The sequence below is a fragment of the Frankia sp. R43 genome, assembly GCF_001306465.1.
Lineage (GTDB): Bacteria > Actinomycetota > Actinomycetes > Frankiales > Frankiaceae > Parafrankia > Parafrankia irregularis.
Genome location: NZ_LFCW01000014.1, coordinates 115,344 through 172,458 on the forward strand (window position 1 = coordinate 115,344; position 57,115 = coordinate 172,458).

41 protein-coding genes and 4 pseudogenes are annotated in these 57,115 nt (G+C 66.4%); 23 read left to right on the plus strand and 22 right to left on the minus strand.

Annotation, left to right across the window (positions count from 1 at the left end):
* Positions 1–14 precede the first annotated feature (14 nt).
* The 4 genes and pseudogenes from ACG83_RS47390 to ACG83_RS45660 form a co-directional block, all read left to right on the plus strand.
* Positions 15–259: pseudogene (locus tag ACG83_RS47390) on the plus strand (ISL3 family transposase); the annotation flags it as partial.
* A gap of 66 nt (positions 260–325) precedes the next feature.
* Positions 326–696: pseudogene (locus tag ACG83_RS39205) on the plus strand (ABC transporter permease); the annotation flags it as partial.
* Between the two features lie 116 nt (positions 697–812).
* Positions 813–2,366, plus strand: a complete 1,554-nt coding sequence (locus ACG83_RS39210) for a S9 family peptidase (protein WP_063793359.1) — start codon at positions 813–815, stop codon at positions 2,364–2,366.
* A 160-nt stretch (positions 2,367–2,526) separates the two neighbouring features.
* The gene (locus ACG83_RS45660; RefSeq protein WP_161934853.1) at positions 2,527–2,703 is read left to right on the plus strand and encodes a hypothetical protein; all 177 of its coding nucleotides are present in this window, start codon (positions 2,527–2,529) and stop codon (positions 2,701–2,703) included.
* A 170-nt stretch (positions 2,704–2,873) separates the two neighbouring features.
* Here the strand turns inward: ACG83_RS45660 and ACG83_RS39215 are convergent.
* Positions 2,874–3,845, minus strand: a pseudogene (locus tag ACG83_RS39215) (transposase).
* 539 nt (positions 3,846–4,384) lie between these two features.
* On the opposite strand from ACG83_RS39215, the gene ACG83_RS39220 reads away from it, so the two are divergent.
* On the plus strand, positions 4,385–9,655 hold the full coding sequence (locus ACG83_RS39220) for a diguanylate cyclase (RefSeq protein WP_054571329.1): 5,271 nt from the start codon (positions 4,385–4,387) through the stop codon (positions 9,653–9,655).
* 71 nt (positions 9,656–9,726) lie between these two features.
* Here ACG83_RS39220 and ACG83_RS39225 read toward each other — a convergent pair.
* A pseudogene (locus ACG83_RS39225) lies at positions 9,727–9,972 on the minus strand (transposase); the annotation flags it as partial.
* A gap of 231 nt (positions 9,973–10,203) precedes the next feature.
* Between ACG83_RS39225 and ACG83_RS39230 the strand changes: the two are divergent.
* From ACG83_RS39230 to ACG83_RS45015, 4 genes are all read left to right on the plus strand, one after another.
* Complete coding sequence (locus tag ACG83_RS39230) at positions 10,204–11,619, plus strand: S9 family peptidase (RefSeq protein ID WP_054571330.1); 1,416 nt, start codon at positions 10,204–10,206, stop codon at positions 11,617–11,619.
* A gap of 158 nt (positions 11,620–11,777) precedes the next feature.
* Positions 11,778–12,209, plus strand: a complete 432-nt coding sequence (locus tag ACG83_RS39235; protein ID WP_054571331.1) for a hypothetical protein — start codon at positions 11,778–11,780, stop codon at positions 12,207–12,209.
* Positions 12,209–12,475 carry a hypothetical protein gene (locus ACG83_RS45665; RefSeq protein WP_161934854.1) on the plus strand — a complete coding sequence of 89 codons (267 nt, stop codon included), beginning with the start codon at positions 12,209–12,211 and terminating at the stop codon, positions 12,473–12,475. The genes ACG83_RS39235 and ACG83_RS45665 overlap by 1 nt, the downstream gene beginning before the upstream one ends.
* 47 nt (positions 12,476–12,522) lie before the next feature.
* A complete protein-coding gene (locus ACG83_RS45015; RefSeq protein WP_054571332.1) occupies positions 12,523–12,942 on the plus strand; it encodes a hypothetical protein in 420 nt (139 codons plus the stop codon).
* 705 nt (positions 12,943–13,647) lie between these two features.
* Here ACG83_RS45015 and ACG83_RS39245 read toward each other — a convergent pair.
* The 10 genes from ACG83_RS39245 to ACG83_RS39290 all read right to left on the minus strand — a co-directional run bounded on the left by ACG83_RS39245 (position 13,648) and on the right by ACG83_RS39290 (position 25,973).
* Positions 13,648–15,699, minus strand: coding sequence for a hypothetical protein (locus tag ACG83_RS39245; RefSeq protein ID WP_054571333.1), 2,052 nt, complete (start codon positions 15,697–15,699; stop codon positions 13,648–13,650).
* 63 nt (positions 15,700–15,762) lie between these two features.
* Positions 15,763–17,856 (minus strand): hypothetical protein, encoded by a 2,094-nt coding sequence (locus tag ACG83_RS39250; protein ID WP_054571334.1) that lies wholly within the window; start codon positions 17,854–17,856, stop codon positions 15,763–15,765.
* Positions 17,853–18,536: a hypothetical protein gene (locus tag ACG83_RS39255; protein WP_200931464.1), complete on the minus strand. Its 684-nt coding sequence runs from the start codon at positions 18,534–18,536 to the stop codon at positions 17,853–17,855. Before ACG83_RS39255 ends, ACG83_RS39250 begins: the two co-directional genes overlap by 4 nt.
* 265 nt (positions 18,537–18,801) lie before the next feature.
* Positions 18,802–19,467 (minus strand): hypothetical protein, encoded by a 666-nt coding sequence (locus ACG83_RS47395; RefSeq protein ID WP_235498474.1) that lies wholly within the window; start codon positions 19,465–19,467, stop codon positions 18,802–18,804.
* A gap of 80 nt (positions 19,468–19,547) precedes the next feature.
* Complete coding sequence (locus tag ACG83_RS39265; RefSeq protein WP_023841883.1) at positions 19,548–19,997, minus strand: DUF6262 family protein; 450 nt, start codon at positions 19,995–19,997, stop codon at positions 19,548–19,550.
* Positions 19,987–22,251, minus strand: coding sequence for a site-specific integrase (locus ACG83_RS39270; protein ID WP_051623938.1), 2,265 nt, complete (start codon positions 22,249–22,251; stop codon positions 19,987–19,989). Before ACG83_RS39270 ends, ACG83_RS39265 begins: the two co-directional genes overlap by 11 nt.
* The gene (locus ACG83_RS39275) at positions 22,248–22,586 is read right to left on the minus strand and encodes a hypothetical protein (RefSeq protein WP_043591750.1); all 339 of its coding nucleotides are present in this window, start codon (positions 22,584–22,586) and stop codon (positions 22,248–22,250) included. Before ACG83_RS39275 ends, ACG83_RS39270 begins: the two co-directional genes overlap by 4 nt.
* On the minus strand, positions 22,583–23,689 hold the full coding sequence (locus tag ACG83_RS39280) for a site-specific integrase (RefSeq protein WP_054565389.1): 1,107 nt from the start codon (positions 23,687–23,689) through the stop codon (positions 22,583–22,585). The genes ACG83_RS39275 and ACG83_RS39280 overlap by 4 nt, the downstream gene beginning before the upstream one ends.
* Before the next feature lie 117 nt (positions 23,690–23,806).
* Positions 23,807–24,019 carry a hypothetical protein gene (locus tag ACG83_RS39285; protein ID WP_235498475.1) on the minus strand — a complete coding sequence of 71 codons (213 nt, stop codon included), beginning with the start codon at positions 24,017–24,019 and terminating at the stop codon, positions 23,807–23,809.
* A gap of 58 nt (positions 24,020–24,077) precedes the next feature.
* Positions 24,078–25,973, minus strand: coding sequence for a recombinase family protein (locus ACG83_RS39290; protein WP_054571336.1), 1,896 nt, complete (start codon positions 25,971–25,973; stop codon positions 24,078–24,080).
* 1,252 nt (positions 25,974–27,225) lie between these two features.
* On the opposite strand from ACG83_RS39290, the gene ACG83_RS45020 reads away from it, so the two are divergent.
* Together ACG83_RS45020 and ACG83_RS39295 are read left to right on the plus strand one after the other, a co-directional pair.
* The gene (locus ACG83_RS45020) at positions 27,226–27,936 is read left to right on the plus strand and encodes a hypothetical protein (RefSeq protein ID WP_152991649.1); all 711 of its coding nucleotides are present in this window, start codon (positions 27,226–27,228) and stop codon (positions 27,934–27,936) included.
* Positions 27,933–28,919 (plus strand): replication-relaxation family protein, encoded by a 987-nt coding sequence (locus ACG83_RS39295; RefSeq protein WP_054571337.1) that lies wholly within the window; start codon positions 27,933–27,935, stop codon positions 28,917–28,919. The genes ACG83_RS45020 and ACG83_RS39295 overlap by 4 nt, the downstream gene beginning before the upstream one ends.
* A gap of 557 nt (positions 28,920–29,476) precedes the next feature.
* Here the strand turns inward: ACG83_RS39295 and ACG83_RS39300 are convergent.
* The gene (locus ACG83_RS39300; protein ID WP_054571338.1) at positions 29,477–30,067 is read right to left on the minus strand and encodes an ATP-binding protein; all 591 of its coding nucleotides are present in this window, start codon (positions 30,065–30,067) and stop codon (positions 29,477–29,479) included.
* 49 nt (positions 30,068–30,116) lie between these two features.
* Positions 30,117–30,410 (minus strand): hypothetical protein, encoded by a 294-nt coding sequence (locus ACG83_RS39305; RefSeq protein ID WP_054571339.1) that lies wholly within the window; start codon positions 30,408–30,410, stop codon positions 30,117–30,119.
* 202 nt (positions 30,411–30,612) lie between these two features.
* On the opposite strand from ACG83_RS39305, the gene ACG83_RS39310 reads away from it, so the two are divergent.
* The 4 genes from ACG83_RS39310 to ACG83_RS39325 all read left to right on the plus strand — a co-directional run bounded on the left by ACG83_RS39310 (position 30,613) and on the right by ACG83_RS39325 (position 33,995).
* A complete protein-coding gene (locus ACG83_RS39310; RefSeq protein ID WP_054571340.1) occupies positions 30,613–31,482 on the plus strand; it encodes a helix-turn-helix transcriptional regulator in 870 nt (289 codons plus the stop codon).
* Positions 31,479–31,691: a DUF397 domain-containing protein gene (locus ACG83_RS39315; RefSeq protein WP_054571341.1), complete on the plus strand. Its 213-nt coding sequence runs from the start codon at positions 31,479–31,481 to the stop codon at positions 31,689–31,691. The genes ACG83_RS39310 and ACG83_RS39315 overlap by 4 nt, the downstream gene beginning before the upstream one ends.
* A 568-nt stretch (positions 31,692–32,259) precedes the next feature.
* On the plus strand, positions 32,260–32,952 hold the full coding sequence (locus ACG83_RS39320) for a hypothetical protein (protein ID WP_063793360.1): 693 nt from the start codon (positions 32,260–32,262) through the stop codon (positions 32,950–32,952).
* 23 nt (positions 32,953–32,975) lie between these two features.
* Entirely contained in the window at positions 32,976–33,995 is a 1,020-nt protein-coding gene (locus ACG83_RS39325; RefSeq protein ID WP_054571342.1) for a ParA family protein, read from the plus strand.
* 9 nt (positions 33,996–34,004) lie between these two features.
* Here ACG83_RS39325 and ACG83_RS39330 read toward each other — a convergent pair whose 3' ends face one another.
* Positions 34,005–34,358: a hypothetical protein gene (locus ACG83_RS39330; RefSeq protein ID WP_054571343.1), complete on the minus strand. Its 354-nt coding sequence runs from the start codon at positions 34,356–34,358 to the stop codon at positions 34,005–34,007.
* 136 nt (positions 34,359–34,494) lie between these two features.
* Here ACG83_RS39330 and ACG83_RS39335 point away from each other — a divergent pair, with 136 nt between their 5' ends.
* A complete protein-coding gene (locus ACG83_RS39335; RefSeq protein ID WP_054571344.1) occupies positions 34,495–34,704 on the plus strand; it encodes a hypothetical protein in 210 nt (69 codons plus the stop codon).
* Positions 34,705–35,532: 828 nt separating this feature from the next.
* Here ACG83_RS39335 and ACG83_RS48275 read toward each other — a convergent pair.
* Positions 35,533–35,754: a hypothetical protein gene (locus ACG83_RS48275; RefSeq protein WP_054571346.1), complete on the minus strand. Its 222-nt coding sequence runs from the start codon at positions 35,752–35,754 to the stop codon at positions 35,533–35,535.
* A 40-nt stretch (positions 35,755–35,794) separates the two neighbouring features.
* Here ACG83_RS48275 and ACG83_RS48280 point away from each other — a divergent pair, with 40 nt between their 5' ends.
* From ACG83_RS48280 to ACG83_RS39360, 3 genes are all read left to right on the plus strand, one after another.
* The gene (locus ACG83_RS48280) at positions 35,795–36,010 is read left to right on the plus strand and encodes a pentapeptide repeat-containing protein (protein ID WP_054571347.1); all 216 of its coding nucleotides are present in this window, start codon (positions 35,795–35,797) and stop codon (positions 36,008–36,010) included.
* Between the two features lie 668 nt (positions 36,011–36,678).
* Positions 36,679–37,797 carry a M48 family metallopeptidase gene (locus ACG83_RS39355; protein ID WP_235498476.1) on the plus strand — a complete coding sequence of 373 codons (1,119 nt, stop codon included), beginning with the start codon at positions 36,679–36,681 and terminating at the stop codon, positions 37,795–37,797.
* Entirely contained in the window at positions 37,797–38,576 is a 780-nt protein-coding gene (locus ACG83_RS39360) for an SDR family NAD(P)-dependent oxidoreductase (protein ID WP_054571349.1), read from the plus strand. The genes ACG83_RS39355 and ACG83_RS39360 overlap by 1 nt, the downstream gene beginning before the upstream one ends.
* A 6-nt stretch (positions 38,577–38,582) precedes the next feature.
* Here ACG83_RS39360 and ACG83_RS39365 read toward each other — a convergent pair whose 3' ends face one another.
* From ACG83_RS39365 to fxlM, 6 genes are all read right to left on the minus strand, one after another.
* Positions 38,583–39,701: a hypothetical protein gene (locus tag ACG83_RS39365; protein WP_054571350.1), complete on the minus strand. Its 1,119-nt coding sequence runs from the start codon at positions 39,699–39,701 to the stop codon at positions 38,583–38,585.
* 2 nt (positions 39,702–39,703) lie between these two features.
* Positions 39,704–40,672 carry a thiopeptide-type bacteriocin biosynthesis protein gene (locus ACG83_RS39370; RefSeq protein WP_054571351.1) on the minus strand — a complete coding sequence of 323 codons (969 nt, stop codon included), beginning with the start codon at positions 40,670–40,672 and terminating at the stop codon, positions 39,704–39,706.
* On the minus strand, positions 40,654–41,850 hold the full coding sequence (locus tag ACG83_RS39375) for a lanthionine synthetase C family protein (RefSeq protein ID WP_054571352.1): 1,197 nt from the start codon (positions 41,848–41,850) through the stop codon (positions 40,654–40,656). Before ACG83_RS39375 ends, ACG83_RS39370 begins: the two co-directional genes overlap by 19 nt.
* The gene (locus ACG83_RS39380; protein WP_054571353.1) at positions 41,847–44,954 is read right to left on the minus strand and encodes a lantibiotic dehydratase; all 3,108 of its coding nucleotides are present in this window, start codon (positions 44,952–44,954) and stop codon (positions 41,847–41,849) included. Before ACG83_RS39380 ends, ACG83_RS39375 begins: the two co-directional genes overlap by 4 nt.
* Before the next feature lie 78 nt (positions 44,955–45,032).
* On the minus strand, positions 45,033–45,224 hold the full coding sequence (locus ACG83_RS39385; protein WP_012157502.1) for an FxLD family lanthipeptide: 192 nt from the start codon (positions 45,222–45,224) through the stop codon (positions 45,033–45,035).
* A gap of 64 nt (positions 45,225–45,288) precedes the next feature.
* Positions 45,289–46,536, minus strand: a complete 1,248-nt coding sequence (gene fxlM, locus ACG83_RS39390) for a methyltransferase, FxLD system (RefSeq protein ID WP_054571354.1) — start codon at positions 46,534–46,536, stop codon at positions 45,289–45,291.
* A 325-nt stretch (positions 46,537–46,861) separates the two neighbouring features.
* Here fxlM and ACG83_RS39395 point away from each other — a divergent pair, with 325 nt between their 5' ends.
* From ACG83_RS39395 to ACG83_RS39405, 4 genes are all read left to right on the plus strand, one after another.
* Positions 46,862–47,308: a DUF4277 domain-containing protein gene (locus tag ACG83_RS39395; protein ID WP_054571355.1), complete on the plus strand. Its 447-nt coding sequence runs from the start codon at positions 46,862–46,864 to the stop codon at positions 47,306–47,308.
* A 694-nt stretch (positions 47,309–48,002) separates the two neighbouring features.
* Positions 48,003–51,413 (plus strand): helicase-related protein, encoded by a 3,411-nt coding sequence (locus ACG83_RS39400; protein ID WP_054571356.1) that lies wholly within the window; start codon positions 48,003–48,005, stop codon positions 51,411–51,413.
* Between the two features lie 21 nt (positions 51,414–51,434).
* Positions 51,435–54,152: a DUF1156 domain-containing protein gene (locus tag ACG83_RS43410; RefSeq protein ID WP_161934855.1), complete on the plus strand. Its 2,718-nt coding sequence runs from the start codon at positions 51,435–51,437 to the stop codon at positions 54,150–54,152.
* 36 nt (positions 54,153–54,188) lie between these two features.
* Entirely contained in the window at positions 54,189–57,053 is a 2,865-nt protein-coding gene (locus tag ACG83_RS39405; protein ID WP_054571357.1) for an ATP-binding protein, read from the plus strand.
* Positions 57,054–57,115: the final 62 nt, after the last annotated feature.

Below are 57,115 nucleotides of genomic sequence, written 5' to 3' on the forward strand. Positions count from 1 at the left end.
CGGCCTCCTCCGCCCCCGCTGACGGCAACGCCGACCGACTCGATGAGTGGATCACCACGGCTCGTGCCGCCGACCTGCCTCACCTGCACTTCTTCACCTGCGGACTCGACATCGAGCGCGCGGCCGCCGATGCCGCCCTCACCCTGCCCCACCACAACGACGGCGCTGAAAGCGTGAACACCAAATCCAAACGGATATGCGTCAGCTGCACGGCCGTGCAGGCTCACCCTTCCTCGGTCACCGCATCCTGCTCGTCTAACACAGAGTAATCACCGAAAGTGAGTCAGAGCCGCCCGCACAGAACCCCGCCGACACGGCCCTCAACGCCCTAATTCTTGGACTCGGGTCCGTGGCACTCCTGGTTGGCGGGATCGGCGTCGCCAACACCGTCGTCATCTCCGTCCTCGAACGTCGCGGTGAGATCGGGCTGCGCTGCTCCCTGTGCGCCACCCGATCCCACATCCGCAGCGAGTTCCTCACGGAAGCGCTCCTGCTGCCGGCTATCGGCGGCACCGGTGGGCTGTTTCTCGGAATCGCCGTCACCACCCTGTACGCGAACATTCAAGATTGGCCCACCGTTATCCCGTCCTGGGCCACAGGGCACTTGGCCTCGACGCCACCCTCGTCATCGCCGGCCTTCACCCCGCCACCCGCGCATCCAAACTGCCACCCACTGAAGCAATGGCCGTGACGTGACCATGATGGCAGCAGGGGTCAGCCGATCCTATGCCGACTTGCCCCGCAGCGTCGCCGTAGTTCATATCTCGGCGCAGCTGATTGCCTTATTGTGAACTTCGCAGTAACCTCTCCCCATGAAATCAACGTGGAAGAATCTGTGCGCTGGGATCATCCTGGTCGGACTGTCCACCTCCTTTCTGTTCGGAGGTAAAGGTTTGGCTGTCGCCGTATCCGGCGATGATTCACCGAGCATCACGAATGAGTGCTTAAGTAGCGTGCCGGAGCGGGTCAGTAGCACACCGGTTCGCATCTGCTACACGGCGTTCCAGCCAGCGGGTGCGGATGCCGCCCACCCTGTGCCGGTCGTGCTCCAGAGTCATGGATGGGGAGGCGCGCGCGTCAAGGATCCGGCCTATTTCACTGACTACCTCGACGAAGGCATCGGTGTGATCAGCTTCGACCAGCGGGGGCACGGCGAGAGCGGCGGTTCCGCGCACCTTCAGGATCCGGACTTCGAGGGGCAGGACCTGCAGCGCCTCCTGCTCGCCGTCTCAGCGTTGCCTTGGGTTCAGCTGGACGGGCCAAGCGACCCGCGTGTGGGGACCATCGGAGGAAGCTACGGCGGCAGCTACCAGTTTCTCGCGGCTTTCGAGCAGATCCGTGCCACAGGCTCGACCGTCATCGATGCGATGGCACCGGACAGCACCTGGTACGACCTCAATGAAAGTCTGGCGCCCACCGGGCTCGTACGCACCCGGTGGGCAACCCTGCTCGGGGTGCTCGGTGGGATCAACATGGAGCCGGCCGCTGGTGCGTCGTTTCTCCTGGGCAGCACGACGGGTAAATGGCCCGACGGGTCCATTCCCGGCACGATTGACATGCAGGAGTATGCTGCACGCAGCGGTGCCGCCTGGCAAGTGCAGCACGGATTGCAGATCGACGTGCCAATGATGATCGGCTCCGGAGTCACAGACAACCTTTTTCCCCTCCAGCAAGGTCTACAGGTGTGGGACAAAGCGCTCACCGACAAAGCCAGGCGCAACAGCATCTTTATCGGGTTTAATGGCGGACACGCGATGCCGGCTGTGCGACCGATGGGAATCGGCGTAACGGGGGATCCTTGCAGCGCGATGCTCGGTAGCGACGGCTACGGCAAGCTGGTGGTCAGATTCATGTTTCAGGAGCTGAAGGGCGTCGACACGGGCTTGTCCGGCTTCGGCAAGATTCATCTCGCTACGGCGGCGGGCCGCTGCCAGACCGTCAAGTCTATCACGCCCAGCGTCACAATGCCCGTGTCAGCGGGTCTGGGCACGCAACTTGGAGGAAGCGCCCAGGTGGTAAAGATCGCGGACGGCCCGTTGACGATCGCGGGACGATCGACTGTTCATGCGTCAGTCACCACGATGATCCCAGACTCCTTCGCGTTCTATGCTCTAGCAGTGGGCACATCGGTTTTGGATGCGAAGATCGTGCAGAACAACATGCTTCCACTACGGGAACGCCGTGTGGTGACCGGGGAGGTGCAAGATCTTGAGCTGCCTAGCGTCGCAGTCGACATTCCGGCCGGGCAGAGCCTGTTCTTGATGGCGGCACCCAATCAGGATATGTTTACCGGCACGAGTACACTACTCACGGGCCCGGTGGAGCTATGCAACATCAGCGTCAGCCTTCCGGTGGTCGCCGACTGATATCACCTCGGTGTGGTGACACGCGAGGTACCCCCGTAGAGGATGCTGCCGATCCGACGTAGAATGCAGCTTCTGAGCGCATCCGCGTCGCATATCTCGTCGCATAGCCTCGACTTCTCGATGGACCACGTCGCGCGCGACGTGGGTATCAGTCCGCCGCATGCGTCGCTACTTCGGCAACCGCTACGGTCTGCTCACGGCGCTGGTCTATCATGGCGTTGAGCAGATCATGGAGATCCTCATCGGGGTAGTACGGCAGGCGATTTTTTGCGATCAGTGGATGGCTCTGACGTTGGCCTGGTGGCGGCGTCGCCACCGGGACCAGCGCAGGATGTGATCGAGCACGGCTGTGGGTCGGGCGAGAATGGCGAGAAACAGGCGTCGGGCCTCGTTGACGGTCAGGGGTAGCAGTCCGTCGTCGTAGGGCTGGTCGCGTTGGTCGGCCGCGAGGATCGTCAGGAAGGCGTGGGCGAGCGTCGCGAGTACAGAGTGTCCCTAGCTCTTCTGTCAAGCAGCGGCGGGTTTGGCTGGGGTGGGGTCGTCGGCTCGTAGCGCTGCGTAGACGACGTCGGGGAGGCGTCGTTTGAGGACGCGCAGGGCCTCGCGGCCGCTGTCGCCGCTGTCTTTGCGTCGCGCCATCATCGCTGTGGCGGGTGGATGCCAGCGGGCTTGGGTCATCGCGATGCGGTGAAGCGTGGCGTTGAGCTGGCGGTTACCGGTGCGGCTGAGCCGGTGCCGGGCCTTGTTCGATGACCAGACTGGTAGCGGCGCGGTGCCGTTATGCCGGGCGTAGGCATCCTTCGACCGGAAACGGTCGGCGCCTGCGGTCTCACCCAGGATCTTCCCCGCCGTCAGTGCGCCGCATCCCGGGATAGCGGTCAGCGACGGCGCGAGACGCTCCACGAGCTCGGTGATCTCGGTGGTGAGCTGGTCGATCTCCAGCGTGAGATCACGGCAGCGGCCGACAGGCGTGCGGGCGAGGCGGGCCACGACGCCGTGGTGATCGGCGAGGCGCACCTCGATCGTGTCGTAGGCCGAGGAGCGGTCCAGGGCGCGGGCGTTCGGTTCCCAGGACGGGTCGAGCTCATGGAGATGCCAGCGCAGTCGGCAGATGATCCGAGTGCGTTCCGCGACCAGGGATTCTCGGTGATCGACCAAGAGCCGGACCTCACGGTCCGGGCCGTCAAATCGGGCGACGGGGAGGTCGGGCTCGCGCAGGGCGGCCCGCGCGACCGCGAGAGCATCGATCGGATCGGACTTGCCGTACGTGCGGGCCGTGTTCCGGCTCGCTGCCATCAGCTTCGGGGGGACGCGCACGATCGACTCGCCGGCCATCACCGAGTGTCCGCGCCCAACGCAGCAGGCCGAGGTGATCCTTTGTCGCGGTCCCGGTCGTGCGCTCGGCGAGCTTCCGGCCGTGGTCGTCGACGACGACGATGGGTGGGTGCGCTTGTGCGCGTCGACCCTGAGAGTGACCATGAACCGTGTCTCCTTCGTCGAAGAGGGGCACGGGCCGGTCGGCGGGCATATCCCTGTCAGGGGCGACGCCACGCTCCTCTCAAGCCACGCCGGCCGGACCTTGAGGTCCGGCGGGCTGCACTACGGACAGTGGCCACCAGCGGCAACAACCAGGTGGAGCGAACCCGCCGGACACCTCGACAGCAGACACAGGGATGAACCGGTGGATCGGAATGTGGCGGTCAGCGATACGTTCGTCGCTGGCAGTGTGGTCGTGTGAGCCGGACGTACCACGATCACCACCGTGGGACCGGAACCGGTGGAACTCCGAGACGGGTACCCGTGGACGAGGCGGCAGCGATCCATCACTCGGTGACGCATGCCCATCGCGTGATGGAATCCGAACTCGATTCGAGAGCAGCCCATTTACTCCGATTCGTTGCATTTGGTCGCCCGATGCGGGCGGATGCAAGATCGGCAGGCGCTCTATTTCGTGCCGCCGTATCGTAAGTTCCTGAGAGGGTAGAGGAGGTCGCGGGCGGGAGGTAAGGGCGAGGTTCATGAGTCGGATCACGATACCAGGCGTAGTACTTGGTGAGGAGTTGAGGCGTGGCTCGAATTCCATCGTCTATCGGGCTGAGCGAGCGGGTCGACAATATGCTCTAAAAATGCCACTACGACAGGTTGCGGACGATAAGGGTGCAATGCGCTCGTTCGCGCGGGAAGCAACAGTTCTCGCTTGCATAAACCACCCCAATATATCGCATGTGTGGGCGGCGGGCCGGGCGGCTGGGTTTCCGTACCTCATCACAGATCTCGTCGAGGGCGACTCCTTGGAGTCGCGAATTCGATCGCACCCGCTCGGTGTCGGCGAGACGACCCGAATCGCGCTCGACCTCGCCTCAGCGTTGCACGAGGCGCATCGGCGAGGTCTGGTGCACCAGGGCGTAACGCCGATGAACATCATCATCCGTCCTAGCGGGCGGGTGATGCTGCTGGACTTCGGCCTGATGGCCAAAGCTGGGCGGTTGGCGGACGAAACGGCGGTAGGTACTCTTCTTTACTCCGCTCCTGAGCAGACCGGAATGTTGCACCGGGAAGTCGACGCGCGTGCCGATCTCTATGCGCTCGGCGCTGTCCTATATCACTGCCTGGCCGGGGCACCGCCGTTCGAGGCCACTGACGCCGCGGAGCTCATGCGGCTGCACGCTGTCACGGCTCCCAAGTCCCTGGCCTGCTTGCGGACTGACGTGACCGAGGAGCTGGCGGGCGTGGTTGCCCGACTGCTGTCCAAGGACCCGGACGACAGGTATCCGTCAGCCAGGGACGTCGCCTCAGCACTCCTCCCGCTCGCCTCGGGCCCAGTAAGGAAGTCCCTGTGTCCGTCCGCGGCGAGTGAGGCGTCCTGGATGACCAGGACGACGGTCGGACGCCAGCAGCCCCGCGCTCTGCTTCGGCGAGCCTGGTCCGACTGTCTCGCCGGCAAGGGTGGCGTTGTCACCGTGATCGGCGAGGCCGGCGCGGGTAAGACCCAGCTCGTTCGGGAGTTGGCCACCACGCCAGGCCTGATGGCTGGACGCCCGGTGCTGCGCGGTCGATGCGCGCCCCAGGCTTCCGTTCCGTTCGCCCTGTTACGCGATCTGATCGGTGGGCACCTTCGGGATTTGTCCTTCGTCTCTGAGCCGCGACGGCGGGAACTGCTCGACCGAGTCGTGGCAGCCGCTGGCAAGGACACTGTCCGCCTGTCCAGGCTGCACCCCCTCCTGGACCGCGCCTTGAACCTGGAGGCACCGCGAACCCCCGAGCCAGAGGCCGACGAGTTGCGTTTCCGAGCAGCTGTGGTCGGGCTTCTCGGCCGGTTGGCGGCGCTCTCGGGCGGAATGCTCATCTGGGTTGACGACGCTCATTGGCTCTCGCCCGGTGACCGGGCGGTCCTCGAGAGCCTAGCGGCGTCTGCCTATGCATCGCGTCTGCTGATCGTCAACACCACACGCGACCCTTCGTTGCGCCTTGCAACTGGGCTCGCGAGAAGCTGGGAGATCGCTCTGAAATCACTGACCGGTGATGAGGTTTCTGCGCTGATCCGAGCCTATCTCGGCGAGATCACTGACGAGAACTTCGCACGCGAGGTAGCTGTCCGCTCGTCGGGAAATCCGCTAGCTGTAGTCTCGTACGTGCAAGCGGTGATTGACGCGGGGCTGGTTCGCCCCGACTGGGGGCACTTTGCACTCGACAGGTCCGAGCTCGAATCCCTCCCGCTGCCGGTGACGGTCCTCGACCTGATTCGTCGGCGAGCGGACGCTCTCAGCCCTAGAGCTCGGTCGATTCTGGGTGTGGCCGCAGTGATCGGCCGACGTTTCAGCCTTGGTCTCCTGGCGGCCGTGAGCGCCAGTACACCTGCCTTGGTGACGAAGCTCATGAGTGAGGCTGAGGCGCACCAACTCGCCGTGCCCAATGGGGACGATACGTGGTCGTTCGTTCATGACTGTGTCCACGAGGCGCTGGTGTCGACCATGGCCATGCCGCTACGGAGAACCATCCATCGACGTGTCGTCGATGTTCTTGACTCCGATAGCGCGCTTGGGCGCCGCGGACCATACGAAGCCGCGCGGCACGCTATCGCCGGAGAGCTAGATCCGCCGCGCCGGTTCCGGCTGGTGGCTGCCGCCGCGACGGAGGCGCTGGCCGCCGCGGCTCCCTACGATGCGTTCGACTTCTATGAGGCCGCCCTGGCGGCCGCGCTCGAGGCCGGCCTTGAACCGGGCGCCGACTTCGAGGAGGGCTTCGCTGTCGCGTGCGCCCGAACGGTCCATGCCAGCGAGGCCCGGGCCCACTTCCTGCGCGCCCTCGGCGGGCAGCATGAGGCGCTTCGGCGTGCGTCGATCTATCTTGAGCTGGCCCGGGTCGAGGCGGCTGGGTTTCATACTGCGGCGGCGTGTGAGTACGTGCACCGAGGCCTGTTGGAGATCGGTCGACGGCTACCAGACAACCCGCTGGAGATGGCGGCGGTCAGTGTGACACGACTACTGGTCGGAACAGCCTGTCGGTGGAGTTGGACCGGCTACGGTCGCGTCACCGGCGACAAAAGAAAACTCGACCAGTTGCGATGTCGCCTCTACGACGTCGGTGCTCAGGCTGAATGGTCTCGCGGGCGGATGGGATCGGCGCTGGCGTTCATGATGTCCGCTGTCACGCCTCGCCGGCGGCTTGGTAGTGGGGACGCGTACTTACGTTCACGTGTCTTTTCTCTATTTCTCGTGACGGAGTTCGGTCGAGGATGGCCCGTGGAAAGGACCATCTGCCGGCTACGGACGTTCGCGGAGCAGAGCAACGACCCCCTGCTGCGGGCGACGATAGATCTTTATATCGGTGGCGCGTTGCTGCTCGGCGGCCGGAACAGTGAGGCGGAAGATGTATTTACCGAGTGCCTGTCCAGTGAGCGGAGATGGATAGAGACGGCGCATTACGCCAATAGCAAGACCCACTTGATTCGTAGTCGCCTGCAACGGGGGTTGTTCCGGGAGGCGTGGGACGCCTGCGAGACTCAGTCAGGGAACCCGGGAGACGAGGTGCTTCGGGCTGATCTCGCGATAGTCAGGGCTAGGCTTGCTCGGATCCTCGGTTTCCCGCCGATTCCGGATCCGGGCCTGGCGGCACTCGATGAAGAACCAGCAGCTGAACGCCTTCGCCGTCATGTTATCTGTGGTGATGTCGCTGAGTCCGAGATCGAGGACGGCGAGTTTGGGCACGTATTCGACGCTGCGGTCGCCGCCGGGGATTCCATCGGGTTTCGTCCTCGCCAGGTACCCAAGTCGTTTCGGTACTTCTGGGTTGCGAAGGCTCGGGGTCGCCTCGAGCAGGCGCGTGCCACGCCACCGGGTCTCGAGCGGACCAGGCGTTGTCAGGCAGCGAGGCGCGCTTTGCGTGAAGCGCGCTGCGCCGGGGCCTACCCGCCATATGCCGCGGACCTGAAGGTCCTGCGCGCAGTGGAGCGCGAGCTCGCCAATGATGATCGCGCGGCGCTGGAGGCAATCCACGTCGCGGAAGGGATGGCACGGGACCTCGACCTGCCACGTGTCCGCTTCGACGCGATCCTCGAGCGTGCTCGATGCCTTCGCGCCGCCGGCGAGATAGACAGTGCGGAGACCGAGGCGGACCTGGCTCTCGAGTTTGCCCGGCGCCGTGGATGGGTCGGCCGTGAGCGCCGGGTGCTCCACGAGTTTCCGCGCCTCGGGCAGCAGGCCTCGCCTAGGGAACCGGTGGGAACGCAGCCGAAGGTTGCGGCGAGCCGCTACCGGCGTCGCCTTGACGCGGTTCTCCGAGTGAGCGCGGCTGCCGGCCAACAAACGGCGCCGCAACGCGTCGCCGTCGTGGCGCTCGATGAAATCATCGCGATTCTGGGTGCTGAGCGTGCCTTGCTCTTCCTGCCGGAGGCTGCGCACGGTTCGCCTAGGCCGGGCGGCCTTCGGCTTTATGCGAGTCGCACTCGTGAGTCTGGCGAGCGTGATGACGACTATCGTGGCGAGCTCCAGCGTTTCGCGACGGAGGTTGCTGAACGCGTACGAGATCAGCAACGACCGTTGGTAGCTACAGGCTCAGACGAGATCGCGGCCTTGGTCTCCTATAGCGGTGTCCAACACGTGCTACGTAGCATTATCGCCGCTCCTGTCCCTATCGACGACCAGCAGGTCGGCGTCGTGTATGTCGACAGTCGGGTCGCCCGAGGTCTGTTCACGGACGAGGACGCCGAGATCCTTGTAGTTCTAGCGAAACAGGTCGGTGTCTCCCTTCAGAGTGCCGAGAAGGTTCGGCTCGAATCTCTCGTCGCGGCCGAGAGAACCCAGCGGGAACTTGCCGAGGCCCTGCGCCTCGTCACCGCGCGGGCCGCCGCGACGCTGGACGTGACCGAAATACCTGGCCGGGTCCTGACCGCGGCCCGCCAGATTCTCCCTTTCGATGCCGCCTGGATCCTGAAGTGCGTCGCCGACGGACTCCGGGTCGACTCGATCCATGGAAATGTGGACAGTCGAGCCGTCGGCATGGTCTTTGCGCATCCCGAAGAAGGGCCGTTGGCGGAGGCGTTGGCCGGCGGCGAGGTGACGGCGGTCGATGGCAACAGTGCACCGCTGCCCGGCCAAAGATCTGAGGCCAGAAGCCTCCTGATCATACCGCTCCCCTTCCACTGTCGTGGTCAGATCATGTTTGTCCTCGCGTCCGGGTTTCCGGACTTCTACGGTGACACCCGGGTTCAGATTGCGCATACCGTTGTCGACCAGACCGCAGTCGCCTATCAAAATGCCCAGATGGTCGAGGAGTTGCGTCGTCATGCAGCGACGGATCCACTGACCGGACTCGCCAACAGGCGCCAGTTCTTCGAACAGGCGGCGCGCGCTCTCGCCCGGCGCATCGCTGCCGGAGAGCCGACTAATGCGGCGATGATTGATATTGACTACTTCAAGAAAGTCAATGACGGATACGGACACTCTGTCGGCGATGAGGTGCTCACCGGCGTTGCTCGTCGCATTCGGATCAGCCTGTGTGAGGAAGACCTCGTAGGTCGAGTCGGGGGCGAGGAATTCGCCGCGCTGCTGCTTGGTCCACTTCCGGCAGCCGAGAAGCGGGCAGATCGCCTACGATGCGCGGTCGCGGAGAGCCCCATCGAGACCGCGGCCGGACCGCTCACGGTCCATCTCAGCATCGGCCTTACGCCCTCGGCTCCCGACGACGCCAACCTGGCCGACTTCCTTTACCGCGCTGACCAGGCGCTCTACACGGCCAAAGAGACTGGCCGCAACCGCGTGATCGTCCGATGTCCGAAACCGTTGGATTGAAGTTAGGCCCAGGACCGGTGCGGTCGGCCCCGCCGGCCGGCGAGGCCATCCGATTGCGCCGGATCCGCAGTGCGGTCGACGAACCTGGTTCCCTCGGGCACTCCGGCCGCGGCGCGGCGCGCCGGCTCACCGGTCCAGCTGGCCGGTAGGTAGAGCGCACGGTCGATGAACGCGTGTCCGCGGTCGCTGGCACAGGCCAGGTAGACCGCGACCTGCGCGTTCTCGATCCTGCCCGCGGTGCCGGTGTACTGGCGCTGCACCCCGACGGTCTGGGTGCCCTGCTTCAGATCGCCGGTTTCGTCCACGACCAGGACCGACCCGGCGCGCGGCGATGGCGTCGGGGGGTCGAGCGTCGCGACGAGCGCCTCCGCGTCGCAGGCGGACCGGACGGGGCTGTCGTCGACGTCGCACCGGTACACGGCACCCTGTACTCAATACCTTCCACTTGGACGAGTTCTGAGGCAGGATGCATCGAGAGTGGCTGCCCGGCACCGCACGCCGGTGCGCGCGGGCGCCGGGTCAGCCTCAAACCCATGAGAGGGACGCGCATGACGACCGCTTGGGACAGCCTTCTCACCTCAGCCTTCGACGACCCGGCCGGGCGGTTGACCGAGGTCTCCGTCGAGGAGCGGGAGCTCGACGGCGGTCCTATTGGACTCGTACGGCTGCGCTTCACGGCGGAGGATCTGCGCGGCGAGACCTACGAGGCCCGGGCGAAGCTGTTCCTCCCTGCCGACCCCATGACCGGCCAGGGCGACCGGTTGCCGGTCTGGTTCAACTGCGGCTATGAGCTCACCGATGCGCTAGCGAGCGAGCGTGTTCGGCGCGGGTGGATCGTCGTGACACCGTGCGATCCCGAGGAGGACGAGGTCTTCCCCTTCCACAACCCGCTGTGCCGGGGGCCCAACACCGACTATGTTCTCGCGCACATGGTCCGTGCCCTGCAGTTCGTCGACCCAGCGGCGATAGTGTACAGCGGAGGAAGCGCCGGCGGCTACGCCGCGCTGCTCGTCGCGGCGGAGGCGTTCCCGGCCGGCGCTGTCGCGGCGAACGCGCCGGTCGTCAACCTCGCGTACGAGGGCGCCTACATGATGGACAACTGCCCGCGGATCGCCGCCGAACCTCCGGCGGAGCACCCGTTCATGGGCGTCCTCATGGGTGTCTTCCTGCCTTTCATCGACAAGGGTTGGCGGCGTACTTACGGAATGGACGTCGGTGCGCCAGCATGGTGGCAGCACTCCCCGGTTGCCCACGTCGATCGCATCACCTGTCCGGTCGCCGCGACCTTCAGCACCGCGGACTTCCTGGTGCCGCTCGAGCAGGTCGGCACCGCCTTCGCCGACGAGGGCACGGCACACGCACCGAAGGGTGTCGTACGGGCGCCCGCGGACCTCACCGACGCATCCGGCGCAGCCGTGCGTCTGCTCGACGTCCTGGGCGACTCAGCCGATGTGCGCATCCTGCCGGTGCCTGCGGGCGCGACCGAGCTGGACCTGGCCGACATCGACTTCACGATGTCCCGTCCACAAGCGGCCATCCCGGTCCCGTCCCGCACGGCCGACGCCGAACAGTGGCTCATCGTCGTCGTCGATGAGGGGCCGCCGGTCATGGGCATGGGTCACACGCGGCACGGGATGCAGCCGGACTTCGACCCCTTCGCCCAGGAGGCGCTGGCCGCCGGCCCGACCGTGGACCAGCTGACGACCGACAAGCTCGAGCAGCTCCTCGCACGCTGGTCCGGCCAGGAGTGGCTGGCACCCGGCTTCCACCACCTGGATCGCGCCGGAGCAGAGAGGGCCGATGTGGAGCGCGGACTACGGCTGTACTGCGGGATCTCCCCGGGCCACGCCCGGCGGTTCGAACAGCTCTACCTGGACCTGGACGAGACTCGCCGCCTGCTGCCGGAGGCCCTCGTGAGCGATCTGACCGGACCAGCGGGCGACGTGCTGGTGCGCCGCCCGTAGCAGCGGCGCACCAGCACGGGCGCGACCAGCCGTGCCGGTCGCGCCCGTGCGCGGTCCGGGCCGGCGGAGGCCGGCTGGCTACCCGCGGGCCCGGTCGCCGTCGAGCACGGTCCGCAGCGCTTCGTAGATCGGGCCGACGGAACTCCTGGCGACCATCCTTGACGCTGGGCGTCGCCGTGACCCGGCTACCTCCACTATTGCAGGAGCTCCTGACCAAAGTTCAGTCGGAGGTCGCGGAGGTTCGGCGAGGAGCCTGCGGCGAGATCGCGACGTTGCGCGCAGCGGACCGGCTTCAGCTGCTGGAGGCCCTCGTCGAGATGCTTGCACGGCGTGCAGACAGTCCCGCGTTCGTCGCGGCACTCGAACTCGCCGAGCGCGCGCCCGATACCGTTCAGCCTGTCTGTGAGGCGTTGATGCGCATCCCGCCGGCGGCGATCCCGGTGCGCCACGCGGGGAACGCTGCCCGGCTACCCGCTGACAACCCCCTCGTGGCCGCGCTCCTCGACCGCTGGGAGAACAGCACTGCTCCCGGGTTGGCTCCCATCGTCCGACAGGCGCGGGAGATGCGCCAGCTCTCAGGCAGACGCTGATGGGGACCTCGACCGACCGTGCGGCAGGCAGTGGCGGCGTGTGGACTCCGCTCAAGCACGCCACCACGTCCTACACGCGAGGACTCGCCACCGGCTCGCCGAACACCCCGGCCTTCGCTCGGCGGGTACTCGCCCGTCACGTCCCGGTGCTGGGCGGCCAGGTGCTGCAGCCGGTGCCAGGGCTGGTAGCGCTGGGGTCCAGCGGCTCGGCGCGCTGCTGGCCGGCGTCGGCGGCGAGGTCCTCGAAAGCACCCTCGACTCGTTAGGGCTGTCCGCGCTCGTCGGCCGGACGCGCTTCGACGTCCTCGACGAAATGATCACTTTCGTTGCCGGGGACGGGGACGACCTGGATTCGCAGGCTGCCCGGGACGCCGTGTGCGATGTCTTGGAGGAAGTGTTCGGTGACGCCGACACTTGGGCCGACCTGACCAGCACGGCCGACGCGGCGGTCACCCGGGAGACCCTTGCCGCCTTGCTGGAATCGTTCGTGGCTCACTACGTTTACAACCGGGTTCCGGTCATCGCCGAACAGCTCACCCGTATCTCCGATCCCCACGCTGTGCGCCGGGCGGACGAGGAGATGCGTCAGATCATCCAGACTATGGTCTCGCTTCGGTTGCCTGACGACCCATTCGCGGTGGACTGGTCGGGTCCGCAGGGGCGGCAGATCGCTGACGATGCCCTCCGTGCGACGTACGAGGCCATCCAAGGGCTGGACGGAGACCGGCAGTGACCGACTATCTGGTGAGAAGCGACCTCACCGCACCCGCCGCGGAACCTGACGGCGTCCGACTTCTGGACTGGGCACCGGGTCGCACGTCAAATATGACGACGCGGTCGGACTTTGCCAGAACTTCTCGCAGTATCCCGTAGCGATGTTCCTCGATCACCAGCGCCAGAGCTGCGACCGCGGAGCGCTTCTGGTGCCGCCCGGCCCACGGCCACGAAACAGTGAGATTGCGTGACGAACCTGGCCGCCCTTCTCGCTTGCCTCTCGGGCAAGCGGTGAGCGAACAAGGTATGACCGTCCGTCGTCAGTTACGTTGATGAGTCGATTAACGTCGGCGCCTTCGTTCGCAAGGCGGTAGGGGATGTCGCCTCGGCGGAGAAGGCTGTTTTCTCGCCAACGGTACACCGCGCGGCCGGACATAAGATTGAATTAGCTATGGTGCCACCCGCACTCGCCGTATTGGTGGAGGCTTTGTCTCTGTGGCCGTACGACGAAATCGTGCAGGATCTCGACCATCTGGAAGAGGTTTTCCTGATCGGCAGCTAGCATCTCTGGATCGACGGGCCACGTGACCTGCCCACCGGATGATTCTTCGATCAAGTATGCAGGATCCGGATCATTTTGATCGTCGGCGCAGTCTTTCCCGAATCTCCGCTCAAAGGAATCGGTGACCTTAAGGTCGCAAACAAGATCCACATATTATCGGATCTACTCCGGATGTCGCGGATGCAGACGGTTAGGATTTTCGCGCCCGCCCGGCACGCGAATGACGACTATGTTGCATGGCTCCTGTTCACCTTCGCGCTGCACATGCTCGATCCAGATGCTGTCTATCAGATTTACTGCACCCTCGGCTCCGACGGTCTTGTCCAGTGCAAGGAGGATAGCGAAAGAAGCCTTCGCCTTCTGATATTCGGCTGCTTGATGCACATACCGCCGAAGGCCGTCGGCCGTGGCGTCGTTATCCTCGATTTTGCATTCGACGTTGAACTGTGTCTTGGGGAACGATATTAGAATATCGGCGCGGCCGCCGGCCTGGTCGATGACTTCCGCATTTGCAATCCGGTGCAGCGAAGAATCGGAGAGGTACTGGCGGTAGTGTTGATGGAAGAGTGCTTCGTCGACCTTCTGTTTTTTCCCCTCCCTGTCGCGACCTCGGAGGTACTCGGTATAGGACCCTCCCATCGTTCTGCCGACTTCGTAACAGCGATAGGCAAACCTGACCGTTGTTTCCAGTAGGACATGGAACGAATCGGCTATGTCGGGCAGCCAGTCTCGGGACGTTTCGAGCTCCTGGCGGAGCCTTTCCAGGAGTCGACTGTACTTCGGATCCTCTATGCCTGCAATGACATCGTCTTTGTCTCGAAGTCTGATTTCGAGTCGGTCGAGCGCTTCAGGCTTGATGTTTTTCTTAAATTCGTTGAAGTCGCCTTCTGGGACGGTCTCGGCCAGCAGGCGCCACCGGACTTTTCCCCGATCAACCTGCCCTTCTGGGGGGCTTGAGCTGCCGTCGCCGTGCGCAGGTCGGCGAAGTGCCACATGCAGTCTCTGGGCAGCTGGGTCGTCGCGGAATTCTTCGTCGTTTTCGAGGGCGTAGCGGAGAAAATTGACGCGGTGTTCGTGACGGAGGAAGGCGTCCTCGACGACAGGTGCCACCATCGTCTCGACGACGCTGCTGCTGGGCGTATCTGTGAGCACTGTGACGGTTTGATGGGCCGTGTAGGCGCGCAGGAGCGCGACGAGGATGCGGTGGCCGTCTCCGTACCAGGGGTCGTCGTCCGCGAGATGGGTTGCCGCGGCTTCGAGGAGCAGCGTCATCTCCGCCCATGCGGTGATGTCACTCTGGCGCGATGCCGCCCAGGAAGGCGTGCGAGTGCGCCGACGCCAGACGCGGTAGCGACTGAGAGTCTCGTGGAGGGTCGTGGCGGCGGCGGGTACGCGGATGGACGCGTCCGGTGAGCCAAGGCTGAGAAGTGCATCGATGGCGCAGTGATATAGCCGCGCATCCAGACGGTCCGGGTCTAGGACGAGAACCTCCGCGAACCGGTGGCATACGACACGTAGATCCGAGGCCATCGAGTCGTAGCTGTCGCGTCCCAGTGCCTGTCGTAGATCGCCTAGAGCAAGCTCGAACGCAGCATCCCGGCAGGTGTGGTCGAGCCCGAGGCAGTACTGGAGGACGTCGCGGAGTCCGGCGTTCGGGTGATGGGCGTCGAGGACGCCGAGCAGGCGGGGTAGGCGAGCAGCGAAGTCTTCGGGCAGTGCGGCTGGATCTTCCGCCACCTCGTACATCGCGCCGAGGAGCCTCGCAGGCGGTGTGACGCCGGCGAGGGTGAGCTGCACGAGGCAGTCCGCGGCTTCCGCGCCGATGAGCGCGATGGTGAGATCGTCCCCGGCGTTCACCGCCGCGCGCAGACGCAGGTATAGCGCCTTGGCCAGCGGTGGACCGAGTGCACGTGCCAGAGCGGGATACTGGGTCAGTGCGTCCGTGGCGCCGCAGAAGGCGGCGTGACTCTGCTGCTCGCGCACGCCCGCCAGGACGAGGTCGAGTAAGGGGCGACTATCTGCGACGCCGCTGTCCCGGAGGAAGTGCGCGGTCGCCTGGACCACATAGGGCAGCAGCGGACCACGCGCGAGCAAATCCGAACTCGCCAGCACCTCCTCAATGCCTCCGAGGTCAGACACGGTAGGCCCGAGCCGCCGGGTGGCCGGGGTGGAGCGGCGTGCCCAGGTAGTCAGTCGCTCCTCAACGTCCTGCATGCGCTACCCCTCCCTCGCCGGCGGCGAGCCTCCCCGCGTGATACATCGCCTGGTCAGCGCCGACTAGAACAGGCGGCGCCGATCAGAACCGGACACGATCCGGTCTTCCGGGAAGATTTCCCAGACTGCCTCCTCGATCGACGTGATGACGATCTGCATCCCGGGGACGGCCTCCGCTGTGTCGTGGAGAGTCTTGAGCGCGAGGTAGGTGGTCTGTGGCTCCATCTCCTCGGCGGTCGGGGCATCGATGAGCAGGAGTCCAGGGTGCGACATGATCCCATGCCTGCGCCCCACTGTGATCATCGCGACAACAGCGGCGATTCTCATGCGAAGCCGCTCAGTAGGGCTGAGGTCCTTGAACTTGACAGCGACGCCGGATTTTCTAGCGTTGACACGTCCAGCCAGGTCGAGGTTGACGCTGGTGAGGTTCGTGACCCCCAGCGACTTGGCGATCCGGACGATTTCCGTGTTGATGTCCGCGAACAGCGCCTTGCTGTGCCTCTCGACCACGACCTTGAGGGCGTCGACCGCCATGTTCAAGATCATTGATTCGGTCAGCTCGTCTAAATCGTTAGGCGCCTGGCCGTCTACTTCGCCATAGCCACTGATCACAGCCGGAAGCCCGTTCGCCTGACTGGTTGCGTTGGTTGCCACGGCGAGCGCGCCCTCAAGCTGGTAGACCTCGCGGCGGGCGCCCTCAAGGTCGGCATACCACTGCTCTGACCGGGCCGCCGCGAGTGCAGCGTCGGAGCGAGTGTGTTCGGCGCGGCTCGCCGCGAGGGTTTCCGCGGCGGCTTGTTCGGCGTCCCGCGCGCTGTCTTCTCTTGATCGAGATGCCGCCACACGGTCGTCGAGACGACGAAGAGCCAGTGCCCGCGCCTCGGGGTCCTCGGTGGCATCCGGGAGGGAGCGAGCGCACACCGCGCAACGGTGGTCTGTGTGCTCTGCCTCGCGGCGGTCATCATCGATGGAGCTGTCGCAGCGAGGACATGTCTCCGGGTCCAGCGCGCCCAAGAGTAACCGAGCTGCGTCGCTCTGGTGCGCCCGCCGGACCGCACGCTCGTCCCTGAGCCGGTCCTTGCGGGCGGCCTCGCGATGTCCAACGGCATCGCGATGAGCCTCTTGATCCCGTGCGACTCGGCGGGCGGCGGCGTCAAGGGCCGCGAGAAGGCCGGTGAGATCGGGCTGCTTGGCTTCCAAGACGGCGACACGGCTGCGCGCGTCAGCCAACGCGGCACGTATCGGTTCGGCCTTAAGGCTTCGCGCTTCGTCATCTTCTCGTGCTCGGCGCGCGACGCGACGTACCTCTTGAAGGTCCTTGCTACGCGCTGAGGTGAGATGGGTCAGTTCCGCCGCGTAGGGAACATCGAGGAAGATCTGCATCAGCTTCACCTGAAGCTGACCAATGGCCGTCGGCCCCATGAGAATCTTGTCGCTTGCCGAGTTGAGGCCAATGGCGTAGAAGAAGCTAGCCCAGCCGTGAATCTGTTCCCTGCTGTCCTTGTGTCCGTCTGTGTCCTTCTTCGCACCCGCCTCTGCCGCCCACACAGACACCGGTCGCAGGCCAAGCCGTTCCTGCATGAAGCGGCCAATCAGATCTTCGACGCCGGGCGAATCGGCGCTTGCGGCGACGCGGATATGAGGACCGGTTTCGTCCCTGCCGTTCAACTCCAGCAACTGATCGATCGTGTCCGCGGTCAGCAGGCGTGCCGACGGTCGATTGGGTTCCCTGAAGGTCAAGCGGACGGACGCGGCCACACCTGCGACGACGATGTCCGCTCGCACATAGGAGAACCAGGGAACCGTCTCGGCACGGCGAAACTCGTCAAAGCCCTCCCCGCGCAGTGCAACGCTCAGCGCCCACAGGAGGCTGGACTTGCCTGCGGAGTTCTTTGTGCTCGCGATCGCCCACGGACCAGGACCGAGGACCATGTCGACCTCGAACGGACCGTCGTTGTCCTCGGTGCCTGTCTTGGTGCCAGCACAGTAGAGTCGGTGGACGACCAACTCGCGCCGCACCGGCAGAGGACTGGAGAGGTCGACCCCGTGTGCGGTGAGTACGTCTCGGACGCGTCCGGCGTCCGTGCCCTCGACGATCGCTGCGATTCGCTCGTACAACTCGTCTTCGGTGGGAACTGGTGGCAATGTGCCGCTCATGCGGCGTCCTCCCGCTCCTGCTCCGCAGCCGCCAAGAGAATCACAAGTCGTTCCCGGCATCTGTTTGCGATCGACGGGATTACCTCGCGCAGAGGCGTCTCGGCGTAGTCGCGTTGCAGATACTGTCGCCGCGCCAACGCGATAGCAGAATGTCCGGTCGCCTCCGCCAGCGCCCGCACGAGAAGCGCCCGTTCGGTGTACCAGCGCAGCTCCGGAAATTCCGCGGAGGCCCGAGCAGCGAGTTCAGAACCTTTCTCGGTGAGGAAATAGCTATCCTGAAGCACTCGATCCGGAGTCCGCTGCGGTTTGATTATCAGCAATCCCGGAGCCACGAGCACACTCAGTGCACGATCGAGTTCCTCGAACGCTCCGAAAAGATATCGGACCATCGGAATCGCGCAGATCTCCGGTTCGTCCGAGTCGAGGATCTCGGCGGCCAGTTGCAGGTCGAGCGGGTCGCCGGTCCTTTCGTAGTCATTGAGCAACTCGTCGGCGAGGTAGTCCGGGTTGCGGAGCCAGAAGTCAAGTTTCTGAAGTCGGCTTTCGGCGTGCAGAACCGCCACACTTTTCGTTGGAGCTGCCACCCTCGCGGCCTCACTCAGCGGCTCCGCGACCGCTGCGATCAGCAGAAGTAGCCTCATCGCGTTGGAGAACCGATCCCCCGCATCGTCCTCATCCACGCACACACCGTAGCGAGCGGAGCGAGGGGAGATCAATCCCTGCCAAGTAATGATCAAGCTGATACTTGCTGATCGTAAACGGACTCGCCGGTCTCACCCGACGACCGGCAGCCTTCCTCGTCCCGAGGGACGGCTCGGTCGGCGGTCCGATCGACGATCGGTCGAGGAGTAACAGGGTGGGCAAGGCCGTGCGCACGCCGATGGAGCGACCCCGCTGGCACTCCAATACGTCGCTCGATGCGAGGCCGCGTCTCGTATCGAGCGTTCAGCCGACGTCGGTCGCTTGATCCCCGATGCCTTCGATCTGGGTGTGGGTGTCGCTGCGTAGTTGTGCGACGAGTCTGCGGGCGGTGGGGGCACCCACCTGGAGCTGCTTACGCAGCGTTTCCGCTGAGATCGGTCGCTGGTGATGCTGCCAGTGCAGCACATCCTCGGCGCGAGCCCGGTGGAGCAGGTCCTGCTCACGTGCCTTCTTGTCCGTCTGGCGTCGGTCCGATTTCCCGTCTTCGGCCCTGGCTGTCGGGGATGAGTGTTCGGGCGTTCCTGGTTCCGGCCCGGTGGCGAGGCCGTCCGGCATTGATGCTGACGGCGACGCAGCGTCGGATGCGGCCGTCTGCGTGCGTCGGACGGGGGTGCTGTCGGCCTCCGGCGGCCTTGCCGGCTGCGATGCTGGTACAGGCGGTGTCGCCCCGGGAGGTTCCGGCTGCATCGCTACCTCCTCCGTCACAGGCAGGCCGATCCCGGGCCTGGATTGGGCCGTCTCGGACTCGATGGCTTTCATCGCCTGGAGCAGACCTGGCCCCACCTCGGCCCAGCCGATCAGCAGAAGTGGACCAACAGCGTCGAAGGCCGCCCTGCCGTAGTTCTGCTCGATGAGTGGTTCGGCGACGTTCAGCGCCAGGGTGACGACGCTGGTTATCTTGAGCTTCACTATTGATCAAGGCTGTGACCTGGGTGTTCGCGTCGAGGACGATGTCGTCGACGCGAACACCCGAGATCGTTTCCTGCTGTTCAGCACGGTCCGATCGTTGTGGGAGAGTTTTCTGGGATGTTCCGGCGTGGTCGGCTGTCCGCGTGTCCGGTGGGTGGTTTTCGCTGGTCGCCGAGGGCGTGGGCGAGTTGGCGGCGTAGCCGCTGGTTGTCGTCGGCGAGTTCCCGGTTCCGTTGCAGGGCTGCTTCCAGCCGGGCGAGCAGCGCGGCCTCGGAGGCGCGCTGGCGGGTGGGGACGGGCGGGGATGGTGTCTGCCTGGTGGCGGCGCGGAGGCGTTCGACCTCGGCGCGCAGGTCGGGCTGGGTGTAGAGCCAGGACCGGGAGACGCCGGCTGCGGCTGCCGCGGACCCGAAGGTGACGGGGGCGCCGGCGCGGTCGAGCTCGCGCAGCGCCTGGGTAGCGCGGGCGCGGGCCTGGTCGTGCCGGCGGCGGGCGGCGGCGGTGATGGGGGCGGTGTTGTCAGGACGCATCGGCGACCGTGTCTTTCTGCCTGCTGTCTTCGGTGAGGGCGGTGATGATTTTCTCGAGGTTTCCGGCGACGCGGCGGTTCATCTCGGCCAGGCGCTGCTGGCCGCGGGCTTCGGCGGCGGATATGATGTGCAGGGTCTGCTGGTGCTGCCGGCGGTGTTCGGGTAGGAATTCCGCGGTGGTGAGGAAAGTCGGGCAGGTCAGGCAGGCGTTCGCGTGCGGGCAGTTTTTCTGTACCGGTAGGCCGCAGTAGCCGTTCGGCAGCGCCTGGGTGGCGCGGGAGATCCGCTGTTTCGCCCAGGCCGCCTCGGCCAGGGGCCCGTCCGGGTCGAGTGTCACTTCCTGACCGTGGGCGTTGACTTTGCGGGCTTTTTCCCAGTGGCGGCGCACGGTGGTGTCGTGTAGCCGGGCGTAGTGGGCGGTCATTTCTGGGGAGGTGTGGTCGAGTATTTTCCGGACGACTTCCTGGGGGACGTCTCGGTTTATCAGTCTGGTTCCGAGGGTGTGGCGCCATTGGTGTGGGGTCAGGTGAGCTGGCTGGTTGTGTTCGTCGCGGATGTCGCAGCGGGTCAGCCAGCGGGCGAGTGCGGTGCGGTAGGTGGAGCTGGCGAGTGGTTTCCGGCCGTCCGGGTTGGCTTTCGTCTTGGGAAACAGCGTCGGGGTGGTGTCGGGCCACCGGTCGGTGACGCGGCGCTGCTGCCGGGTGATCTCGGCTTCGAGTTCTTCGTCGATGGGGACCAGCGCCTCCCGTTTCATCTTGTGGTTGAGATAGCGCAGGTAGGGGGCGCCGTCGGTGTCCCGGACGATGCAGTCGACCGGGAGTTGCAGTGCGTCGCCGATGCGTAGGCCAGTGTGGATGAGGATGAGGGTGACGACGCGGCTGGCCGGGTCGTGCCAGCGGGCGAGGTTGTCGGGGTGTTCGACCTGGGCCATGACGTGTTCGGCCAGGGCACGGGGAAGCAGCTGGGGCGGGGCCGGGTAGTCCTCGGTGAAGAAGACGGCGCTCGCCGGCAGCGAGGTGTCCCAGCGGTGCCGGCGGATGGCCTGGAAGAAGGCGCCCAGGTAGCCGATGGTCGTCCCGTGGGACGACTTCCCGCCCAAGGCCTTGTGCACCTCGGCGAGATAGCGTTCGAGGATCGGCCTGTCCACCTGGGCCAGGGAGTCGATGCCCTTCGCGGCGAGGAACACGGCGAAACGCACCAGGGCCGCCAGCGACTGCCCGGCCGCGTTCTCACTCAGGCCGCCGCCGAGCCGCCAGCGCAGCCACCGCTTCGCGAGCCCGCGCAGCCAGGGCTGGGGTATCCGGTCGAACCGCAGGTGCCGGTGGAACTCGGTGATCCCGAGGTTGTGCAGCCGCCAGACGTCGCGGGGATATTCGACGTCCCAGCCGCTGCCATAGGTGAGCTGTTCGATCTGGCGGTGCCCGAACAGCAGCAGGGCCCGGGCGGAGGTGCCCGAGTTCGGTCCGCGGGGCCCGAACCGGTCCCGCCAGGTCTGCTCCGTGTGGTCGAGCAGGGACGTCGCGCCGCTGCGGGCCAAGAAGTGCACGACGGTCTGGACCAGAGTCGGGGTGGTGCGGATCTGCGCGTCGTCGCGGCGCCGCTGGATGACGTACTGCATCTCCAGCCGCAGCTGGGGGCCGAGCCGGCGCAGATCGATCTGCTCGACGCGCGGTGTCCAGTCGCCGTAATCCCGGGCGAACTGTTCGACGTCGGGTTTCCCGGCCTGGCTCCACCGCGACGCGTGGGTGACACACAACGGGACGCTGCCCTGCGCCCACAGGTCGCAGTAGGTCACCCGGCAGGGCTCGCGTGGCACCGAGGGGTCGACCGACGGCAGCTGGCCCAGCCAGGTCGCAAGCTCCGGGCGGCCGGCCCGTGCGTAGACGTGCTCGTGCGCCGTGCACAGGCCGTAGGCATGACGTCCGTTACGGCAGGTCTCCACCCGGCACGAGGCCAGGGGCGCACGGCCGCGCAGCGCCGGTGCGGTGGTGACGAGGAACGACGTCAGGTCGGGCCTTCCCGCGCGCAGCCATCGCTGGTTGTGGCCGACGCACAATCCTTGGCTGCGACTGGTCCGTTCGCAGCCGGCGACCGTGCAGGGTGGGCCGCCGAAGACCGGGTCGGCCGGGTCGATGGTGAGGACCTCGACCCGGAACTCCGCGCGGACCGCGGCCATCAGCGTGGCCGACAGCCCCGCCCGGCCTGCCGCGGGCGCTCCGCCCGCCGGCCTGGAACCGGCGTGGGGGCGGCTCATCGCACATCGCCTTCGTCGTCGTCGCAGACGGTGGCGGACAGCGTGACCCGGACCCGGTTGCGGTAGGCCGCCGCGTGCAGATGGGTCACCCCTGCGCCGGTGCCGGGCTGGTGCTCGCCGAGCGCCAGCGCGGCCCGCCAGGCATCGAAATCCGCCCGCACCCGCGCCGCCGGCACCAGCCCGCCGACCCGGCCGGACAGCGTCGCCCCGGCCGGCCCCACGGTCCAGGCGAGCGCCGGTAGGCCAGGGTGCTCGGCCAGGATCCGCCCCAACTCGGCGGCGGCACGGCGCTGCCAGCCAGCCTGCTCGGCGTGGATGATCTCGTAGGCGGTCACAGGGCCACCTCGGTCCCGGTGAACCAGCCCGCCGCCGCAAGCGCCCGCCGAGCGTCTTCCACGGTCAGGTGCCCGTAAACCGTCTGCGTGGTGGTGACGCTGGCATGGCCAAGTAAAGTGGACACCACTTCGACAGGCACCCCGTCGCGAAGCAGCCGGGTGGCATAGGTATGCCGGTACCAGTGCGGGTCAAAATCGATCCCGGTGCGTTTCCGCAGCCTTTTCACCAGATCGTAGGCGGCCGGGTAGGACAATGCCTGCCCACGCGGTTCGGCGAACAGGTTGACGAACACATAGTCGGAGTCCAGATCCCCGTACTCGCCATGCAGGTAGTCCGCATAAAGGCGGACCAGGCCGGCGCTCACCGGGACCACCCGCCGCCCCCGGGATTTCGACCGTGCACCGTTATCGTTGTCCCGCGGGACAACGATAACCTCGCAGGCAGCCGCGTCGATATCGTCATGCCGCAGGCCCAGCGCCTCGCCGACCCGTATCCCGGTGTCGTAGAGAACAGCGAACAGGAAACGGTCCCGCAGCCGGGTGCAGGCGTCCAGCACAGCCTGCACCTCGGCCGCCGCCAGGACCCGCGGCAGCTTCTTCGCGGTCTTCAACGCGATCGTGCGCCGCGGCTGCGGCCTGCCTTTGCCGATGTGATGCAGGAACGGCTTCCACCCGCCGCGACGGCCCGGCGGCCCCCACGTCGTCAGCAACTCGCCCAGATCCACGCCATGGCGCACCTGGTAGGCGTAGAACGCGGCCAACGCCGACAGCTTCCGGTTCACCGTCGACGCCGACACCGCCGGCTCCACCGACGGCAGCACCGCCACCCGCCCGTCCCGGCCCGCCGGCGACAGCCGCAACCAGGCCACGAACTCGCCGATGTCCTCCAGCCGCACCTCCCGCCAGTCCAGCCCCCGCCACCCCAGAAAGACCCAGTAGTCCTTCAGATCATGGGCGTAGGCCTTGACCGTGTTCGGAGACCGCTCGATATCGCTGAGATAGGCCAGATACCGCTCGACCGGTTCGACCGGAGCGTCGTCGACACCCAGGACAGTCCACGAATCCACCCGGGAACCGGGCAAGGCCACCCGCTGGACATGCATCCGCTCCTCCTCCACCTCATCCACGTGCTGGACGAGGTGGAGATAACCATGTCCACAAGGCAGATCATCGGGCCTCGAACGCCCGTCCCGGACACCGAAGACAGAGCTACGACAGCTTCAGATAAAGCCGGCGAAGACGAGCAGTCGCCAGGCTGGCCGCATCTGCAGGGTGGTTGCTCCGCCGAGGGCGAGGTGGCGGATTCCGAGCAGGAGGCCGACCACGGACAGGTCCACCGCGGGTGCGACCAGCGGTGCGACGTACGGCGGGACACCCAGGTGGAGTCCCAAGGCCCAGGAGTTGCCGAAGCCGAACAAGAAACTGAGCCCCATGACCAACATCATGATCACTGTGACGCCGCGGACGGCGGAGCTCCCTGCTCGGTCGCCGTCACGGCCGCTGGGCGAGGCTGCGGCTGTTGCCGCTTCGGCACTCATCGAAGACCCCGCACGGCCGTGGTCGGCTGCCAGGCGCCGGTTGACCGCTCCGGCAGGGCTGTCTGCGGCGCCCTGTCGGTGGCCATACCGGTTGCCACACAGGGGTGCAGCGAAAGCGCGGCGGGGGCGTCGCTGGCGCTCTCGCGGGCGGTGGATGTGTGGCAGTGCGTGTGGCAACGCGGGCCGCCAGAGGGGAACTCCAGCGACCAGAAGGGGACGTCAGGGCACGTGTATGGACGTTCCTGGACGGTATGGACCGGCCTGAAAAGCGGAAGGTCGGCGGTTCGACCCCGCCCCTGCCCACAGGATCTGGCACAACCCGAACCATGTCCTGGTCGGGAATGCGGAACGTCGGCGTGATGTCCGACCGCGATCTTACACGGATCTCTTCGATCAGTGTGTGCAGGACTGCCCTGCGTAGGGGCTTGCCGCCTTCTTTCGCTGGAGCTCCCGCCAGCAAGGTCAAGATGAGATCCTGGATGTCGCCGATCTTCGCGAGTGGCACCGGATCGGGCGGTTCCTCCACCATCTCAATTTTGATCTTGTCGTGTTCGTCCTGGACCTGGCCGAGCTGTGTCGCCAGTTCCCGGATGCGTTCTCCGCAGGTCTCCTCAGGCATGGTGCCCGCCTCGAACGCGGTCTGGTATTTGCGGATCTTGCCGCGGATCGCGTTGATCTGGCTTTCCAGCCGGGCGAGGTGTTCGCCGTGGTCTTTCTGGGGTTCCGCCGTTCTCGTCTGGTGGGAGGTGATGGCGGCATCGAAGATCGTCGAGTTGCTGTAGGTCTTGATGAGGGCGTTGAGGACGGCGTCCTCGAGGGCCTCCGCGGGCAGCCGGTCGTTGTCGCAGCGGCTCTTGCCGAAGCGTTGCCGGTTGTGGCAGATGTAGTAGCGGTACTCGCGGGATCGTCCGTGCGCGAGGGCTCCGGTGTAGGCGGCGTTGCAGCGGTCGCAGACGATGCGGCCGGTGAGTTCGTACTCGGCGGGGTTCGAGGCGCGCAGGCTGTGATCTCTGGATCGGGCGTCGAGGGTCTTCGCGGCCTTGGCGAAGGTCTCGCTGTCGACCAGAGGTGTGTGTGGGGCTGGGTGCCAGGAACCGTCGTAGTGGATCTCCCCGGTGTAGACGCGGTTCCGGAGGAGGGTCGTGATGTAGCGGTCGGACCAGAGTCCTCCGTCGCGGGTTCGCAGTCCCTTCTCGTTGAGGTGGTTCGCGATCGCCTTGCTGCCGAAACGGCGCCGGGTGTACAGGTGGAAGATTTCCTCGATGACGAGCGCCTGATCGGGTACGGGGACGAGGAAGAGCTTGTTCTCGTCCACGGTGTAGCCGTATGGCGTTCTGCCGGCGTGCCACCCGCCCTTGGCAGACTTCGCGCGCAGCGCCTTTCGGATACGGTCGATCATGGCGGCGCGTTCGAACTCGGCGAACATGCCCAGGATCTGCATCAGCATGCGGCCGATGTGGGTGGATGTATCGAACGGCTCGGTGGCCGATCTGAACGTGACGCCGGTCTTGTCGAGCTCGTCGACGATCTGGCAGAGAACCCGCAGCGAGCGGGCGATTCGGTCGACCCGGTAGACGAGAAGGACGTCGTAGCGGTGGGCTCGGGCATCCGATATCGCCTGGAGCAGCCCTGGGCGGTCCATCGTGGCACCGGACTTGCGGTCGCGATAGATCTTGACGATGGTCCAGCCTGGCTGGCTCGCGACGAACTTCCTCAGCCCGGCTTCCTGCCCGTCCAGGGAATAGGGCTGGTTCTCTTCATCGGTCGAGGCCCGGAGGGAAAGCGCCACCCGGACAGTCGGTTGCGGCATGGTCGAACCCCACAGGGTGCCCGAGCCCGGTGCGGTCATTCGTCGCCCCGACTGTCGCCGGTTGCCGGGTTGGTTTGTGGCTGGCGTTCCCCCGCCGGTTGCACGGGAAGTGTGTGGAACATCGGCTTCTCTCGGTCCTGTTCTGTGGAGTGATGCCGTCGGATCGGCAACGGCGATTTTCGCTCGCCACATTGATGGTGTCAAATTATCTCAAATTCTCGGAGCGATTCCCTGATGGGTAAATGGCCCGTCGGGCGGGAAATGTAGGGCTATGAGGTCGGCGAGAGCCTGAACGGCATCCGTGAATTGCTGGGGAGTCATCGTGGTGAGGAGAGTCGGGCGCAGGGGAGGTAACCCGGAGATCGACCTGCCCGTCTTCGGTGGTGGCGGGCTGGGCGCCGCCGGTTGGTGCGGAGCAGATCCGTCAGGGGCCTGCTGTGCGCGACGAGTGGATCTGCGGGGCCGGGTGGGTTCCGTTCCGAACTCCTCGGAGAGATCTGCCGGACCCGCGCCGCACCCCTGACTGATACCCGCGGAGAGACACGATTCTGACGAGGGAGTCTGACGGTGATCTGACTGTTGTTGCGTCTGCAACTTGTGTCAGATCACCGTCAGATCGCGTTCATGCAGGTCAGAGCCGCTGTCGGGTCTGCTGGCCGAGTGCAGGCGGTGGGCGCGAGAGGAAGGGTGTCCGCGGGGGCGGTGACGTGGGGCCGCCGGATGTCTGGGCGGCGTGAGCGTTGTGGAGGGCGACGAGGCTGAGAGGGGATCAGTCGGTTGCCGTGTAGGCCGGCGAGGAAGGTGGCGGTGAGGCGGGTGGTGGCGCGGACGGCGGTGACGAGATGGGCTGCGGTGACGGTGTCCACGAGCGGGACGTCCGCCGCGCCGGCGGGTACGGACCGCGAGGAAGTCTCTCGTCGGGGGCGGTCGTTTTCCATTAGGCCACTGAGGTTGCGGAGAAACGTGTGCGGCGTGGCCGGTAGGGCGGACCGCCGATGATGATTCTGGTGTCGCGTTCCGGTAGCGCGGGACAACCGAGATGGCGGCTGGCGGCGGGGTGGCTGCTCGGGTCCGAGTGAACTCCAGGGCGTCTGACGGTGATCTGACACAGATCTGACACCTGATCATTCTTCGTCCTCGGAGGTGATGTGTCAGATCACCGTCAGATCGCTTCCGTACGCTCTTTGACCCCGTCTACCTGAGCGTGGACGAGTGTCAGATCACCGTCAGATGCGGTGTGGCTTGCTGGGAGCCGACGGAACACCGGCTCCAGAAATGGGAGATATCCATCTTGCTGCGCGACTCTGACAGCAACACTGACAACGCCCCGGAGTCATCGTTGGACCGGCCCGAGATCGTCCTGGCACTGACGGAATCCCCGGGAGGCTCGGGGGTGAACGGCGCCGATACCCCGACGTGGGCGGATCGGTGGTTCGGTCCGCGGGAGACGCGGGCGGAGGTGACCGGGCCGCGGACATCATTGGCGGCCCGGCGCGCCACGGGGGAGTTTCTTCCGCGTTCGTGGGAGCCGAACCCGTGCAAAGCCGAGGCGGTGGGGATGGTGATGCCGGCGCTGTGTCATAGCGCCGCCACGCCCGCCCCCTCCTGTCGCGGGGAAATCGCCGACCTCGACGAGGAGATACCAACCGGCTTTAACGATGTGCTCGCCAGTCTGCCGGCCGCACAGGCGGCCAAACGGAAAGTGAACAGCCCGAGATGCGGCAGTCTGCTGAAGGTGCATCATTCGCGGCGCGCGGCGTTGGCCCAGATGCCTGCCTCTGTGCGGCCCCCCTCCGGCGGGGATGTACCCCCTCCCTCCGGCGGCCCCTCCGTCGGGGGCTCCGACGAAAGACCGGAGCAGAACACGGTGCCGACGGCTGTGAATCGCCTGCTGATCGACCAGGCCGATACCGCCGCGTCGCGGGTCACCACAAACCGGCACACCCGCGTGCTCGAAGCCGGGCGTGGTCTCCGGCTCGCGCCGGTGGGAGGTGGCCGGTGAGCGGCGCCGAGCAGCGGCTGCTGGCGGTGGCCGGGCGGATGACCAGCCGGGACCGATGGATGCTCGCGATGCTGTACGAACACCGGGTCCTGACCAGCCACCAGCTGACCCGCCTCGCGTTCCGCGGTGACCGCATGGCCCGGATGCGCCTGACGACCCTGCACCGGCTCCAGGCCGTCGACAGGATGCGCCCCTACTACGGCCAAGGCCGCGGCACTGGCCCCTACCACTACATGCTTGGGCCGGTCGGCGCGGCGATTCTTGCCGCCGAGCGCGGCCAGAGCATCGCCGACCTCGGCTACCGCCGCGACAAGCTGCACGCCTGGATGCGCTCGCCACACCTCGGCCACCTTGTCAGCGTCAACACCGTCTTCACCGCCTGGGCGTACGCCAGCCGCACCCGCCCCGACAACGAAGGACTGACCGTCTGGTGGTCCGAACGGCGTACCGCCACCCTGTGGCAGAAATGGATCCGCCCAGACGGCTACGGAACCTGGCAGACCGCCCAGCGCCGGCTCGACTTCTTCGTCGAGTTCGACACCGGCAGCGAATCCCTCTCCCAGGTCGTCCGCAAGATCCCCGGCTACACGAGGCTCGCCGCCTCCAGCAACCTGATCAGCCCGGTCCTGATCTGGCTGCCGTCCGCGTCTCGGGAGCGGGAACTACGAGCCAGGCTCGCCACGGCCCCGACGGGTGTCGTCGTCGTCACTGCCGCCCCCGACCCCCTGACCGCCCCGGCGACCGCGGCCGACCCGCCTGACCTCGCCCCTGCCCGGCGGGTGTGGTTGCCGCTGCACACCGCCATCCGCACCGACCTCGACGGACTCGCCACCCGCTATGGCATTTCGATCCCCGCCCGCTCCCCAGCCGACGACCCCGACCCGCACGGCGACCACGAGGACGAGGTCGAGACGGACCCGGCACCAACGCCCCGCCTACCCGCGCCGCGGTTCGGGCCGCGGTCGCCCCTCGGTCCGGCGTGAGCCGCCTTGCCGTTGGACACGCCGCACACCGTGCTGGCCGCTGTTGGCACAGTCGAGGCCACCCCTGGGCACCCCAGCGGCCAGGGGCAACCCCGGAGAACGAAGATTCGTGTTCCACGCCCCGCACGTCACGGGCATCACCCATGCTGGAATTCGTATACGCGAACGCGATATGAATACGATGGTCGTCGGCGCCCGTCTTGCTGTTTCGTGGGAAATTTTCCCACCTCGGTCGGCCCGGCGAGCCACGTGTACCGGAGTCCCCTCCTGGCATGCAGGGAAACGTGAAACCCCCGCCCTCCGTTATACCCTCCATTATTCCTGCGGATATCTACTCCGATATTCCCTCCAATTAGGGATGGAGGGGGAGTTGGATGGTAAAAGTGCAGGTCAGCCGCCTGCGACCCCCTCCGATGGTCGGCCAGGCTGCGCCGCCCGGAGGCAGGAAAATTCACGTGCGGCGGCCCGGCGCCCGACCCGGGAGCGTTCGTCGGCGTTCTTCTCAGGAGCCCAGGCTGGGTGTCGTGGTGGCGGGTGCCAGGTGTGGTGCCGGTCTTTCACGCCCTGTCCCGGGGTGGGCGGTACCAGTCGTCGAGTTCGCGTAGCCGGTCGATGACCCGCCGCAGGACGAGCGGGTCACTGTCGAAGACGACCGGGCGGGCGGAAGTCGGGATGGGCGCGGGCGCGCGGGTCGCCAACGTGGCGGTGCTGCGGGAGGTGGCGACGGCCCGCGTCATCCTGGCCGGGAGCTGCGCCCACACGATCTTGCCGCCGGTTCTGGTCCGGTACCAGGACCATCGGCTGCTCAGGGCATCGACCATGAGCAGGCCCCGGCCGTCCTCGCTGTCGGTGTCCGGGGTGGTGACACGGGGGCCGGCGTCGTTGCCGTCCCACACCTCGATCAGGACGGTCCCGCCGGTCGCGGTGAGCCGTATCGCGATGACGTCGCCCGGGCGGCTGGCTTTCACCGCGTTGGAGGCCAGCTCGCAGGCGACGACTTCGGCGAGGTCGACGTCGTCCCGGGCGACGGACCATCCGGTGAGCGTGCGGACGGTGCTTGCGCGCACGTCGGGAACGGCGGCGGCCGTGGGCGGGAAGTGCGCCACGTCCACCCGGATCGCCGTCGAGATGCCCTCGGTCCCGGTCATGCCGGTCCCCGCATGGCGCTGCGTGTGCGGCGGCCGGTGATCGTGGCGTTCATCCGTTTGTGGGCCGCGCGGGCTGGCGGTGCGACGGGTCGCCTGTCGCCGGAGCGTGACCGGGGAGGTCGCAGCCGGGGAGAACGGCGAACTCGGCCCAGGCCACCAGCTCGCAGCGGGCCTGTGACAGGCGGCGGCTGACCTTCGCCACCCGGTCGTCCACGGTCAGGGGAAGGCGGGTCAGTGCCTGCCGCAGGCGCCGGTGCGCCCACTCGTGGGCGGTGTCGAAGTCGCCGAACGCGCCCAGCGGCAGCCCTTCCGCGTCCCACACCACGAAGCGGTGTTCCTCCATAGCTCTTCTCCCTTGCCGGCTGGAAACGATCTCCTGGCGTGTTCCGTGCTCTGGGTCCCCGCGCGGTGACGGGCGGCGCTGGGGTACTGGCAGAATGCACCCGTGGAACTCTCATACGCAAGTACGTATGGGAGATACGTAAGTCGGCGTTGATCGGCCCGAGGCGGGGGCTGGCAGACTGCTACCGGGAGAAGGGAGGGCGATGCCGACCACACCGGGCCCCACCGTGCGGCGCCGGCGCCTGGGCGCGGAGCTGCGCCGCCTGCGGGAAGCCAAGGAACTGACCGTCGACCAGGCCGGGGAACACATCCACCGCAGCGGGCCGACGATCAGCCGGATGGAGACCGGCCAGTTCCGGTTCGTCCTGCGTAACGTCTCGGACCTGCTCGACCTCTACGGCGTCACCGACGACGAGCAGCGCCAAGCCCTGCTGGCACTGGTGAAAGAGAACCGCAGACCCGCCTGGTGGCACTCCTACGGCGATCTCGTGCCCCGCTGGTTCCAGGTCTACATCGGCCTGGAAGCCGAAGCCTCCACGATCACGACGTTCGAGAGCCTGCTCGTCCCCGGCCTGCTCCAGACCGAGGACTACGCCCGCGCGGTCATCCGCGCCGCCTCACCCGAGCTACCCGCCCACGAAGTCGACCGGGCCGTGGAAGTCCGGATGAACCGGCAGAAGATCCTCACCGGAGACCAGCCCGTGCAGCTCTGGGCGATCCTCGACGAGGCCGTGATCCGCCGCCACGTCGGAAGCCCCACCGTCATGACCCGGCAGCTGGACCGGCTGATCGAGGCGGCCGAGCAACCCGCGGTGACGATCCAGGTCGTGCCGTTCACCGCGGGCGCCCACGCCGGCATGATCGCAAGCTTCACGATCCTGGGCTTCCCCGACACCGGCGGAGCTTCCGAGACGGTCTACATCGAAGCCCCCACGGGCAGCCTCTACCTGGAGAAACAAGCCGAGGTCCGACGCTACGAAGCCTGGATGAACCAGCTCCGCAGCTCCGCCCTCGCGCCCACCCCCAACACCCTCTCGATCATCACAGCGGCACGTGAGGACCTACAGCGATGACCACCCACGGTGCGGACGCCCCGCTGAACTGGCGCAAGAGCAGCTACTCCGGCGGCACCGGCGGCAACTGCGTCGAGGTCGCCACCCTCCCCGACGGCGGCCGAGCCGTCCGCGACTCCAAAAACCCAGGCGGGCCGGTCCTGCACTTCACATCCACCGAATGGGCCGCCTTCCTCGCTGGACTGCAGGACGGTGAGTTCGACCAATAGCGGCCCAGGGTTCCCCGGTCCTGCCGAGTTCTGGCCTGCTCAGGGTGGCAGCAGGAGGCACGGGGCCCGGTCGCTCCGGAATGCTGCTGCACCTCGCTCACCGGAGCGATCATTAACCTGTCCCATCAGCGTCCCTGTCTACGTCCCACCGGCGGCGACCAGGGGGTCGAAACTGGCAGTCTCGCGTATTCGACTGTTGCGAATTCTCGCGCTCGGACGATCAGGAGGGCTGAACGCCGCCTTGTCTGGACACTGGCCCAGCTGCCGGGCCGGGGTCGTTCCGGCGGTTCGGGACACCACTCACTGCGCGCAGCAGCAGGGGGACGCTGGTGGGGCCCGTTCCGGCCCGAGTCGAGGCCTGGTAAAGGTGGGGGGTGTTCGACACTGCCCGCTATGGTGTCGTGCACGCTCACCGACCGCGCCGCCCGCACCGTCATCACCTACCTCGGCACCGACGCCGACCTGACCGTCGACGGCGACGAGTTCGGCCCGCACGTGCTGCGACGACTCGCACGCCACCCACCTCGACCACGCGAAACGCTCCCTAAGGGCGTTCCTGACCTGGGCGATGGGCAGCGGCCATCTGCCCCGCCGCGACCTGACCCGCCTCCAGATCCCGCGCGCCGAGCCGCTCACCCAACGCGCACGCCTCGACCTGGTGAAACCCGTCCTGACTAGCGAGACCGGATCGCCGGCGACCCGCGCGGCGGCCTGCCTGATGCTGCTCTACGCCCAGCCCGCCAGCGGGATCGTGCGCCTCACCGTCGACGACATCACCCGCGACGGCGACCAGATCCTCTTTCGGCTCGGCGACTCGCCCGTCCCGGTGCCCGAGCCTTTCGCAGCCCTTCTGCTGGTCACCGCGTCCCAGCGAGGCAACATGGACACCGCGACGAACCCATACAGCCGCTGGCTGTTCCCCGGCCGCCGCGCGGGACAGCCCTTGCGCCCAGGCAGCCTGCGCGAGCAGATCCGCGTCCTCGGGATCCCGATCCAGGCAGCCCGCATCGCCGCGCTGCGCCAGCTCGTCCTCCAGGCCCCTGCCCCGGGTGTCGCCCAGGCCCTCGGCTACCACTCGATCACCACCCAGTGGCACCCCCGGAACGTGACAGTTTCATCGCTAGCGGTCACGATCTACGGGTTCGATCTTGCGAGTACGACCCGGGCGGCGGCGATCCAAGCGCGATCGCGGCCAGTGTGGGCTTCGGTGGACGTGACTCCATCCATGTCGGACATTTTCAAGTACAATGAAGACTCTTGATCGTCTCGATTGGACGGAGCGGTATGCTCACCTACGCGTTCTGGAACAACAAGGGTGGCACGGGCAAGACCAGCCTCATCTTCCAGGCAGCCTGTGCCTACGCACACAAGTACCCGAACAAGCGGGTGCTCGTCATCGACGTCTGCCCGCAGGCCAACCTGTCTGAACTGCTCCTCGGTGGCCTGACCAACGACGGCAGTAAGAACCTCCTGGCACGCCAAGGGGAGACCGTCCGCGCGACAGTCGGCGGCTACTTCCAGCTTCGCCTGCCGGAGCCCTTCAAGCCCCCCACCATCACCACCAGCGACTTCATCACCAACCCGAGCGCGTTCAACCACGTGGTCCCGACCAACATCGACCTCGTCTGCGGCGATCCGCTCCTGGAGCTCCAGGCGAACGCGATGTCCACGCTGGCGAACACAGTGATCCCAGGCACCAACGTCTGGGTCGCCGTGATCGACTGGTTGAAGGACTTCCTCGACACCATTCGCGAGGACTACGACGTCGCCTTCATCGACGCGAACCCGAGCTTCTCGATCTACACCCAGATCGCGCTGTCGACCGCAGACAGGCTCGTGCTCCCGGTGATGGCCGACGACTCCTCGCGCCGAGCGATCCAGAACGCGTTCTCACTGATCTACGGTCTGAGGCTGCCATCGGACATCTACGCGTCCTATGCCTTTGCGACCAGGCTCAAGGCGGAGGGCCGCGACCTGCCGAAAGCCCACGTGATCGCGAAGAACCGCCTCACCCAGTACATGGGCCCCTCTTCCGCATACGACGCCGTGCTGCGGACGATCGAACAGGACGTCACCGGGCTTTTGAAGTCCAACAAGGAGATCTTCACGTTCGACAAGGCGAAGGATGGGCTGGTCAACATCCGAGACTTCCAGACCACCGGGGTCGTCGCCTTCGCCCGCGGCTGCCCTTTCTACGCGATGAGCGCTGGGAGGCTCGATGTGATGGGCCAGAGGATCCAGGTCAACGAGCCCTACCGACAGCTCTGCATCGAAGCGATCGACGAGCTAGTCGACCACCTCTGAACGCTCCCGCTAGTGGTCGTCGTCGTTAGTTCGTCGGTTATCGGCGGTGGCGGGTAGGTAGAGGCTAGCGGCGATGTCGAGGGCTGCTTCGGGGACGCCGGTCCAGGAGCCGTCGGCCAGGACGGAGTCGGCGTAGTCGTCGTGGCTGGCCCGCCAGATCGCGAAGCCCCACTGGCTGGCGTAGCCCCCGTAGCGCAGCCGACACAGCGGTTGGGTGTCGCCGCCAGGGTCGGTCGCGGTGACGTAGGCGAACGGGCCGCGGTAACGGGTCGAGACCGCGATGATCCCGGGCCACCGTTCGGCGGCGTGCGCGACGAGGCGCTGACGCAGGGAGATTTTCGTCGACTCCGGGATACCCGCCACACCGAATTGAACCTAGATGAGCCGATCCGGTTATTCTCGCGATTTACTTACTCCCGGCCGTGATCGGTGGGAGTGGAACGGGTCCCGCAGGTCGTGATCATCACCAATGGGGTGGTGTATCGCGAAGGAGTTGCGGGTGTCCGTGTCTGCCGACCCGGTTGTGGTCCGGGTCCTCTCGGTAGTGCTGTGCGCCACCGTCTCCGTGATCGCCGGTCTGGCGGTCGGAATCCTGGCCCGCGTCGACGGGGCAAGCCTGGCCGGTGCCGCCCTGACTGGTTGCGGTGCGTTCTCCGTCGCGCTGGGCCTAGCGCTCGCGGTGGCCGGCGTCCTGGCGCGGGGGCTGTGAGGGAAACGCTCGCCGGTGTGCGGTCGACAGGATGAGATACCCGTCGGCCGCACACCGGCCCTTGGCTACGCGGGGTCGTCACCGCCGGGTAGCAGCAGTACGACCACGGTGATCACTCGTGCGATGGTTCCGATGACCGTGGCCACAGTGCGCACCAGCGGACCCACCCGGCGCGCCGGCGATTCGTCTCGCTGGATGTCGGCCGAGGCTGTGTTCCGATGTATCGGACATGGGCATGCCGTTACATGCCAGATAGCCGGCCGTGGTTCACTCACCACGAACCCCCTTATGGGTTCTCATGAGGTCCCCGGTCCGGCGCCGGTCAGAACCGCCAAGAACTGGTGGCGCCGGGCCGAGGAGCCGCCCTGATCAGGCGACGACGCTGACGGTAGCAACCTCGGGCAGATGTCTCCGGAGCCGGTGATCCGGCGATGCACACCGCCGTGGCACATATGCCGACATTTAGCATCAGGTAACGTCATATGTTCGCCGCATCAGATCCGTCGACCACCAATTTTGCGTCTAGTCGTTTTCTGTTGTGTGGATTCTTCGGGTTCGGTTCAGGCTCCGAACCTCGGCCCGGGGCCGACCGGGCCGCGCCCGGCGGTGACCTTCCGTCCCCGGCCGGCCGCGGTGGCGTACAACCCCTCTCATGGCGGGCGACGGGGGAGGACGCCGGTGGACCGGCCGGCGGTGGCTGTGGATCTGCGCGGGGATCGCTGCGGCCGGGGCGGTGGCGGTGGTGATCTGCCATCTGACGGGTCGGATGTATCAGGTTGAGGAGGCCCGCGCGGCGTTGCAGGGCGGGCGCTCACTGCGGCCGCCGCGCTAACCACGGTGGCCGGTGATCTGATCGCGTTGGACGAGACCCGGCAGGCGAACGCGAACACCCACGTCCGGGAGCTGCACGCCACCGCCATCGGCCAGCTCGGCGCGGACAGCCTCGACATCCACCTCGGCGGCATCTACGCCCTGGAACGCATCGCGATCGACAGCGCCGCCGACCAGCGAACCGTCGTCGAGGTCCTGTCCGCATTCGTCCGCGAGCACACCGGTGCTAACGACCCCTCACCGCCACGGCTCACGACCGATGTACAGGCCGCTCTCACAGTCCTGGGTCGTCTCCCCGCCCGGCCGCGCCATCCCCCGCGCCGACCTCACCAGGGCGAACCTCACCGGTGCCTATCTGGGCGACGCGAACCTCACCGGCGTCTCGCTGTTCAGAGCGAATCTCACTGGCGCCGTGCTGATCCTCACGAACCTCACCCGCGCCGAGCTAGGTGCGCACGGGGGTGTCCTACCGTGACAGATCCGTAACATAGGATCGCTTCTGGTGGCCGCTCGCGGCGGGAGGCAGCCACATTTTCCCAGTCCAGAGGGTTGGGTGAGCCTGCAGTGGCCCGTGTCAGTCAACGCGCCGAGCAGCGGCAGCTTCGTGGCCGGATGCGCGAGTTCGGCATGAGCCACGACGAGATCGCTGGCGAGTTCGGGCGGCGGTTTCGCTTCCGGCCGCGGGCCGCGTTTCGGCACGCGTTCGGGTGGACGCTCGAGGATGCTGCCGCCGCGATCAATGCTCAGGCGGCGAGCCTCGGGCTTGATCCGGTAGGCCGGGCGAGCATGACGGGGCCGCGGCTGTCGGAGCTTGAGTCGTGGCCGGCCTCGGGTGCGCGGCGGCCCACGCCGCAGATCCTCGCTCTGCTCGCGCACGTGTATGGCACGGACATCCACCACCTTCTCGACCTTGAAGACCGTGAGCACCTGGCACCCGCGGATCTTCTTCTCCTCGACAGTTGCATGCGTGAGGTCAGCGCGGCGCGCGGCCGGCCGCCGGCCACGTCAGCCGGCGCCGTTCGTGGTCGCGACACTCCTCGATGGCCGGGGGCTGCGGGCAGGCTGCCGCAGCCTGCGCTTCTGCCAGCATTCGTAGACAATGAGCCAATATCCAGTCCTTCTGCAGTGCATTTGCAGGCGCCGGTGCCTGTTGGGGGCGAGGGAGAGGGGCCACCGACGAAGCGTCGCGAGGTTCTCGCCGCGGCGGGCGCGTCTGCCGTCGCGGCCCTGCTCGCCCAGTCGGCAGCGGAGTCGGCGATGTTCGGGCAGCGCTGGGAGGAGTCCGATCTCGGCTCGACGACGCTGGAGCACCTTGATCTGGAGGTGCAGCGGTTCGGCCTTTCCTACCTGCATACGCCGCCCGAGCAGCTGTTCGTGCAGGTCCGGGAGTGCCGGCAGCGGGTCTCCGTGATGGTGGCGGGACGCCAGACGCTGGGTCAGCGGCAGCACCTGTGCGTTGTCGGTGGATGGCTTTCGGGGCTGATGGGGTCTCTGGCGCTCGATCTCGGTGACAGCGCCGTTGCTCATGCGCACTGTCTGACAGCATGGCAGCTCGCCACGGAGTCCGGCGACGCCCGGCTGGGCGGGTGGGTCCGAGGGACCCAGGCGATGATCGCTTTCTACACCGGCGACGCGGCGGACGCGTTGCGTTACGCGCTGGCTGGTCTTGACGTCGCTCCGCGGAACTCGTTCGTCCAGACTCGACTTCTTGCGCAGCTGGGACGAGCCCACGCGCGCCTAGGAGACGCCGACGGTGTGAGCGTCGCGTTCGCCCGTGCGGAGGACTCCTTCGAGTCGGTGACGGAGAAGGCGTCGCACAGCATCTTCTCCTTCGACTACCCCTACCTGCCGTTCTACGCCGGCACGGCCTACACCGCGCTTGCCAGGCCTGAGAAGGCGCGGACCTTCGCCCAGCAGGCGGTGACGTTGTGCGACGCGGCGGCGGTGAACTGGCCGGTCGCGCGGGCCTTGGCCCGGGTGGATCTCGCGCTCGCTGCGGTGCGGCAGAAGGAACCGGACAAGGCGTGCGCGGTGACCGTCGAGGCGCTGGAGATCTGCGCGACCGAGCGACCGTTGGAACTGATCGTCCGCCGGACCGGTGAGGTCGTGCGGGAGCTGCGTCCCTACAAGGAGCTGTCGTCCGTCCGAGACCTTCACGAGCGCCAGACGAGCCTGGCCCGCACGGTCCGAGGCGCACAGCGGACCCCTTCCGACCCCGGCGCCAGTTCAGCGGCGCATGATCGACAGGCGGACATCCTCTAGTGGATCTTCATCTGAACGGTAAGGTCGCGCTCGTCACCGGTGGTTCCCGCGGCATCGGACGGGCGATCGTGTCCCGGTTGGCAGCTGAGGGCTGCCGGGTCGGGATCTGCGGGCGCGACTCCGAGGCCTTGGTCCAGGCCACAGGGAGTCTCCCCCTGGCCGACTCGGACGTCTTCAGCCTGACGGCCGACGTGACCCAACCTGGCGACGTCGAACGTTTCGTCGAGGGAGCGGCCGAGTACTTCGGGCGCGTCGATCTACTGGTCGCGAACGTCGGCGGCACCGTCGGAGGGGATCTTCTCGACTCGACCCCCGAGGACTGGGCGCAGACGTTCGAGCTCAACGCCGGCCACGCCGTCCGGGCGATCCGCAGCGCGGTCCCGCATATGAAGAAGAACGGCGGCGGGTCGGTCGTCATCGTCTCGTCGATCTCGGCATCGAAGCCGTCACCGCGGGCGCAGTACGGGGCGGCCAAGGTCGCGGAGATCTACCTGGCGTCGGCCTTCGCCCGGGAGCTGGGGCCGTTCAACGTGCGGGTCAACGCGGTGAGCCCCGGGTCGATCCTCTTCCCCGGGGGCGGCTGGGAGAACTACGCCCGTCAGCATCCGGAGGACTTCGAGACGTTCGTGCAGCGGGACTTCCCCGCGCACCGACTGGGCACCGCCGAGGAGGTCGCGGACGTGGTGACCTTCCTGCTGTCCGACCGGGCCAGCTGGGTGAACGGAGCCGATATCGCCGTCGACGGCGCCCAGGGCCGGCCGAGCGCCCGCGGCTACTGACCTAGATCACCGTCGCTGAGGGTGTGTCGCCGCGACTATCGCGGCTTCGGCGGTCCGGGCGGAGCCGAGAACAGACTCCAGGACCGGTTCCGGCGGTGTTCCTGCTCGTAGGCCGGAGGCGTTGAGTAGGTCGGCGAGCGCCTCGTCGTGCCTGCCTGGCAGGTCGACCACCTGCGCGGGGCGAAGCCGGAGCACGTCCCGGGCCGCGTACCCGTCCTCGGCTTCGATCACTTCCTCGACGGTCTGGGTGAGGACGCGGGTGGCGGCGTCTGGGTCGGTGGCGGCGGCGAGAGCGGCCACGGTCATGCCGAGGTGGGCACGGAAGACCGCGTAGCCCGGCATCGGGCTTTGTCCCAGGAACTGCCCGATCATGGTGGTGACACCGTGTGCTGTGGAGGTGCCCTCGGCGCACATCACCTCCAGGCACGAGGCGACCTGGAGCTCCCACGGGTACGTCGGCGTGCTTTCCGCCAGGGCCGCGCGGGCCTCGGCTGACGTCCCGGTCAGGCAGTGAGCGAGGATCTTCGCTTGGCGGCCTTCCAGGAGATGCAGTCCGATCCCTCGGTGCGTGTCTGCGTGGGTGACCGCATCGTTCCAGCGGCCGGCGAGTGCCAGGGCGCGGACGCCGTCCCCGACGAGGTGCAGCCACACCCATTCGCGCAGCTTGTGGTGCTCGTCGCGGGTGCCGATGAGGTCGGCCAGTGGGAGGACCTGGCCGTCGATGACCAGGTCGGTGTTCGACGAGACGGCCTGGAACATCGCGGTGAGTAGCCCGAGCGCCTGTTCCCCGTCGCTGGCGCGGATCTGGAGCCGGGCGAGGTTGAGGGCCGGTTCGAGCATGTATCTGGCCTCGTGGATGGTGAGCGGGCGCGGGGCGGCGCGGTAGATGTTGATGTGCTGCCAGCACAGGTCACGGGCGAGGGGTGCCAGGCCACAGTCGCTGGCGAGCAGCGCGGCCTTGTTCAGGGCATGTGCTCCTTCGGCCAGTCCGTCCGCGCCGTCCCGGGCAGCCGCTTGGGCGATTTCGGTGATCTCGGCAACTCGATCGGGCAGAGGCGGGCAGGCCAGGCGGGGACGGCCGATCAGGGGGAAGAAGCAGGCCAGATCCAGGGCTACGCGGTTCATGGTCAGTCCTGGGGCAGGAGGGCTGTGGCAGCCGCGCGGGCAAGAACGGCCTGGCTGGTGGCGGACAGTCCGAGCCGGTTCCAGTGGAAGATCAGTACGTGGGTGACGATCGCCCGGAGTCCGCGGCCGAGCTGTGTCTGTGCTGCGGCGTCGCCGAGTTGGTTGCCTGCGGTGCGGAAGGCGGTGAGCCAGGGGGCGGCGTGTGCGACCGGCCCGCCGGGGGCGAACAAGTCGCTGGTGGGCAGGTCGGGGATGGACAGGAGCAGCCGTACGTTCGCGGCGAGCTGGGCGATCTTCGGGTGGTCGGCGGCCGGTGAGGCGGGGCGTAGCCCGGCGACTCGGGCGAAGACGTCGCCGCGTTCGAAGGTGTCGAGGCCAGCTGCCTGGAGGAGGCCGTTGATCAGCAGGATCGAGAGTTCGCGGCGGCCGAGGCCCGGGGCGTCGTGGCGCAGGTAGTCGAGGACGCCGCGGCTGTCGGCGCAGAACAGTTCATGGACGGTGTCCATCCCGGCTGGGCCGCCGAAGGCGAAGGTTTCCGGCTCGTAGACCGTCGACCACCAGCGGGCGAGGGCTCCGGCGGCGGTCAGCTCGTCGAGCACCTGGTCGACGGCCGCGGTGTCCGCGCGGTGCAGGCGGAGCCGCCAGCAGGGGTGCTTGCGCAGGAACCACCATCCGCCGACCACGCCGCTGGCCTGGAGCTGGTCCAGACGTAGCCCGAGCTGTGTGGCGGCGGTGGCTTCGGCGGTGGACCAGTCGGGGAACTGGACCCGTACCTGGTAGCAGTCCTGGTCGGCGCGCTGTTCGAGCGCCGCGAGCCCAGCCGCCTGGTAGACCCGTACGGCGTCGTCCAGGTCGGCGGGGTCGAGCGCGTTGCTGGTGGCGGTGGCGCGGAGGTCGGCGCCGGCGAGCACCGCGAGGACGCCGGCAGCGAGGTCGCGGGGAGCGGTGACGCTCAGGCTATGAGCAGGCATGTGTCCCATCCCGTGCGTGGCGGTCCGACATGTCGGGTGGATTCCAGCGCCAGGGCAATCCCCGCGGCGCCGGTCAGCAGCCCGTTGTCCTGCTCGTCGGTCGCGGAGAGGTCGGAGGAGGCCGCAGCGTGCCGCGCGAGCCGAGTGGCGATCGCGGGAAGCCGGCGGCCGATGGCGGAGCTTCGCGCGTCGCGGGCGGCTCGATAGGCGGTTTGGTAGATCCCGGCCAGGCCGTGACACAGGCCGAGATCGCTGATCCGGTCGAGCTGGGTGTCGGTCAGGGCGGCGGCGAGGGTGTTCTCGGCGTCCTGTGCCCGTCGCTGATCGTGGGTGGCGAGGGCGGCGAGCTGCTGGGCGCGGGCGATACCGACCGTGCCGTAGCACCAGGAGACACGGCCTGGCCTGGTCTGGGTGGGGCGGCCGGCGCGTAGATCCTCCCGGGTGATCCACTGCGGCCACCAGGGGTTGTCGCCTTCGTCTTGGCGCCACTGGTCGAACCAGCCGGTCAGGGTGGCGATCGCCTCGTCCTGGCCGTCGACCAGGCGCCCTCCGGCGGTGGCGAGAGCGAGGAAGGCGAGCAGGCCAGCCGCGCCGTGCGCCATGCCGAGGTTCGCGTGCCCGCCCGGGGTCGGCAGCGTTTCGTCCGGGTCATGTGTGACCCACCAGCCCGGCAGGTCGGCGCCGTCCTCGCGGCGCGGCCGGGTCAGGCTGACCGTGTACCGCAGGACGTCGGCGAGGATCTCGCTGTCGGGGTGGGTGCGGAGCAGGAGTGCGCCGATGCCGGTCAGGCCGTAGAACAGGTCGTATTCGGCGAAGGTGGTGGGCTCGCCGCGTTCGGCTCGGCTGGCGGCGAGGGTCAGCCGGCGGCGGGTCAGGCGCAGCACGTGGGTGTCCAGCGTGTCGCGGGCTCTGTGGTAGCGGGGATTCCCGTCGGCGGCTGCGTGCAGGAGGAAGGCGATGGCGGGCGCCCCGTAGTACAGGCCGGCGTGCTCGGCCGCATCGACCGGTCCGGCGACGGCGCGCCGGATGTGGGCCTGCGCGGTGTCCCAGCCGGCCGAACCGGTCCGGGCCCGCTCGATCTGTAGCAGTGCTGTCCCGACCGGGCCTCGGGCCAGGGATTGCCTGATCGCGTCGTCGGCGGAGAGCGTCTCGACCGCGGCGGCGGTGCCGGGGGTCACCGGGCACCGGCCAGCGCGAGGTGGCGCAGTGCGGAAGCACGAGCGAGGCGCCCGGTCTCCTTCTCCAAGGTCGGATCGACACCGACGGCGCGCACATGGTGCTCGTGCAGGAGGGTCCGCAGCACTGTCTGCGGATCACGCTGCCGCGCGAGGGCCTGGTAGTACGGGGCCAGCACGATGGCTCGGGCGTTCCAGGCTCTGACGACCGCCTCACCGCCGGTCAGGGCACGAACCGCCTGGTGGTCACCGCCGGGATCGGCCAGGTCGAGAGCCTGGTCCCGCAGGGTGCGGTCCAGGGCGCCGTGCTCCTGCTGAAGACAGCCGACGAGGGCCTGGTACCCGGCCTGCGGGTCGGGGGCGAAGGAGACGGCCAGGTCCACCATCGATGCTGCGGCCAGGGCCTGCGCGGAGATCCCGGACGTCTGGGCCGCCGTGATCTGGGCGGTGGCGCAGAGGGTGTCGGCAGCGAACACCAACTCGGCGGCGGCCAGCGCGTCGCCGTCGCCGTAGCGGGCGGAGTGCTGCGGGAAGGAGGCCAGGGCGAGCTGGCCGGGAAGGCCGCGGGTCTCCAGATCGGCCGCGAAGACGGCCACAGCGGCGGCAACCTGCCCGTAGTGGTCTGGGCTGTGCAGGCGTAGGAACACGGCGAGGTGCTGATCGCTTTCGGGAAGGATCATGTCGCGGTGTCGTCGGACCCACCAGAGATCGACCAGCCCTTCCAGGCTGTCGGCGAGCCTCGGCAGGTGGCCGGTGAGGATGTCGTCGAAACGGGCCGGGTTTCCGACGAACTGCGCGTGTAGAACGGCCGAGTCACCCGGACGAAGCACCGCTCCCGGTGCTGCGGTCATGGGCAGTGGCCGTGCCGGTGGGCTGATCGCGGTCAACGGGATCAGCAGCTCGGCCGGACGTCCGATCCAGCCCTGTGCGTCGGGTGGACCGTCTTCCTGCACCTCGATGCGGCCGGCCCGCTCCAGGTGGGTCAGCAGCAGCGCGCGGTCCAGGTCGCGATCCAGATCGAGGGGTAGGCGAAGCTCGCTGTGGCAGAGCACGACCCGTGCGGGCACGCGCCACCGCTGCCGCCAGGCGCACAGTGCTTTCGGTCTTTCGTCGCCGGACTGGCCGCGGGGCAGGTCGGCGGAGGTGAGGGTCCAGCGGGCGACGGCCAGGACCGTGCGGCCGTAGCGGATGCGCGGGACGTAGGGCAGGACGCGGGCCGCGCCGAGGTCGAGCCCGCCGAACACGGCGGTGCGGGCGTCGGCGACCTCGGCGAGGAAACGGGCCAGCGGTGGGCTCTGCACGCTGGTGTCCAGCGCGTGCGGAATCCGAGGGATCACCCGCCGGCCGGTGGAGCGCTGCACCAGGTACATCTGCGCGGCGTCGGCGGTGACCGCCAGGTCATCCAGATCGATCAACCTGACCTCGGGGCGGGCGGGGTCAGGATGCTCCGAGAGGGAGATGACGGCCGGCAACAGCGGTTCGACGCGCACCACGTTCTCGTTGTGCGGGCGACGCGGTGGGAAGGACAGCTGTGCCGCCAGCGGCTGGTCCCGCTCCCCAGCCTCAGCGCTGGCCGCGTACGTCGCGGCCAGCCGGTCGCGGTCGGCCGGATCGAGCAGGTAGGCGAACCGTCCGGCCATGCTGGTACCGGTCCGCGGGGCGGCGGTGACCCGCAGCCGGAAGTCCCCACGGTCGATCGCGCGAGTCGAGACCGCCCACACCTCGACGCCGAGCTCGACCCGCTGCGGCGGCACGACGTCCTCGTGCTCCCCGACAGCCAGTTCCTCGACGTCCGCGTCGGTCAGCGTGATCTCCTCGGCCCCGTCCACGGCGGCCCGCTGGATCAGCGTCAGGAGCGCGGTGTCGCGGTCGGTCAGCATCCGCCAGGCAGGTCTCGCTCGTGGCGCACCGAGGTAGCCGCCGGGATAGCCCAGCCCCGATTCGGCGACGAGCTCCCGCACCGGCACCAGGGCACCGGGGCCGTAGCGGGCCCGGAACCGGGCGTGATAGTCCAGCCAGGCTGTCGAGCCGAAGGGTTGGCGGGACAGTCGCAGCAGCACGCTCGCCGCCAGCGCTGCCTCGGTGAGGACCCGCTCGGGGACGGAGATGTTCGCGTCGAGCCGCGTGTCGACCGCCAGCATCTGACCTGCTCCCGGTGCAAGCGAGGCCATCCGCGCGGCGACCGTCCGGCGCGTCTGTGCCGCCGGCTGCGGATCGGGGGTGCGGTTGTGGGAGGCCAGCATGGCGCGGAGGCCGTCGAGTTCCCGCAGCGTGTCGCTCACGTCGGCGATGCCCTCGGGGCCTGCGGCACGTAACGCGTCGGCCAGGTGGGTGAGGGCATCGACGGCTGTCGTCGGTGGTCGAAGGTCAGTGATCAGGAGTCCGCCGTCGACCAGACCGTGCACCAGCGCGCGGATCTTGTCCGGGGCGGCGGTGAGGAACCTGGTCGCCGTCCGTGCGACGAGCGCGTCCAGCTGGATCGGGTTGCCGGCCTCCGCCAAGGCGAAGCGGACCGGCCGGGTCAGCCGTACCGACGACTCCCGCAGCGGCCCCGGGCTCGGGGCGCCCACCTCGGCCTGCCGGTGCACGATGACCCGACCGTCGCGCACGATCCGCGCGCTGTCGGCAACCACCATCAGCCGCCCACGCAGCTCCGGATGCCGTTCGAGCTGATCGACGAGCGCCGTGACCCACTCGGCGTCCGCGCGTGCCACGGCTCGATGTACGCGTCCCACCTCCGCGGTAGCCGGCCCGACGGTCGCGGTACTGATGCCGGCGAACATCCCGAACGGCGTCGCGCGCCGCTGCCACCGCAGCAGGTAGGACGCCACCGCGGTAAGGGCACGCTGGATCTCCGTCCCGGAACGCCGCCCGGCACCGTCGTCAAGAATCTGCTCGACGCGGGCGCAGAGATCGGTGCTGGCCAGCCGCAGCGCCTCCCGTACCTCCGGGCGAGCCCAGGTCTTGGCCAGCCAGGCCCGGCCTTCCTGCTCGACCGCAGCGGAGTCGGACAGATCGAGATCGGCGGGCAGGTCGAGGCCGCCCGGGTCCGTCGAGGCGCGGACCTGGACGAAACCGGTGTGCTGGTAGCGCGGGGGCATGCGCATGGCGATCCCCTCTCCTCGCCGGTGCGGCATCTGCCGTCGGCACCCGGGTCGGGCGGGTGCCGACGGCGGACGGCTGGGTCAGGACGGGTCGTTGGAGGAGGTGTTGCACGCGCTGGTGCTGCAGCTGTTGCCGCACCCGTCGCTCGTGTCGCACATCATGATCGCGATCCGGGTGGTGGACTCCACCACCCGCATATCGAGTTCCAACTCCGCGTCGTCGAGGGCGAAGTCCACGGACTCCGTCTGGTCGGCCATCAGCACCGGCGACATCGAGATCACTCCTTGTTCTGGTGGGGGATTTCTCGGGTGGGTGGTGCGTCCTGGACCGGCCGGGTCAGCCAGCGACCGGCCAGGAGATCGAGACCAGGCCGTGGGTTCTCGCCAGCACGGCCGTGCCCTCGCCGGCCGGCGGACGGTCGACGCCCGTTGGCCAGTAGGCGAAGGTCGGGGCCGGTCCGCCCCGTGCCTGGCGATCCCAGGCCTGGATCTGCTCGACGAGCGCGGTGGCAGCGGACTCGCCGTGCGGGCCGTACGCTCGCCCGCCGAACTCGACACCGGCGCCGTCCAGCGCCGGGCGCACCGCCAGATAGGCGAACGAGTCGCCCTGCACGGCCCCGAACGGGAACCAGCTCTTGCGTTCAGCGGCCAGATCGGTTCCCTCGTCCGCCGCCAGCCGGCAGAAGCCAGACAGGAAGCACGCGAACCACAGGTGCAGGTCGGCGAACGACACGCCGTTACGGATCGTGACCCCGGACCACACCTCGGTCCGAGGTGTCGCCAGGACACCGTCCAGAAGATCCAGGTCCTGGGGCGGGTTGGCGTCGAAACGCATCCGGACGTGACGGCCGTGTCCGTCCGGCAGAAGGAAGGCACGCTCGTCGTGGGCGCCGGCACCCTGCATGGGGACGAACCCGCACACCTCGGCCGAGGTGCTCACCAGGTGATCGCCGTCGCGGCGGAACCCGATCGACCGGGTGACCCCGTTCATCCGCAGTGGCACGACGATCCGGCCGTCCTCGGCCAGCTGCGCGAGCCACGCCGGCGAGAGGTCCCAGGCGCCGGCCGTCACCAGGATCGCGTCGACTCGGTCGCCGAGCTCGGCCACGCGGTCCTCCGCGTCCGCGAGGATGACCGTGACCCGGTCCGCGTACCCGGTCGCTTCCAGAAGCGCGCGTGCCCGATCGGTCACCTCCGGATCGATGTCCACGCTGACCACCCGGCCCGACGGGCCGACGACCTCGGCGAGAAGCGCGGCGTTGTAGCCGCTGGACCCGATCTCGATCACGCTCATCCCGGGTCTGAGTCCGGCCTGTTCGATCATCCGAGCCTGGATGAACGGAGCACTGATCGACGAGATGATCACACCATCCGCGGCCCGCTTGATCGCCACCGAGTCGTCAGCGTTGTAAGCAACCTCCAGCGAGGTGCCCTCAGGCACGAACAGATGCCGCGGCACGACACGGAACGCCCGCTCCACCTCCAGCGAGGTGATCATGCCGGTCACGCAGAGCTGGTCAACCAGCGCATTGCGGACCTCCGCCGCCCTGCCTGAGTCGCTGGACGTGCCAATCATCTGAGTCAACGAAGATCCTTCCGGGCGGTCTCGCCTCAGCTTCGCGGCGCCACAGACGGAAGATCGTCTGCGCTCCGGTGGGGTGCGTTGCAACGATCTCCCATGCCGAGGCGCGACTCATTCCCCGGGCGGGGAAGATTTGACCTCGACTGCGCACGGGCTCCTGAGCTGCGGAAACGACGATCGATGCCCTCTCCGATTCGGCGCGTAGGCCCCCGATGCGGGTTGGAAAGTTCGCCAGCCGGTCCGTCTAGCCCTGTCTTCCGCACGTGCGTGCGGTGAGACGGATACCTGGTCTCTTGTTTGGATCAGGTCGGGGTGACCGTGATTGGTAGTGACGGGCCTGAAACTGTTCCTGGCTGTGACGGTCGCGATGGACTACGGGCAGCCGAGTGTGGAGGGGCCGCTCGGCGCGCTGCCCGTCGTGCGTGACTACCTGGCCCGCCTTGATCTGGCGGGCACGAACGACCGGCTCGCTCCGATGCGTGACAAGGTCAACCGGGCCACCCACGGTCAGGTGATCGCCGCGCTGGTCGCGAACCGGCTGACCTCACCGACCCCGCTGCTTCACGTCGAACGGCGGGCACGGAAATGGGCCGTCGAGGAGATGTTCGGTCTCGCGCCGGACGTGTTGAACGACGACCGGGTCGGTCGGGCGCTTGACGCGCCCGCTGGGCGGATGATCTACGGGGCGCTCTCTCCGTGGGGCGCCTGCGATGGTCAACGTCAGCGCCGGACTCGAGGACCCCGACAATGTCAACGGCGACCTCCACGACCGTGATCGACGGAAGCACCAGGCGCAGCAGTACAGCGCAGCACCGTCTGCGCCGACGGGCACATCGTCAGTGCAGACAGCACTTGGACGCTGCCGCGGCCGGCTAACTCCCACACGACCACACCGATCTGAGCGGCGAGTCACGGCCTGCGCCGCTGGTAGCGTTCCACAGCACCACGGGCAGCTGCTCACGGCACATCTACCGGCGCCCGCGCGTGGGACACACCAGCCGACGGACCCGCGCCACAATCAGCGCCTGCCGCACGTCGATCGCCACCTCGGCCAGGGTTCGCTCTTGAGAGAGGTGAACCCGCAAGTCGACAGTCCGCAGCCCGGACAGGTGTGCGGCGTCCACGCCTGCCTGCGGATCAGCTCGCTCCCGTCGGACACGCCCTTGATGACCGGGGGTAGCCCTAAATCGGAACTTCACCAGACAAGATCCATACCGAAACGACACGCTGTGTCGCATCGCGGACCTGGCGTCACCACTGAAAGTGAGGCCGAGCCGTTGATCAGAAACTCCCTCGTGTGCGGCGCGGCTGACCTGCCACGATCCGCGTCTCCGAGAGTGATGCTCCGTCATGTCCTGGATGCGGACTAGGATGCAACCTGCTGCGGAACGTGAGGTTCGTCCGCAACTGGTCACTCATCAGTCTTGCGGGGGTCCATGGGCAACGCACCGGCTCAGGTACGTAACCGTTTGATCTTCCTGGCGGGTCACTTCGCGCAGCCTGTGCGTGTAGAGGACTACGAGGAGATCGCAGAGGGGGTCTACCTGCTGCGGGTGCGGCATAGCAGCGGTGCACCGGACGAGACGCAGGTGACGGCAGACGAGCTGTCCGCTGCGATTGCTTCATCGGCCTCTGTTGAGAACGCCCTGGTGTCACCGGCCGATCTATTCCTGTGGGTTGAGTCCCAGCGGATCAGGCTAGCGTTCGCCCACGACCCACTTTTCGCGGTATCCCTGAGCGGCGTACGGGGTCTTCCGCATCAGATAGAAGCCGTATATCGCCACATGCTCCCGCAGCCTAGGCTGCGTTTCGTGTTGGCGGACGACCCAGGCGCAGGAAAGACGATCATGTCTGGGCTGCTGTTGAAGGAACTCCGTCTGCGTGCGGCCGTCGAGCGGTGCCTCATTCTCTGTCCGGCTCCGCTGACCACGCAGTGGCAGGACGAGATGATGGACAAGTTCGACGAGCAGTTCGAGATCATCAACAGCGAACGGACACATCGTCAGCTCGGCGGTAATGCCTGGGAGCGGTACAGTTTGGCGATCGCCAGCATCGACTTCGCCAAGCAGGAGAGTGTCCGCGGGGATCTTCTGCGCACCGAGTGGGATCTCGTGATTGTCGATGAGGCCCACAAAGCATCCGCGTTCACGAAGCGCGGTAGGGATGAATCGATCGTAAAGACGAAGCGTTACACGCTCGTCGAGGGAGTAGCTCAGCGATCCGAAAGGCTTCTTCTTCTAACCGCGACGCCACACTCGGGAGACGAGGATCGTTTCACACGATTCCTTGGTTTGCTTGATCCGGATCAGTTCTCTACCGCAGATCTCGTCAAGAGGCAGATCGGCATACCCGATAATCCGTTCTTCCTAAGAAGGCAGAAAGAGGATCTACGTGACGAACGCGGAGGCGACCTTTTCGTTCCTCGTCACGTACGAACACAGCCGTTCGAATTGTCGAAACAAGAGCGCAATCTCTACCTTGCGGTGACCGAATACGTGAACACATACCTGGGGAACACGCCTGGTCGGCGGGGTAATGCAGTCGCGTTGGCAAGAACGGTACTTCAGCGCCGCCTCGCTTCAAGTATCGGCGCGATTCACTCGTCGCTGGTCAAAAGGGCCAATCGTCTGGAAGAGGTTGCGGACTCGCTCGAGAAGATGACGGCGTCCGAGCGGCGTCGACGCCTTGACTCGTTGGCGCGGATACCTGCGGAGGCAAGCATCGATGACGCGGAAAGCGGAACTGACGACATCGACGAAGACTCCGACGACTACCTGGCAACACAGGTCAGCGGAGCGACCCAGATCGCCGATCTCAGGGCCGAGGTAACAAGCCTACGCCAGCTGGCAAAAAATGCCGAAGGCGTTATGGGACTGGGCGAGGAGCGCAAACTCGCCGCCCTACGGCGGTGCCTTGAAGGTGCGGCATTGGCCGAATTGCGAGACGGTCGCGGAAAACTGCTGATCTTCACTGAGCACCGGGATACCCTCTCCTACCTCGAACGGCATCTTCAAAACTGGGGGTACAGCGTCTGTTCCATCCATGGAGGCCTCCACGCCGCTGCGAGGAAAAAAGTCCAGCATGACTTCAGGGCGAACAAGCAGATATGCCTGGCGACCGAGGCCGCTGGCGAGGGTATCAACCTTCAGTTTTGTCATCTAATGATCAACTATGACTTGCCTTGGAACCCTGTCAGGCTAGAGCAACGGATGGGACGAGTCCATCGGATCGGCCAAACGACCGAATGTTGGGTCTTCAACTTCTGCGCCGTCAATACGGTCGAAGGCCAACTTCTTGAGCGGCTTCATCGCAAACTAGCCGATATGGCGGGCGACCTCGGTGGACGAGTCTACGACGTCATCGGCGAGCTGCTGGCGATCAATGGCGTCGACTTTGAACGCCTGGTGCGAGACACCCTCGCTAATCCCACCTCCGCCAACACTCGGCGGGCAATGGAAGAGATCGGCCGGATCGACCCTGAGAAACTGAAAGAGTATGAGCAGGCGACCGGAATAGCGCTCGCTAGAAAATATGTCGACGTCGAATGGGTCCGTGGTCAGAGCTTCCTATCTGAAGAGCGCCGACTCATGCCCGAATACGTCGAGTCGTTCTTTCTGGCGGCGGCCGAGAGGGAGAAACTGCGTGTGGAGCGGCGCGCCGACACCTTGCTTCGTGTCGAGCATGTGCCCATCGCACTCCGGAGCGACGACCTGGCGTCGGTGCGACAGCGCGGCCGGTCCGAGGCCGAGTACCGGAAGCTGACATTCCGCAAAGAGCAACGCGACAAGGTCGAACATGAGGACGCCACCCTGTGTTCACCTGGGCATCCACTGTTTGCCGCTTTGACCGAGAGACTTGGCCAAGATCTGGCGAACGCCGGGGTACCTCAGGCCACCGCGACGTTCGTCGACCCCGCGGCCACGGAGCCGTACCTGATTCACCTGTTCGCCTACGAGGTCGTCGGTGAAAGCACGCATGGCAGACCCGAAGCCGTGTATGCCGAGGTAGTAGCAGTGATCGCCGACGGGAACGGGTTGCAGCAGGGGCCAGCGGACGTTCTTCACACCCTCACCCCGGCGCCGAATCACCAAGGGAGCGTCCCCACAACTGACGAGGTCAAGACTGCGACCGACTGGGTGCGAGCCCGCGTACAAATGGCGCGGACCGGCGTCGAGCGGACTAACCGACGAGCGCAGGCTGACATGAGCGCGGAGTACCTCACCAACGCCATCGCGGCCCAGGAACGCCGTCTCCAGGACCGATGGTTGGCCTACGACGAGAAGGTCGCCGCCGGTGACGATTCGTACAGGCTACTACGGGACAACGCCGAGCGCGGTCTCGTCGAACTCAAGCGTCGTAGCTCGACGAAACTTGAGACGCTTGGACGGCTCGGCGTGGTCAGACCAGGCAAGGTTACCCATCTCGGCACGGCCAGCGTCATGCCCCCCATCGTTCCCGAAGACCCTGACTTCGAGGTGATGCGTCCTAGTAAGGAGGTTGAGGACGCCGCGATCGAGGTCGCCATGGCCTACGAACGTCAACACGGTTGGGATCCGGAGTATGTCGGTGACGTCCACGATGGCTCGGGCTTCGACATCCGATCCACCCGAACGGTCGATGGCGGGGCTGTTCATGTCCGACGTATCGAGGTGAAGGGCCGCAGCAGCGTCTCGGGCGACGTCGGCCTCTACCGAACCGAGTGGTTCGCCGCCCAACGCTGGGGAGAAGGTTTCTGGCTATACGTCATCTACGACGCCCTAGCCGCAGACCCCAACCTGATACGCATCCAGAACCCATACACCAATCTCCTAAACGTCGCCGCGATCAGCCAGGTCACCGGCTATCGGGTTCCGGCATCCAGTATCCGGGCCCACTCCTGACCGCAAGGGATGAAGTTCACCGTGGACGACGAGCTGCGGCTCATTGAAGACGCACTGCCCATTGACGTCATCGGGGCAGCGAGCAACCAGGAGAAGACCGGCGGCAGGAAAGGACATCCGACCGCACTGCACAGATGGTGGGCGCGACGCCCACTGGCCGCTTCTCGGGCTGCAGTCTTCTCCGCGCTCGTGCCCGCAGCCGGGCGGGACACCGAGGACGACCGGGACATGTTCCAGGCATTGTGCCAATGGGACGCCGGACATCAGACCATTGCCAATGCCCGAGCCGAGGTACTCGCCGCGAACAACGGTACGCCACCCAAGGTACTCGACCTGTTCGCTGGTGGTGGCGCCATCCCGCTCGAAGCCGCCCGTCTCGGATGCGACGTCACCGCCAACGAGTTGAATCCCGTAGCGCATCTGATCGAGCGCATGACTCTTGAGTATCCGCAGCGTTTTCCAGGACTGGCCGCGGACGTCCAGCGCTGGGGTGCGACCTGGGTGAGTCGCGCGTGGGAACAGGTCAAGGACCTCTATCCGCCTCTGTCCGAGTACGCTGGTCCCGAGCAGCCAGCACTCTCGCTGGAGGGCATAGAGAACCCGGAACCTGACGAGCGCCGGCCTCTCGCCTACCTGTGGACCCGAACCGTACGCTGCAAGAACCCAGCGCTGCCCGAACACCACGTCCACCTGGTCAGGCAGACGTGGCTGGGGAAGAAGGCAGGCCGCCTGAGCGCGTTGAAGCCTATCGTGGACCGGAGAAATCTGACGATCCACTACGAAGTGGTTGTCGCGCCGACGGTCGAGGCGCTCGGCTTTGACCCTACCGAAGGAATCCGCGGGGGAAAGCTTACCTGCCGGATCTGCGGTGCGCTGGTTCCTGGCGAGCACATCAAACAGGAGGGACGCGCCAAACGGATGGGCGTCGCACCTCTAGCTGCCGTCGTACTCCGAAAGCCCGAAAAGGGTCGAGGAGGTAAACTCAAGAAGCCTAGAGGGCGTGAATATATCGCGGTCGGCCAATACAAGCTGCCTGATACTGACGAGTGTCACAGAAGGTTTGTCAACCTCGGCATCGAACTTCTCAGTGAACCGCTACCGAATACTCTCCGTATCACCGGAGGGACGTGCATGGTTTACGGATTCTCGGCCTACCATGAGCTTTTTACTCCCCGCCAGCTCGTCACGTTGGGAACACTCGCGGTGGGTGTACGGAAGATACACGACGAGGCAAGAGAGGCTGGGATGCCCGCCGACCGGGCACAAGCGTTAGCCACTGCACTGGGAACAGTGATCAGTAAAACCGTCGAACGAGGGTTCACGCTTTGTACCTGGGACAACTCGCCAGGAGGCGAGAATATCGTCAGTCCATCCAGACAAGCGCTGCCGATGGTTTGGGACTTCGCTGAGGCCAATCCTTTCGGTGGCAGTAGTGGCGACGTGCGCAAGTACCTAGCGGAGACGGTCGAGACGCTGTCCCGGCTTGAGGCTATCGGTCACGCCTCTCGCTGCATACGCGGATCTGCGTCTTCGGTACCATTGCCTGATGCCTCTCAAGACGCGGTGATTACCGATCCGCCGTACTATGACAATATCTCGTACGCGGATCTATCCGATCTATTCTATGTCTGGCTGAAGCGCTCGGTCGGCTTCCTCTATCCGACCGACCTTGGCGGGGAACTCACCCCGAAGCGAAACGAGGCGGTCGTCGCACCATACAGGCACCAGGGCGACCGGCAGGCTGCTCGCAGGCATTACGAGTCCCTGATGGAGCAAGCATTCAGTGAGGCGCACCGCGTCCTTAAGCCAGGCGCCCCTATGGTCTGCGTTTACGCCCACAAGACGACCCTCGGCTGGGCGAGCCTCGTCGATGCGCTTCGGCGTGCCGGCTTCATGATTACTGAAGCGTGGCCCATCGACACCGAAATGGAGGAACGCGGCGTAGGGCGGGGTACGGCCGCACTAGCCTCCTCCATATTTCTCGTCGCGCGCAAACGGCATGACGGTGTCGGCGTAGGTACTGAGATCGAGGTAATGACTCAACTAGACGGCCTCATTAAAGAGAGCTTGGTGCGGCTGGAGAAGCTCCGCATTACTGGAGCAGACCTCCTAATTGCTGCGGTGGGCGCAGGACTACAGGCGCTCACCGCATTCGAGCGCGTCGAACTCGATAACGGGGAGGAGCTGCCGTCCGAAAAATTCCTTGAGACCGTGCAGGTAAAGGTTCTCGACGCTATCTTTGGTTCTCTCGGGTCCGTCGACCATCCGACCCGTTTTTTCATAGCCTCCCAATACTCGTACGGCTATACTCCAGTTCCCTTCGATGAGATGAATAACCTTGCACGTATGTGCGGAGCAAGCCTCGACGGACCAGGAGGACTCACTGCCGGGTCAAACCCCATGGTAGAGAAGACAGGCTCGACCGTGACGCTGCGAGACTTCACGACCCGCGGTGCCGACGACAAGCTCGGCCTACCGAGCCCGGAAACTGGGCAACCCGCGCCCCTCATCGACGTCGTACACGCACTGCTATGGCGCGCAGAACACCAGCCATCCGACGTCCAAGCCCATTTGATGGCCGCACGACCTGACCTGGAACAGCTCCGACGGGTGGTCCAGGCTCTGGCAGGAAAGGCACTGCGGGGAGCCGGAAATGCTGAAAGGAGCCGCGAAGCGACCGTTGCCGAGGCTCTTCTCGTCTCGTGGCGGAACCTGCTTGAGCGGAACACCCTCATCTGACATCGGTGCCTGAGAGAACCAAGGGGGAGACTCGTCATGACTGGCTCCGCGTACCACCTTGTGCCGTGGACGCACGTTGTGCGCCCGCATGAGGATATCGTCTCAGGCGCCCTTGACATGGGCGTATATGCTGTCAATCTCGCGAGAGTATTCCGCGGCGGCATCGGCATCCCGCCGGTCTATCAACACGCCGGTGAGTTCCACGCGGCCACCTACCTGACCGACAAGATGCGAGAGCTGTTCGCTGACGTCGCGTCGGCGCTGTCCGGCGCCGCCGGCTCCCGCGTTCTCCAGCTACGCACGCCCTTCGGCGGCGGTAAGAGCCACAGCCTGGTAGGACTACTTCACCTGGTCCGCGACCGCGCTGCGTCTGTGGTCGGCAACCCCGACCTTGTATCCCTACCCGACCCCGGTTCGGTCCAGCTCGTCGTGCTATCCGGTGAAGAGCTTGACCGACACACTCCGATGCGGACCAACGGTGTGACTAGTCACACCCTGTGGGGCGAGATGGCCGCACAACTTGGCCGTTACGAGTTGGTTGAGGAGCACGACCGTACCGGAGCCGCGCCTGGCGGCGCGGTGCTTCGGCAAATGCTTGGCGACAGTCCCGTCCTCATTCTGCTGGACGAGGTCTTGGTCTACGTTGAAAAGGCGATGGCGATACGCGAAGGGGACTCGAATGCTGGCCGTCAAGCGATGCTGTTTGTCCAGGCACTGACAGAGGCGGTCAACAATCACCCCAAGGCCGTGATGGTCTACAGCCTGCAGGCGAGTGTCGGTGAGGCTGTCGGTGCCGAGGGCCTGCTCACAGACCTTGACCACCTCGTCGGCCGCGTCGACGCGAAGCGGGAACCGGTATCCGGCGACGAGGTTCTGCGAGTGGTGCAGAGGCGTCTGTTCGCCTCACTCGGTGACGAACAGGTGCAAGCGCAGGTCGCCGAAGCGTATGCCAGCAGCCTGGAGAAGCATCTCCTGGCTAGCGCTGAGACAGCTCAAGGTCGCCGGGAGGCCGTCGATTCTGCAGAACATCTGCGACGCAAGATCCTGACCTCTTACCCTTTCCATCCAGATCTGCTCGATCTGATGAACTTCCGATGGGGATCTCTCCCCAACTATCAGCGCACCCGCGGCGCGCTGCAGTTCCTCGCCTGCACTGTGCACGCTCTGTGGAACAGAGGTGCGATTACTGCGCTCATCGGACCCGGCGACGTGGATCTCTCCGATGAGGCCACGCGGAGCGCGTTCTTCACCCAGGTAGGCGAACGCGAGCGGTACTCGTCGGTACTCGCCGCGGACATCACGTCTTCGGACTGCGGTGCCGCCATCGTCGACCGGCGGCTCAGCGCTGACAGTCCGGCGATCGCACAAATGGCAGTCGGAACCCGCGTCGCAGCCGCCGCGATGTTGTACAGCTTCGGCGCACGCGACGGTGAGGAACGGGGGGTCCTGGGATCCGACCTGATCGCCAGCGTGCTGGCTCCGGGGCTTGACCGGAACGTGGTCGCGGCTGCGCTCGCCGACCTCCAAGAAGAAGAACTTTACCTGCACCGTGCGGGCCGCAGATTTCGCTTCGAACCGGTGCCCAATCTGACCAAGCTCCTCCGGGATACGAGCAACAGCTTCGGTGGTGAGGACGTACTCGCCGAGATCCGCACTGAATTCGAAGATCAGTTCAAAGGTGTGCGCGGCGTCTCCATCTGGCCCGCCGATCCTGGGGCCATCGTCGATGAGAGACCGGTATTCACACTGGCCTACCTGCATCCCGACTGGTCGGGCACGCGCCTTCCGCTTAGCCAGTTTGTCGAGTATGTTAGCAGGGGCAGACTTCGCAGCTATCGGAACGGACTCGCGTTGGTGCTGCCTGAGAGTAGCCAGTTCGACCGCGTCCGGCAGGCGACCCGGAGCCGCATGGCGGCCGACCACCTCCTCGGCAGCAGTAAGCACCGGTTCAACGCCGAGCAACTAGAAGAGCTGGCTCTCAGGAGGGACTCGGCCCGGCGCGATGGTGCCGCCGCGCTCACGCTGGCGTACCGGACAGTTGTCCTTCCTGTACGAGACAGAACCGGCGAGCGGCCCTACAGGATGGAAGAGATCGATCTCCGATCGCTCGTGTCCGCTGGCCGATCCCTCCAAGAACGTGTTTTCGACGCCCTCAGCTCTCGTGTTTTCTCCACCATCACTCCGTCCAAACTGGTCAGTCTAGGCGGACTTGGCCCAGAAAAAGAACTTATCCCTTGCGCCGAGCTCGTTGACTGCTTCTTTTCCTACTATGAATTTGTAAAGATTCGCGACAAAGGCGTGATCGCCGATGCGATTGCGCGGGCGGTGTCCAATGGCGACGCCGGATACGTGGTAGGCCTAACCCGATCAAATGAGAAAATTGCTCCGCGGGACCGTCGCGCTGTACGGTTCGAACTGACACTCCGGCCAGACGAAGTCGACCTTTCTGAGGATGCGGCGATAATGTCGGCTGACTATGCTCGTTCACTTCTCAAGCCCGAGCAGTCGAGCGACGACGAAAACAAGACTCAAGGGAATGAAGTTGATCAGGGTCCTGCCTTGCCTCATCCGATCGATAATCCCGCTACAAGGCCGACTGACATACGTTCAACGTTAACTCGTCAACATGATACCGTTCGAACGGCTCAGATCTCGGCCCACTTTGACAGATCCGGTCTCTTCAGACTCGTGCGCGCGCTCTCGAAACTGCGTGATGTTGACGCCCGGGTGGAAGTGGACGTCAAGCTACGAGTCGAGGGGGAACTCGACCGGGCAGAATTCCGAAACTCAGTGATAGAGCCAATAGACGAAGACGGGCATGACGTAGATATACAAAGAGCCTTTTCAATCTTGGTTTGTCTGATTCTCCCGGCGGTTAAGGGTCACCAATTGACGAATTGAACGGGAACCGGCTCGGGCCGTTCCATCATCTGGCGACGGCAATAGTTGGTCGGGCGGCGGGC

What these genes read in the sequence shown, in the direction of transcription:
- ACG83_RS39300 (WP_054571338.1), bottom strand. Translation starts at nt 30,067, where the DNA reads ATGACCGGGACCGAGGGCATCTCGACGGCGATCCGGGTGGACGTGGCG.
- ACG83_RS39230 (WP_054571330.1), top strand. Translation starts at nt 10,204, where the DNA reads ATGACGACCGCTTGGGACAGCCTTCTCACCTCAGCCTTCGACGACCCG.
- ACG83_RS39290 (WP_054571336.1), bottom strand. Translation starts at nt 25,973, where the DNA reads ATGACCGCACCGGGCTCGGGCACCCTGTGGGGTTCGACCATGCCGCAA.
- ACG83_RS39320 (WP_063793360.1), top strand. Translation starts at nt 32,260, where the DNA reads ATGGGCAGCGGCCATCTGCCCCGCCGCGACCTGACCCGCCTCCAGATC.
- ACG83_RS39305 (WP_054571339.1), bottom strand. Translation starts at nt 30,410, where the DNA reads ATGGAGGAACACCGCTTCGTGGTGTGGGACGCGGAAGGGCTGCCGCTG.
- ACG83_RS39370 (WP_054571351.1), bottom strand. Translation starts at nt 40,672, where the DNA reads ATGCCTGCTCATAGCCTGAGCGTCACCGCTCCCCGCGACCTCGCTGCC.
- ACG83_RS48280 (WP_054571347.1), top strand. Translation starts at nt 35,795, where the DNA reads ATGTACAGGCCGCTCTCACAGTCCTGGGTCGTCTCCCCGCCCGGCCGC.
- ACG83_RS39210 (WP_063793359.1), top strand. Translation starts at nt 813, where the DNA reads ATGAAATCAACGTGGAAGAATCTGTGCGCTGGGATCATCCTGGTCGGA.
- ACG83_RS45015 (WP_054571332.1), top strand. Translation starts at nt 12,523, where the DNA reads ATGATCACTTTCGTTGCCGGGGACGGGGACGACCTGGATTCGCAGGCT.
- ACG83_RS39365 (WP_054571350.1), bottom strand. Translation starts at nt 39,701, where the DNA reads ATGAACCGCGTAGCCCTGGATCTGGCCTGCTTCTTCCCCCTGATCGGC.
- ACG83_RS39310 (WP_054571340.1), top strand. Translation starts at nt 30,613, where the DNA reads ATGCCGACCACACCGGGCCCCACCGTGCGGCGCCGGCGCCTGGGCGCG.
- ACG83_RS39245 (WP_054571333.1), bottom strand. Translation starts at nt 15,699, where the DNA reads ATGCAGGACGTTGAGGAGCGACTGACTACCTGGGCACGCCGCTCCACC.
- ACG83_RS39405 (WP_054571357.1), top strand. Translation starts at nt 54,189, where the DNA reads ATGACTGGCTCCGCGTACCACCTTGTGCCGTGGACGCACGTTGTGCGC.
- ACG83_RS39250 (WP_054571334.1), bottom strand. Translation starts at nt 17,856, where the DNA reads ATGAGCGGCACATTGCCACCAGTTCCCACCGAAGACGAGTTGTACGAG.
- ACG83_RS39280 (WP_054565389.1), bottom strand. Translation starts at nt 23,689, where the DNA reads ATGCATGTCCAGCGGGTGGCCTTGCCCGGTTCCCGGGTGGATTCGTGG.
- ACG83_RS39285 (WP_235498475.1), bottom strand. Translation starts at nt 24,019, where the DNA reads ATGGGGCTCAGTTTCTTGTTCGGCTTCGGCAACTCCTGGGCCTTGGGA.
- ACG83_RS39220 (WP_054571329.1), top strand. Translation starts at nt 4,385, where the DNA reads ATGAGTCGGATCACGATACCAGGCGTAGTACTTGGTGAGGAGTTGAGG.
- ACG83_RS39270 (WP_051623938.1), bottom strand. Translation starts at nt 22,251, where the DNA reads ATGAGCCGCCCCCACGCCGGTTCCAGGCCGGCGGGCGGAGCGCCCGCG.
- ACG83_RS45665 (WP_161934854.1), top strand. Translation starts at nt 12,209, where the DNA reads ATGGGGACCTCGACCGACCGTGCGGCAGGCAGTGGCGGCGTGTGGACT.
- ACG83_RS39385 (WP_012157502.1), bottom strand. Translation starts at nt 45,224, where the DNA reads ATGTCGCCGGTGCTGATGGCCGACCAGACGGAGTCCGTGGACTTCGCC.
- ACG83_RS39325 (WP_054571342.1), top strand. Translation starts at nt 32,976, where the DNA reads ATGCTCACCTACGCGTTCTGGAACAACAAGGGTGGCACGGGCAAGACC.
- ACG83_RS45660 (WP_161934853.1), top strand. Translation starts at nt 2,527, where the DNA reads ATGCGTCGCTACTTCGGCAACCGCTACGGTCTGCTCACGGCGCTGGTC.
- ACG83_RS39315 (WP_054571341.1), top strand. Translation starts at nt 31,479, where the DNA reads ATGACCACCCACGGTGCGGACGCCCCGCTGAACTGGCGCAAGAGCAGC.
- ACG83_RS39265 (WP_023841883.1), bottom strand. Translation starts at nt 19,997, where the DNA reads ATGCGTCCTGACAACACCGCCCCCATCACCGCCGCCGCCCGCCGCCGG.
- ACG83_RS39380 (WP_054571353.1), bottom strand. Translation starts at nt 44,954, where the DNA reads ATGCGCATGCCCCCGCGCTACCAGCACACCGGTTTCGTCCAGGTCCGC.